This window comes from Citrifermentans bremense, assembly GCF_014218275.1.
GTDB lineage: Bacteria > Desulfobacterota > Desulfuromonadia > Geobacterales > Geobacteraceae > Geomonas > Geomonas pelophila.
The window spans coordinates 4,110,465-4,167,253 of the sequence record NZ_AP023213.1 but is presented as its reverse complement, the minus strand read 5'-3'; the positions used below and the strand labels follow the sequence as shown (position 1 = coordinate 4,167,253).

The window sequence follows — 56,789 nt, the reverse complement described above, 5'->3', positions numbered from 1 at the left end:
CCTTGACACCGCTATCTCCACCGTGTCCGCACAGCGCGCCAACCTGGGTGCAGCACAGAACCGCTTCCAGTCGGTCATCAACAACCTCCAGGTTGCCGCCGAGAACACCTCGGCCGCACAGTCCCGCATCGCCGACGCGGACATCGCTTCTGAGACCGCCAACATGACCAGGTCCAACATCCTGACCCAGGCCGGCACCTCGATCCTGGCGCAGGCGAACCAGCTGCCGCAGGCAGCTCTGAAGCTGCTCCAGTAAGATGCAAAACCGTTAGCAACGAAGAGGGGAGGGGCCGGCGGCCTCTCCCTTTTTTGTTGTGCGCCCGGCGGCTCCCTGAAACCAGGGCCTGCACCACGTTAAGGTAAAAAGGCTCAAGTCCAGGTGGCCAGTACCGATAAGTATCAACGACGGACGGCGGCAAGGCACGGACTGGCACTTTTGTTGCTAGTACACAGCTGAGAGGTAACCATCATGGCTAACATCACATTTGGCGGACTGGTAACCGGGATAGACACCACATCTATCGTTACCCAGCTTATGAATTTGGAGCGGGCTCCGGAAAGATTGCTCCAGGCGCAGCAGAAAAAGAACACTGACAAGATAAGCGCCTACCAGAAGATCGAGGACGCGCTGACCAGCCTGCAGAGCCTGGCCAAGGGGTTCAAGACAGCCGAGACCTTCAGTTCGCTGAAGACCACGGTCGCGAACAGCTCGGTGCTTACTGCTACTGCTGATAGCGGGGCTATGCCGGGAAGCCACTCGGTTCAGGTGGTTTCCCTGGCCAAGAGTCAGCGGCAGGTGACAGCGGGGGTCGCCAGCGCTACCGATCTCCTCTTCGGCGCCGGGACCTTCACCATCGACGGTGGCGCACCGATTACCATCGCTGCGGGGCAGAACTCGCTGCGTGGGATCGCCGACGCCATAAACGCTTCAGGGGCCAAGGTAAGCGCCTCGATAATCAACGACGGGACCAACTACCGCATGGTCATCAACGGTACTGACACGGTGAATCATAATTTTGACTTCACCGGACTTGGCGCCGGTCCCGTGCTGCTCGGGGTGGGAGACCCGACCTACCAGGATGCTGCCCAGGCCCAGCTGGTGGTCGACGGCGTCAACATTACCAAACCTACCAATACCGTTACCGACGCCATACAGGGCGTGACGCTGAACCTCATGACCGAAGGGGCGAGCACCACGATCTCGGTCGCCATCGACACCGACGCCGTGACCAAGAGGATCAACGACTTCGTCGCGGCCTACAACAATGTCAACACCTTGATCTCCGCGCAGCTGAAGTACGATCCGGCCACCAAGAGTGCCGGGACGCTTTCCGGCGACTCCGCCTTGCGCACCATCCAATCGCAGTTGAAGTCGCTTTTGACCACCTCCGTTTCCGGGGCAACCGGCTCCTACAACACGTTGGCGCAGATCGGGATCAAGTCCGATTCCAAGACCGGAGCGCTCTCCGTGGAGTCGGCGAAGCTATCCAAGGTCCTTTCAGAGGATTACGACAACGTGGTGGACTACTTCACCCACAACGGCTCCTCGCTCAACACTACGCTTCCCAGGAACCAGTACGGCATCGCCCAGCAGTTCAGCCTGGTCATAGACACCATGGTGAAGCCCTACGTCGCCGGAGCCACGAGTGGACTGCTGGAGTCGAGAAAGAACTGGCTCTCCACCGCCAACAGCCGTATTGACGACCAGATAGAGGCTATGGAGCTTCGTTTCGAGAAGATGCAGACGAACCTCCTCAACCAGTACAACCGGATGGAAACGACGGTAAGCAGGCTGCAGACCCAGGGGAACATGCTTCTCAACAGCCTGGGCTTGATGACTACCTCCAGTACCTCGAGCAGCAAGTAATCAGGAGAGAGCACGATGCGCACTTTGAACCCTTACCAGAACACGCAGATTACCACTGCCACGCCCGAAAAAATCCTCGTACTGCTATATGACGGCGCGATCAAGTTCACCCTGCTCGCACAGGAGCGTATGAAGCAAAAGGATCTGGCCGGAAAGGGGGTTTACATAGGGAAGGCGCTGGCGATCGTGACCGAGTTGATGGCCACCCTGAATCACGAAATCGGGGGGGAGGTGGCAGCCAACCTCGAACAACTCTACATCTACCTCATCGGCGAATACGGGAAAGCGAACCTCAATAACGAGGTGTCGCACCTGGAGAACGCCCACAAGATCCTGGTCACCCTCAGGGATACCTGGACTGAGGCCACGGAGATCTGGTACCAGGAACGAAGCGAGCAAAGACATGAGCCTTTAGCGACTTCAGTGGGGTAACGGTTTGATGAACCATTCATTGCTGGAGATGATAGCGGAGGCGGAGCAGAAACACCTCCTGTTGCTGCAAGAAGCGAACGACCTTCTAAAGAGGCTGGAGTATATCGGCCCGGAAGAGCTCGCCGATCTGCTGGAGCGACGTCAGACTCTCGTCGAATGGATTCAAGATTTTGACGCGGCCATCGCCGGGGCCGACTGTTCCGGCCCGGTTGAGCGCGCCGCACTCGATAGCTTCAAGATCTTCCAGCAGGAGACCATCGGCAAAGTGCTGGAAGTGGACGGCCTGGTGACGGGGCTGGCGCAAGGTAAATGCTCTTCCATCCAGGCGTCGCTGTCGTCGATGAAGAAGAGCAAGCGGATCCGCAACGCCTTCGACAACGCCGGCTCCGTTCAGCAGCACAGCCTGGACCGGAAGCTCTGAAGACGGCTACAGGCGGATGAAGCAAAAGAGAAAAGGGGGGGCTACAGTCGCACTGTAGCCCCCTTTTCGTTCCTGCTCGCTCCTGCTACCCCAGGCTCGCCGCAGCCCCTTCGAGCATGGCAAGTGCCGCGCCGTTTTGGGGATCCCTCTCCAGGGCCCGCTGGAAGAGTTCCTGCGCCGCTTCCGAAAGCCCGGCCTCATGGCAAAACATCCCCAGGGTGATCAGCGCGCCGACGTCGTCAGGGGCGAAGGCGAGGTAACGGTTATAGGCGTTGAAGGCCTCCTCGTACTCCCCGACCGCCCTGAGGAGTTCGCCGTAGGGGGGGAGGTAGGTGGGCGAGACGCCCACCAGGCACTCCAGGGCGAGGAGCGCGTTGCCACCATCGCCTGCGGCCATGGAGAGGTGGGCTATCTGCAGCAGCGCGTCTTCGGTCAGCGGGTGCTCCAGGTCGGCAAGCAGGTGCTGGTATTCGGAGACGGCCACCTCAGGTTCGTTCCTTAGTTCCGCCAGGAGGCCGTTCACGAAGTTCAGGTAGGGGAGTGCCTTCTCCTGGTCCGGGTGGCCGGCAAGTCCCCGGGCCATCCCCTCCAGTTCGTCGACTTCGCCCCGCTTGAACAATAGCAGCGCCTTGCTCCTTGTGTGTCTTACGTCGTGGAGCTTTTCCAGCAGGTCGATCTGTGAAGTCCGCTCGACCGTCATGACCCGGTCGAACTCGGCCTCCAGTAGCGCGACCCGCTCCCCCTTCTCGGCCTGCATCCGCTCTGCCTTTTCCGGGTTGCGGCGCCGCCAGACCCGCAGCCGCCCGAACTGCCTGTCCCTTTCCCACTGCTCCAGAAGCTTCGCGTAATCGGGGTTGCTGCTTTCTTCGTCCCTGCGCGCATCGATCCGCTCCAGGACGCCGTCCATCACCTCGATCAGGTACTCTCCACCCGCCAAATAGGCCTCGTAGTATTCGTAGGTGGCTGTCTCCACCTGCTCGTCGGTCATCTCGTCGATGGTCGACCTGAGGCTGGAGCAGAACCTCTTAAGCCCGAATTGTCGCACCAGCCCGGAGAACTCCTGGAAGCTGCCGCTTAGCCGGCGCTCGATCTTGTCCATCCTGACCTTGTGGCGGAAATCGCGCGTCTTCCCTTTGCGCCCGAACAGGCCGTCCGCGCACTGGAGGGCCTCCTTGGAAAGGCGGCATATCTCCTGGAACTTCCTTCGCGCCCGCCCTATCTCGGCTCGCACCAGCCGGTAGTGCTCCAGGCGCGCCTGCCGCGTGGCATCGGGGACCAGCCTGGCGAGGACACTCCCGGGAGATTCGTCCCATGTTCCAAGTTCGAGCTCCTCCACCGCCTGATACTCGATGCAGGGGACCCGGGCCGCGTCGAGGGAGCAGTTATAGACCCGCCTCCCCTTCTCCACCGCGAGCCGGGCCTGCAACCCGAGGACGTAGAGCGAGTCGGCGTACCCCTGGTTCGTGTCCGCGTGCCCACCCCCGTAGGTTTCCACCCGCGGGTTTATCTGACCGAGGTCCGGACCGATCTTGTTCTCGTTGCTCCCGGCGGCGTGCGTCTGCCCTGTCGCGCTGAAGCAAAGGTCAACCCCGGCGAGCACTATGGTGCTGCAACCCATATGGGCGGCAAGGTCGAAGGCGTAGTTGCTGACCGTTGGGCCGGAATAGAGGAGGGTGTCGGCGTTTAGCGGCGTGCGCCAGGGGAACCTGGGGCCGGTGTAGATGCTCTTTCCCTCCCATTGACCGACCAGCAGGGGTGAGGCGTGGTTGCTGTAGATGAAGAGCGGGAGTTCCTCCCCGGAGTAGTTGAGCATCTCACGGCTCACCTCGAAGCTGATCTTCTGGGGGTCGACCGAGGCGAGGACGTGGGGGGTGATCCCCTCCTCCAGGAGCAGCCGACTGATGCGGGAGACGGCGATGATAACAAGGCGCTCGCGGTTTTCCTTCACCCAGGGGAGCGCCACCCTCAGGGAGGGGCCGCCAGCAAGTATCACGGCAGTCCTGCCGGCGCAGGCGTCCTTGAGGATCTCGCTGAAGCAGACGCGGTTTTCTGCGAGGTTTTCCAACTGGCGCAGGATGAATTTGGAGGCGTTGGTCGAGGTCCAGATCTTGCGCACCGATTGGTTGACCTCGAGGTTCAGGCACCAGGAAAGGTTCCGGTACTCGAGGAGGTTGGCGTCCCGGGTGGCGGCCGACTCGTGGACGCAGACCGCGTCGAGAAAGACGTAATGCACCATGTTGAAGCGGGTCGCCGCCGCAGCGAGGCCGTCCAGCGGGATCACGCAGATGTCGGGAGGAAGGATGTCGAGGAGCCCTGCGCTGGAGAGCGCGCTGAGCACCTCGGGGAGTTCCACGAACAGGTACTTGGTTCCGGTAGGGATACCCTTCTTCAACAGGTAGGCGGGGAGCAACCCCGAATCGGTGCCGACGATGATGTTGAACTGGTACTCGCCGAAAAGCTTGTCCCCGAAGAGGGAGTGGTAGAGCGCGTCGGAGCCGATCCTGTTGAAGGCGTTGCGGTTGACGCTGTACAGGTAACGGTCGCCGAAGTCGTTGCTGATGAAGGGTTCGTGTGTCTTTTCGGTTGTACTCATGTCGCTCCTCTTGCGCCTTAGTCCTTTAGCAGCAGGTTCCATTCAAGGGGGGTCCCCTTTTTGATCTGGCGGCAGACCCGCTTGCCCAGGCAAAGCTCCAGGTGTTTCGGAGAGAGCCCGAAGCCGGGGCGGATGGCCCGCAGGTTCTGCGGGGTGAGCCGCTCGTTCTCGGCTACGTCCTCGACGATGTAGAGCGAGCGCCGGTACTTGAGGGAGGCCATTTCGCCCTTGCTGGGGCCGTAGCTCACGCAGCCAAGCGACTGCCAGCCGCGCAGGGATTCATCTACCAAAAGCTTCATCTCCTGCGGCTCGAGCGAGAAAGATGAATCCACCCCCCCGTCCGCCCGGCACAGGGTGAAGTGCTTTTCGATCACCGTGGCACCGAGGGCGACCGAGGCGACCGCGACGCCCACTCCCATGCTGTGGTCGGAGAGGCCGATCTGGCAGCGGAACAGGTCGCGCATGTGCGGGATGGTGGCGATGTTCGTGTTCTCCGGGGTGGCGGGGTAGGTGCTGGTGCACTTGAGCAGGATGATGTCGTCGCACCCCGCCTCGCGCGCGCAACGCACCGTTTCGTCAAGCTCGGCAACCGTAGCCATCCCGGTGGAGATGATCATCGGCTTTCCGGTGGCGGCGGCCTTACGGATCAGGGGGAGGTCCGTGTTCTCGAAGGAGGCGATCTTGTAGCAGGGGGCGTCGAGGCTCTCCAGGAAGTCGACGGCGCTCTCGTCGAAGGGGGTGCTGAAGCAGATGAGCCCCAGCTCCCGGCAGCGCTCGAAGATCGGGGCGTGCCACTCCCAGGGGGTATAGGCCTCCTGGTACAGCTGGTACAGGGACTTCCCTGCCCAGAGGCTGTTCGGGTCCTCGATGAAGAACTCCCCCTCCCCGAGCTCCAGGGTCATGGTGTCCGCGGTGTAGGTCTGCAGCTTCAGCGCATGCGCCCCCGCGCGGCTGGCGGCGGTCACGATCTCCAGGGCCCGGTCCAGGGACTGGTTGTGGTTTCCGGACATCTCGGCGATGACGAAGGGCGGGTGGCCGGGGCCGATTTTCCTTCCCCCTATGGTTATCTCTTGCATGACAGCTCTCCGGTTAAAGGCATTTTTTTTCGAGGCTCGCCTTGACGCGCGGCCAGTCCCGGCTCAAAAGCGCGAAGCAGATCACGTCCAGGTAGCTGCCATCGCGAAACACGTGCTCCACGAGCTGCCCCTCGCGCGAGAAGCCGAGCTTCTCGTGGTAGGCGATGCTGGCGCTGTTGAAGGCGAGCGCCTCGCCGATCACCTTGTGCAGCTTCAACTCCTCGAAGACGTGGCGCAGCGCCAGGTACGCCATCTGTGTGCCGCTTCCCTTCGGGGCGTCGGTCTCGCCGAGGTAAAACCCCCAGTGGCACCTGTTGTTGGCCCGGTCCATGTGGTTCAGGTTCACCACCCCCAGAGGGCGTCCTTCGGCCTCGAAGATGAAGGCGAAGGATTCCTTGTCGCGGGTGAGCCGTTCGAACCAGGAGCGGTGCTCCTCCCAGGTGATGATGTGGTCGGTGTACATGTTGGCGCGGATGCGCTCGGAGTTGCGCCAGGCAAGGAGCAGCTCCAGGTCCCTTTCCTCTACGGGCCTGAGGAGGATGTTCGGCGAGGTCATGGCTTTTCTCCGTGCATGAGCGCCACCAGGGGGTGTCCTGCCTCCGGGGCGCGATCTCCCATCAACTGGAAACAGCGTCTGCTGGCCTCTGCCAGGAGCTCTGGATCCTTCTGCAGCCTGGCGATCCACTGCGCCATGATCTGAGGTGTAACGTCGCTGTGCCAGCCCAGGTTCCAGGTCGCCCCTTTTGCCGCCACCGCTTCGGTCGGCTCGCGCTGGTTGTCCGCCACGACCACGGTGAGGCTGGGAAGCCCCAGAAAGCAGCGCTCCCAGGTGGTGCCGCCTCCCCCCCCAAGGGCGAGGTCGGCACGGCTCATCAATTCCGCCATGTTGTCCGCCTGGTTGTGGAAGCTCCAATCCTTGTGGGCGACGCATGCTGCCTGTACCGAGGCGGCATCGAGGTTGGCGCTCCCCACCACCACGTCCAGCGCGGGTGCGCCCGTCTCCAACAGTTCCAGCGCGGCCATGACCTTGGCGGTTTCATTGGTGGGGTCCGCCCCGCCGAAGGAGACCAGTATCCTCTTCAGCTCGCCGCGGCGCGGACGCAGCTTGAGCCGCGCCTCGAAAAACTCCGGGCGGAGCAGGGCGTACCGGGGGCCCAAAAGTGGCAGGCATTGGGCTGGAAGGAGCCCTTGGTAGCGCAGCTCCATGTTTTTGTGCAGGTTCTGGTCCAGGAGTAGGTCGCAGTCGTGGGGGCGGTCGGCCAGGTCGTCTATGGCGAGGATCTTCACCCCCAGGCGGCGCATCCGCCTCTCGTAGCGCGCGTCGAGCCGGTAGTGGTCGACGATCAGCCAGTCGAACCCGATTCCCGCTTCGGTAGCGAAGACGGCGCTCTTTTCGGCATCCTCCTCCCACCCGGGCGTTCTCAAGGTGATGCGGTGGACGGGATAGCCTTTCCCCTCGATGAGGTGGGTCAGGTCCCCCGGAAGTTCGCGGCAGACGAAGAAAATACGGGCCCCTCTGCTCGACAGGAAGTCGGCAAGGGTCAAACAGCGCATGACGTGGCCTGAGCCGATCACGGCCGATGCGTCGCACCTAACCAGGACCTTCATCATGAGCGTTCCGACTGGCAGGCGCGGAACATGAGCTCAGCCTCGTACCAGTCTTGAGGCGTGTCTATGTCCTGTACCAGGTGGCGCGGCAGAACCACGGCAACCGAGGCCGGGGAGAACATGACCTCGTCTCGCAAAAAGGCCTCGCTTTTCCCCCAGTAGAACTGTCCGGCGTCGTGGTAGGCCTCCTCAAGGTCCTGGGAGCGGGTGTAGATGTGCTCCGGGAACATGGCGTCGACGCTCCCGCTGCTGTCAAGCCTCAGCGCGCGCTGGATGGGAAAACGGAAGCCGGTTACGGAAAAGGCGAAAGAGCTCTTGGCGGCCACCAGCTTCTGGTACCCCTCGATGAGGTACTTGGACTTGAGAAAGGGGGCGGTCGCGTAGATGCAGCAGGCGTAGTCGACGCTGCTCCCCTCGTCGGCCAGCCAGTTGATGGCATGCTTAACCACGGCGTTGGTCCCGGTAAAGTCGTCGGCCAGCGTCTTGGGGCGCAGGAAGGGGATCTCCGCGCCGAAAGAGCGCGCGACCGAGGCGATTTCCTCGTCGTCGGTAGATACTATGATCCGGTCGAAGAGCCCGCACTCTTTTGCCGCCTGGATCGAATAGCCGATGATCGGCTGACCAGCGAACAGCTTGATGTTCTTGTGGGGGATCCGCTTGCTGCCGCCGCGCGCCGGGATGACCGCCACCTTTAGCGGCGTTTCTTTCAGGCTCCCCTGCCCGCCGCTACTCATGGCGCCCTCCCGCCGGCGTCGGCTTTCCAAGCAGGAGCTCCTGCAGAGTCGAGATGACGAAGTCCTGGTCCTCTTCCAGCATCCCCTGGTACAGCGGAAGGGTGAGCGCTTCGCGGTAGTAGCTCTCCGCCTCCGGGAAGTCTCCCGGGGCGAAGCCGAGCGCCCGGTAGTAGGGCTGGGTGTGCACCGGTATGTAGTGCACGTGCGCCATGATGCCCCGCTCGCGCATCTGCTCCAGGACCTCCTTCCGTCCGGGGAGGCCGTCTCCTTGCTGCAGGCGCACCGTGTAGAGGTGGTAGGCGGAAAAGGAGTCGGGATGCTGCCAGGGGAGCGAGGGGGGCAGATGGGCCAGCGCCTGATCGTAGCGTTTGGCCAACTGGTGGCGCCGGGCCACGAACTGGTCCAGCATCGCCATCTGGCTCGCCCCCAGGGCCGCCTGCAGGTCGGTCATCCGGTAGTTGAAGCCGAGCTCGATCTGCTGGTAGTACCACGGCCCGTGGGAGGGTTCTGACATGAGGGCCGGGTCGCTGGTTATGCCGTGGCTGCGCAGCCTGGAGAGCCTGGCCGCGAGCTTGTCGCTGTTGGTGAGTACCATCCCCCCCTCGGCGCTGGTGATGATCTTCACGGGGTGGAAGCTGAACACGGTCATGTCGCTGTAGCGGCAGTTTCCCACCGGTTCGCCGCGGTAGCGCCCGCCGATGGCGTGGGAGGCGTCCTCTATCACGGTGAAGCCGTAGCGGGAGGCGAGGTTCGCGATCGCTTCCATGTCGCAGGGCTGTCCCGCGAAGTGGACCGGTATGACGACCTTGGGGAGCTTTCCCTCTCGCGCTGCCAGTTCCAGCTTCTCGCGCAGGCGTTCCACGCTCATGTTCCGGGTCGCCGGGTCGATGTCAACGAAGTCGACGTCGGCCCCGCAGTAGCGTCCGCAGTTGGCCGAGGCGACGAAGGTGTTGGGGGAGGTCCAGAGGGTGTCGCCTGGGCCAAGATCTGCCGCCAGGCAGGCGATGTGCAGGGCCGAGGTGGCGCTGTTCACCGCGACGGCGCTCGCCGCGCCGCAGTAGCTGGCGACGCTCTGCTCGAAGCGCTGCACCGCCGGGCCCTGGGTGAGCCACGCCGACTTCAAAACTTCCACGACCGCGTCTATGTCGGCGCTGCTGATCGACTGCCGTCCGTATGGAATCATAGCTTTACCGCCAGCGGCACGGCACTGCCGCAGGTCGGCGCCTGATCGTCTTGCATGTGCACCTCTTTGGGGATGTTTATCGGGCAGACTTTGGGACGAATTCGGGGTCGACGTGCTCTACCATCAGTGCGCGCAGCTCCTCGACTCCCAGCCACTCATCGTTGGTCCCGCTGTTGTAGGCGAAGCCGGGGGCACAGGCCCTGCCGTTGAACGCCCTGGTGAATTCCTCGACGTCCCAAAGCGGGATGGAAGGAAGGATCACGAAGTGCCGGTCGAACTCCACCGTGTTGATGGCATCGGTCGAGGTGATCATCTCTTCGTGGAGTTTTTCTCCGGGGCGGATGCCGATGATGCTGCGGGAGGTTCCAGGTGCGATTGCCTCAGCTATGTCGGTGATGCGGTAACTGGGGATCTTGGGAACGAAGATCTCGCCCCCCCACATGTCGGCGAGCGCCGTGAGGACTAAGGCAACCCCGTCGGTGAGGGTGATGTTGAACCGCGTCATGCGCTCGTCGGTGATGGGGAGCACCCCTTCGGACCGCTTCTTGAGGAAAAACGGGATCACGCTGCCGCGGCTTCCCATGACGTTGCCGTAGCGCACGACGGAGAACTTGATGTCGCGCTTCCCCTTGAAGTTGTTGGCGGCGACGAAGAGCTTGTCGGAGCAGAGCTTGGTCGCGCCGTACAGGTTTATCGGGGCTGCCGCCTTGTCGGTGCTGAGGGCAACGACCTTGCTCACCCCGTTGTCGAGGGCCGCCTCGATGAGGTTTTGCGCGCCCATGATGTTGGTCTTGATGGCCTCGAAGGGGTTGTATTCGCATGCCGGCACCTGCTTGAGGGCCGCGGCGTGCACCACGATGTCGACACCCTGCAGCGCCCTGCTGAGCCGGTCCTTGTCCCGGACGTCCCCTATGAAATAGCGGACCTGGCGGAATGTCTCCGGCGGGAACTGCTGCGCCATTTCGAACTGCTTCAGCTCGTCGCGCGAGAAGACGACGATGCGGGAGACCCCGGGGTATTTGAGGAGCAGGGTCTCGACGAATTTTTTCCCGAAGGAGCCGGTACCGCCTGTTACCAGAATTGATTTTCCGTTTAGCATGATTTCCCCAGTTGGTTAAGAAAAGGTGAAAAGGTTCTGTTGCCTGACTGCAATCACCGTGCCAGTGTCAGTTTATTGACTTTCAGGCGCTTTGAAGTCGGCTTGGCTGGCGCGGGTGCAGGAAGGGGAAGGTGAAGCGGAGAAAACGGGAGGTAAGACGAGAAGGGTGAGACGAGAAGGGTGAGACGAGAAGGGTGAGACGAGAAGGGTGAGACGAGAAGGAAAAGCCTACGGCTCCTCCTTCTCGTTCTGCTGGGAGATGAGAACTATGTCGATGCGGCGGTTTTTCTGCCTTCCTTCCACGTTGGAATTGTCCGCCACCGGGTGGTACTCTCCGTATCCCGCTGCGGACATCCGCTCCGGTTCGAAGTCCTGCTTCACGAGGTGCTGGAGCACGTTGGTGGCGCGGGCGGTGGAAAGCTCCCAGTTGGACGGGAACGCCGCGGAACTGATGGGTACGTTGTCGGTGTGCCCCTCGATGCGCAGCATGTTGGAGTAGCCGGAGAGCGACCCCATCACGTCGTCCAAAAGCGCGAGCGAAGAATGCTTCAGCGTGGCGCTTCCGGAATCGAAGAATCCGGCCTCCTTCAGGCTCACCACGAGTCCCCTCTGGGTGATGGAGACGCTGACCTTGTCCTGGGCGCCGGCTTTGGTGAGGTAGGCCTCGATGGCACGCTTGGTCTGCTTGAAGTCCTCGTTGCTTCCGCGGCTTTTTCCCCGCTTCTGGGGGGCGGCGGTGTTCTTTTGCAGCGACGGGATGATGTTCATCGCTCCCATCTCGATCACGGCTGCCTTCGAGGCTGATGACGTTGTGAAGCCGAAGGAATTGGCCATCGACGCCATGATCTCCTCGACCTTCTTCTTGTCGGTCTGGCTCATGGCGTACAGGGTCACGAAGACGGCGAAGAGCAGTGTGATGAAGTCCGCATATGACACCAGCCATCGCTCGTGGTTCGGTTCTTTTTCGTGCTGCTTTTTTCTGGCCATCTACTTCCCCTTTTTGTCCCCGCCGTCGTGCAGGTAGGCCCTGAGTTTCTGCTCGATGAAGTGCGGGTTTTCCCCGTTTTGGATCGCGATCAACCCCTCGATCAGCATCTCCTTCTGGAGGAGCTCCTCTTTGAGCCGGTGCTTCAGCTTGGTCCCGAAGGGGAGGCAGAAGACGTTGGCGGTCATCAGGCCGTAGATGGTGGCGACGAAGGCAACGGCTATGCCGCCGCCTAGCTTCGACGGGTCGGAGAGGTTGCTCATGACGTGGATGAGGCCCAGCACCGCGCCGATGATGCCTATGGTGGGGGCGAAGCCCCCCGCCGCCTCGAAGACCTCTGCGCTTTGCTTTCTATGTTCCTCGAAGGAGCCCAGTTCGATTTCCATGGTCTCCCTGAGCTTCTGCGGGTCTATCCCGTCCACTACCAACGAGATCCCTTTCTTGGTGAATGTGTCTTTGACCGTCTGCGCTTCCTGCTCCAGCGAGATGAGGCCGTTTCGCCTTGCTTTGGCCGCATAGCTGATGATGCTCTTGATCACCCCCTCCGGGTCGTCCTTGGGGGGAAAAAAGCAGCGACCAACATCCTTGAATGCGTTGAGGATGCCGGGGAGCGGGAAGCTGACGAAGGTGGCGCCGAAGGTTCCGCCGAGTACTATTAGGGCGGCTGTAGGCTGTATCAACGCGCCTATGTGGAGACCTTCGAGAAGCGCGCCGCCAAAGACCGCACCGATAGCAAGAACTAACCCGATGATTGTTGCTAAATCCATAGTGGCTCACTCACTCCGCATTTAATTTGGTTGTGCGCTGGAACCTCTCGCCGCGGCATTTTTTAAGGTACTTTTTGCCGTTGGCCAGCGAAGAGAGGTGCAGAATACGTGCCTTGTATCTCACAATCCTGTCTATAGCTATGGCTGCAGACTCGAGAAAGAGGTAGCTCTTGCCGTTGGAAAGGATTACCAGGGTGTCGGGGTTTTCCTCTATGAACTCGATCAGATCGGGGTTCAGGTATACTGGAGTACCGTCCATTCTTGTCAGTCGTATCATGGGATCTTCCTCCGTGGGTAACAACGGTTGCCCTACTCGCTTTCGGCTTGTGATGGCCAATACTTTAGCAGGTAATGATCAACGGCTGCTGTTTTCTCTCCTTTTGCGGCAGGCTGCGGGGGTCCCGAAGGGGAGCAAAGGCGCGCCCAGTGCACAAGGCTGAACGCAAATATCGCGCCCGCTGCCGGAGAATTCTTTTTTTAAATTAGCACGACCTACTAAAGATTTTCATGCTCCTGTCGATAAAGCAGGAGAGCGGCGATTAACCTGGTTTCAGAAGGAGCGTGACGATGTCGATTTCTCCTGTGCAGCAGGTAGTGCAACCCACCCCCATAACCGATGAAACATCCATGCAAAGAGCGCCTCAACCGCCACAGCGTACCACAACTGAGCCATCTCCCGGACCGGCGGCGCCTGCGCCGGGGCGTGTAAAGGTGGACGCCGCCAAGGAGGCGGAGAGGGTGGTGAAAGCGACTGAACTCCTGAACGAATTCATGGAGCGCTCCTCGATCGCCATTCATTTCTCCATCGATCGCGATTCCGAAAAGCTGGTAGTCAAGGTCGTGAAAGCACAAAGCGGAGAGTTGATAAGGCAGATACCGTCGGAGGTAGCCTTGAAGCTTTCGCAGGCGCTCGACACGTTGAACGGCCTGATCATCCAGGATAAGGTGTGACAGTCAAATTTGAACGCTGTCGCGCTGTCTGCTGTCGGAAAATTGACTCCTGGCCAGATCCGCATGGCGATTTCCCCCAACGGTGCCGTCCCCGCATCCTTTCATCCCTCCTTTCATCTGCGACGGCTGCCTGCCTGCTGTGGTTGCGCTTGTTGAGGGCGCTTTCGCAGAGGCGTTGCTGCCCCGCGCGGTTATGGTCGCGCATCCTCCAGAAACGACAATTCTCCTCATGATCCCCGCGGAGTGCGCGAGCACGCTCACCCCCCGATCACGATGAGGCAGACCCCTGCCAGCATGATGACGGTGGCGACGATCCCCCCTCTTTCCTGAAACAGGTAGCGGCCGTACAGCACCCCGAACAAAAGGCTCAGCCTCTTGACGGCGATCATGTAGGCGACGTTGGTGAGGTTGATGGCGAAGACGTGGGTGAGCGCCTGCAGCGCGTAGAAAAGCGCTGGGAGCAGCGACGCGCGGATGGTGCCGTTGCGGGCGATCTCCCGCAACTCACCCCTTCCCTTGTAGAGGGCGAACGGGGTGATGAGGAGTGCCAGAAGCGGCAGGTAGATCGCGGCGAAGACAAGCGGCGAGGAAGCGTCGATGGCGCGCTTGCCGAGAGTGGAGGTGAAGCTGTAGATGGTGGCCACCCCCAGCATGCAGAGCGCCCCCTTCTCCTTCGCCAGCGCCTTTATCGGCGCCAGCACCCCGTCCTGTCCGCGCCTGGCCTTGAGCAGGTAGCCGCCGAGCGCGATGAGCAAGACGCCGGCGCTTCCGGCCGCCGAGATGCGCTCGCCAAGGAGCAGGAAGGGGACCACCAGCAGCAACAGCGGCGTCAGCGACAAAAGCGGCAGGGTGAGCGAGAGCGGCGAGAGCTTCAAGGCCTTGGTGTAAAGGAAGATCGCCACCGCCTCCAGGGGGAGCGCGGTCACGACGCAGAGCCAGAACTCCCGCGACAGCGGCGGGATCTCAAGAAACGGCAGCGGGATGAGGAAAAGCGGCAGGGTGGGGAGGATCCGGGTCAGTGTGACCAGGTACTCGTTGTGGCCGTGCACCGCCTTCTTGGTCAGCGCATCGCTGCTCGCCAGGAAGAAGGCGGATAGGATTGTGAGCGGGAACCAAAGCGGCATGGTGGGAATGATAACGGAAAAAGGCACTCTTGCAGCGGTCGCCGGATCTTTTTCATTGGAAAAACGGAGGGGCCGGTTGACTGCTGCGCGAAAAGGGGCCTAATTAACACTGCGGTCACAGCTATTTAACCTGAAAGGAGGGTGCCATGGCCAGAAGCATTCTGATCCCCGGCATCGAACAGAGGCTGCGCGGTCTGATCGAGGTGAGCCGCAGGAACCTGAGGGAGCATGGCTTCGTGGAGAGGGAGAGGCCGACGGTGACCTTGACCCGCGAGTTCGGCTGCGAGGGGTACCCGGTGGCGGAGAAGCTCAAGCACCTTTTGGAGCAAAGAAGCGGGGCCCCCTGGGTGGTGATGGATCGGGCCCTTTTGGACGCGGTGGCAAAGGACCACAACCTCTCGGAGGAGGTGCTGCGGAACCTGGGGGCCAAGAACCGCTTCCTGGACGACATGCTCTCCACCTTCTCACCGCGCTGGAAAAGCGACAAGGATTACTACAGGCTCTTGTCCCGGCAGATCCTGGCGCTCGCCCAGGAGGGGAACGTGATACTCGTGGGAAGGGGCGCCGCCATTGTCACCCAGGAGGTGGGGAACTGCTATCACTTCCGGATCGTGGCACCGATGAGCTTCAAGGTGAAGTCGGTGGCGGCCCGCATGGAGATCCCGGACGACCAGGCGCAGGACCTGGTCCGGGAACGGCAGGGGCAGCGCGACGCCTTCCTGAAGGACTTTTTGGGGCGGGACATAGCGGAGCCGACCCTGTACCACCTGGTCTTTAACAACGCGAGGTTGCCCGCAGGGCGTATCGCCGAGCTCATGGCCCAGGTGGTCCTCCCGGCGCAGGGGGGTCAGGCGACGCCGTAGTTGGCCACCGGTCCCGCTTCCCGAAGCGGCACGAGGGTTGCCAGCACCACCTCGGGCCTTATGTTGAAGCGTACGGGAAACCAGCTTTCCCCAAGCCCCCCGTTGACGATCAGGGTGGTCTTTCCCGAACTGTAGAGACCGTAGTCCCATGCCGGGAAAAAGCCCATGTCGGGGACGTAGGCAGCGCCGATCAGCGGGAAGCGGATCTGGCCGCCGTGGGTGTGCCCGGAGAGCATCAGGTCGACCCCCTGCTGCGCCGCCTCCGGGAAGGGGTGGGGCGCGTGGGAGAGCAGGATGCGCGGCGACCTCGCGTCGGTCTCAGCCAGCGCCTGGTCCAGGCGGGCCCTGCGGGTCACCGGGTCGTCCACCCCTGCCACCCATAACCGGTCCTTCCCCGACTGCAACGGCAAGGCTTTGTTGGTCAGCACCCGGGCCCCGGCTCGGGCGAGCTTTTCGCTGAACTCCCCTTCTCTGGTGAGGGCGTATTCGTGATTGCCGGGGACCGAATAGAGGGGGGCGTTGGAAAAGCGGCGTATCCCGGCTACGAGATCCAGTGCGGCCTTGAGACTCGGGCGCTCCCCTACCACCAGGTCCCCGGTGAGCGCAACCAGGTCAAAACGCAGGCGGCGCAGCAGTGCCAGAAGCGCGGCGCCACCCTCCCCGAACTCCTTGTCGTGCAGGTCGGTCAGGTGCAGGATGGTGAACCCGGCGAGTGCCTCGGGGAGATTTCTGACCGGCACCCGGTACCTGCGCACCGCCACCGACGACCTTTCCAGGTAGAGATAGGGAAATGCAGAGACTCCCCCCAGGAGAAAAAGGCGCCTGCTGATCGCTGCCATAGGTCCTCCTAAGTAAAAACCGAGCATGATTATAACAGTCTGCCGTTCCGGCGCCAGAGTCTGAGAGGTATCGATCCCCTTCTTTGACTTCCCGCGGCGCGGACGCTATCATGTCTCAGCTTTTAGGGGGGAGAGATGACGGAATTCGCGGTGAGCGAGGAGAAAAACCGCTGGCTGAAGGCGAAGATGGAAGCGCTGGGGGTGAGCGAGCAGCAGATCGAGGAGCGTTTCGTCCATGCCTCGGGACGGGGCGGGCAGCACGTCAACAAGAGCTCCTCCTGCGTTTACCTGAAGCATCTTCCCTCCGGGGTGGAGGTGAAATGCATGGATTCGCGGAGCCAGTCTCTGAACCGGTTCCTCGCCCGGCGTCTCCTCCTGGAGAAGATAGAAGGGGCGGGGGGGGGGCTGACCAAGAAGGAGTTGGCAGCGGAAAAGCTGAAAAGACAGAAGGCGCGCAGGAAAAGGCGCTCCGGCGCGAAGTATGGCACGGCTTCTGCTACCGATACGCTGCCGGAAGCTGTAGAGGTGGAATAGAGGGTTTTCCGGGCAGGGGGCGCGACAATATTTTGACTGTCCCCCCAGCCGGAGGAGCTGCGAGCAGCATTTTTAAGGGGCCGGCAAAACCCCGCGGTTCCAGCTGCCATACCACTGTGGCAGCTGGAAGATCCTGAAAAAAATAAAGTTGACAAGGTTATGTGCTGAAGGGTATAAATTCACATTATCCTCAATGAGACCTTTGCAGATACCTTAATACCTCATATATTTCTCATATCTAATCGGTACCGATCACCTCAAAGACTAAACCAAGGTAACAATCAGATCCTTTACAGATAGCTCTTCGCCAGCACCCCCGCATGCATGCGTCATGCTCCCATGGTGATACATTCCCGCATTCCCTATTAAGGCTTTTGCCGATAGCTCTATATTTGCGTCAATTCAGGAGAACAGATGAACCTACAGGAACTTAAAGAAAAGAAGATCAACGATCTTACGGCGATTGCCAAGGGGCTCAACATCGAGGGCGCTTCCAGTCTAAGGAAGCAGGACTTGATCTTCGCCATTCTCAACGCCCAGACAGAGAAGAACGGGATGATCTTCGGCGAAGGGGTCCTGGAGACGCTTCCCGACGGTTTCGGCTTCCTGAGGGCGCCGGACTACAACTACCTGCCTGGGCCGGACGACATCTACGTCTCGCCGTCGCAGATCCGCCGCTTCAACCTGCACACCGGGGACACGGTGGCGGGGCAGATCAGGCCTCCCAAGGAAGGGGAGCGCTACTTCGCCCTGTTGAAGGTCGAGACTGTGAACCACGAGTCCCCTGAGGTTGCGCGCGACAAGATCCTCTTCGACAACCTGACTCCGCTCTACCCGGAGGAGAAGCTGAAGCTCGAGACCACGCACGACAACATGTCGAGCCGCGTCATGGAGCTGGTTGCCCCGATCGGCAAGGGACAGAGGGGGCTCATCGTGGCGCCGCCCAGGACCGGCAAGACCATGCTGATCCAGAACATCGCCAACTCCATCGCGCAGAACCACCCCGAGGTGTTCCTGATCGTCCTCCTGATCGACGAAAGGCCCGAGGAGGTGACCGACATGCAGCGCTCGGTGAAGGGCGAGGTGATCTCCTCCACCTTCGACGAGCCGGCTTCGCGTCACATCCAGGTGGCCGAGATGGTCATCGAGAAGGCCAAGCGTCTGGTCGAGCACAAGCGCGACGTCGTCATCCTGCTCGACTCCATCACCCGCCTGGCCCGCGCCTACAACACGGTGATCCCCCCTTCCGGCAAGATCCTCTCCGGCGGCGTGGACTCCAACGCCCTGCATAAGCCCAAGCGCTTCTTCGGCGCGGCCAGGAACATCGAGGAGGGTGGCTCGCTCACCATCATCGCCACCGCGCTGGTCGACACCGGCTCCAAGATGGACGAGGTCATCTTCGAGGAGTTCAAGGGTACCGGCAACATGGAACTCCACCTCGACCGGAAGCTGGTCGAGAAGAGGACCTTCCCCGCCATCGACATCAACAAGTCCGGCACCAGGAAGGAAGAGCTCCTGATCGACAAGGCGTCCCTGAACCGGATCTGGATACTCAGGAAGGTGCTGCATCCCATGAACGTGGTCGACTCCATGGAGTTCCTGATCTCCAAACTGCAGGGGACCAAGAGCAACCAGGACTTCCTCGATTCCATGAGCAAGTAAAAAAGTGTTGAAACTTTCTGGGGAAGGTGCTATTTATGGCTACTTTCCAGCTTGACCACCAAGAGAGATAACGGGGCGTGCCCCGCGAGGAGGAAGATATGAAAGAAGGGATCCACCCCAAATACAACGAAATCACCGTGAAGTGCCTGTGCGGCAACAGCTTCGAGAGCCGTTCCACGAAGTCTGAGATCTCCACCGAGGTCTGCTCGCAGTGCCATCCGTTTTACACCGGCAAGCAGAAGCTGATGGACACCGCCGGCCGCGTCGAGCGTTTCCGCAAGCGGTACAACATTGCGGCGGCGACCGAAGAAAGCTAAAGGCTTTCGCGTTTGCGAATCCGTGCGAGGGGATTTTGTCGAAATGGCGAAATCCCCTTATTTCGTTTTCTCATACTCGAACGCTTTGAAGGATCTTCATGAAGGTTGCCCTTCTGCAACACACCCCCGAGCCCGAACGGAGCATCGCACTGGCTGCGAGGCTCTGCTATTCGCAGGTTGACATCGAGGCGCTCAAGGAGAAGCTTTCCGGCGCCGACGTGAAAAAATTCCTGGACAAGATCATGTCGCTTGGGCACCAGTCGGTGCTGGAGCACGCATCGTTCACCTTCGGGGTGGACGGGATCTCGCGCGTCACCAGCCATCAGCTGGTGCGACACCGGGTCGCTTCCTTTTCCCAACAGTCCCAGCGCTACGTCTCCCACAAGGAGCGCTTCGCTGTGGTCACTCCCCCGTCTATTTCTGAAAATCCCGAGCACGCCCGGCTCTTCGAGGCGCAGGTGGCGGCTCTGCACGCGGCCTACGGGGCCCTGGTCGAGGCGGGAGTTCCGGCCGAGGACGCGCGTTATCTGTTGCCTAACGCCACCGAGACCAAGATCATCATCACCATGAACGCCCGGGAGCTCTTGCACTTCTTCGCCGTACGCTGCTGCGAGCGCGCACAGTGGGAGATCAGGGCCATGGCGGTCGAGATGCTGAGGCTTGTAAGGCCTGTAGCCCCTACCGTTTTCGCCAAGGCCGGCCCCGGCTGCCTCGCGGGCCCCTGCCCGGAAGGGGCCATGTGCTGCGGCAAGATGGCGCAGGTGAGGGAGTTTTTCCGGGAGATGTGAAACATCCCCCTCCCTGTCCCTCCCCCTCCGGGGGCGGGAACACAGTTAGCGGCTGTCTCCCCTAAGCGACGCGCGCCGGGTTTACCTCCTCCCCCAGGAGGGGGGACAGCGACTCCAAAGACCCTTTCTCAAACAAGAGGTTACAGTGTCAAAGATAAACATTGGCGGACAGGCGGTACTTGAAGGGGTGATGATGCGGGCTCCCCGCTCGCTGGCCATCGCAGTGAGAAGGCCCGACGGCGACATCTCGGTCAAGAGCGAGACGGTGATCCCCCTCTCGGAGAGGTATCCCATCACCAAGCTCCCGATTGTCCGGGGCGCGGTGGCGCTCTTCTCCTCGCTGATCATCGGCATCAAGGCGCTCAACTTCTCTGCCAACGAGGCCATGGCCGAGGGGGAAGAGAAGGAGGAGATCAACAACTGGGCCATCGCCGGGACCATGGGTGCGGCGTTCGGGTTCGGCATCCTCTTGTTCTTCATCATGCCGCTTTACCTGACCAAGCTCCTGGTCCCCATCATCGGCGACTCCAACATCGTCTTCAACCTGGTGGATGGGGTGATCCGGGTGGTCGTGTTCCTCCTCTACATCCTCGCGATCTCCCGGATGGGGGACATCAAGCGGGTCTTCCAGTACCACGGCGCCGAGCACAAGTGCATCTTCACCTTCGAGGCGGGGGAGGAGCTGACGGTCGATAACGTCCGCAAGTACAGCTGCCTGCACCCGCGCTGCGGCACGAGCTTCCTGTTGATCGTGATGCTGGTGAGTATCCTGGTTTTCTCGCTGATACCGAAGCTTTGGCCCTTCTACCTGAAGGCGGGTTCCAGGGTCGTGCTGCTTCCGCTCATCGCTGGGCTCTCCTACGAGGTCCTGAAATGGAGCGCCAAGCACGACGAGCACGCGCTGGTGAAGCTGATGATCTCCCCGGGACTTGCGCTGCAGCGGCTCACCACTGGCGAGCCCGACGACAGCCAGATCGAGGTGGCGATCAAGTCGATGGAAGTGGCGCTGGAGCTGAACGGCGGCTACAAGGACGACCGGCTGGTCGTGTAGAGACTTCCGCAGCCGAGTGCAGACAAAATTTCGGCCCGATCGGCCTTTTGAGGTTTTATAAAAATGTCCATGTTTGAAAAGATAGCCGAGCTGGAGAGACGTTTCGGGGAGCTGGAATCGCTCCTGTCTGACCCCGAGGTGCTGGCGAACCAGACCGAGTTCAGAAAGCTCTCCAAGGAGCATTCGGGCCTCGCCGAGCTGGTTGCCGCCTACCGCGAGTACAAGAAGATCCTCTCCGACATCGACGACAACAGGGAACTCCTGAAGGAACCGGACCAGGAGATGCGCGAGATGGCGCAGGCAGAGCTTTCCTCACTTGAGGCGCGGCGCGAGGAGCTGGAAGGTGAGATCAAGTTGCTCCTTCTCCCCAAGGACCCGAACGACGACAAGAACGTCGTGCTCGAGATCCGCGCCGGAACCGGCGGGGACGAGTCGGCGCTTTTTGCGGGGGACCTGTTCCGCATGTACTCCCGCTTCGCCGAGACCAACCGCTGGCGCGTCGAGGTCATCTCCGCCTCCGAGTCCGAGAAGGGTGGCTTCAAGGAGGTCATAGCTCTCGTCGAGGGGACCGGCGTCTTCGCCAAGCTGAAGTACGAGTCGGGGACCCACCGCGTGCAGCGCGTTCCCGAGACCGAGGCGCAGGGACGGATCCACACCAGCGCCTGCACCGTCGCGGTGATGCCCGAGGCGGAGGACGTCGACATCGACATCAATCCCGCTGACCTGAAGATCGACGTGTACCGTTCCTCCGGCGCCGGCGGGCAGCACGTCAACACCACCGACTCCGCGGTCAGGATCACCCATCTCCCCACCGGGACCGTCGTTGCCTGCCAGGAAGAGCGCAGCCAGATCAAGAACCGTGCGAAGGCCATGAAGGTATTGAAGTCCAGGATCCTGGACAACATCCTCATGGAGCAGAACGCGAAGCTTGCCGCCGACCGCAAGAGCCAGGTGGGAAGCGGGGACCGCAGCGAGCGCATCAGGACCTACAACTTCCCGCAGGGGAGGATGACCGACCACAGGATCGGCCTGACCCTGTACCGACTCGACGCCATCATGGCTGGCGACATTGCCGAGATCGCCGATTCCCTGCGTCAGCACTACCAGATGGAAGCGCTGCAGGCCCAGAGCGAGGGGATGTAATCAGCTCCAGGTCGTCCACCATGTCCATTGGGTCCACAAAGTCCACGAGGTCCATAAAGCAGCCATGACCGCCAACGCCGAAAAATGGGATGTCCTCAAGGTTCTCAACTGGACCAAGGGGTACCTGGCCGAAAAAGGGGTGGAGAACCCCCGCCTGGAGGCTGAGTGGATGCTTTGCGAGGCGCTCTCGCTGGACCGGGTCGGGCTCTACCTGAACTTCGACAAGCCGCTTTCCGACGCCGAGCTCGCCCTCTACCGCGGCATGGTGGCCCGTCGCGGCAGGCGCGAGCCGCTGCAGTACATCCTGGGGAGCCAGGAGTTCATGGGGCTCGAATTCCGGGTCACCCCCGCAGTCCTCATCCCGCGCCACGACACGGAGGTGCTGGTGACCGAGGCGGTGAAGAGGGGTGCTTCGTGCCGCAGCATCCTCGACATCGGCACCGGGAGCGGCTGCGTCGCCGTTGCCGTCGCCAAGGCGCTCCCCGAGGCCGAGGTCTCCACCGTGGACGTTTCCGGCGAGGCTATCGAGGTGGCCCGGGGGAACGCGGAGCGAAACGGGGTGTCCGTGCAGTTTTTCCACGGGTCCCTGTTCGAGCCGTTTGCCGGGAAGCGCTTCGATATGGTAGTATCCAACCCGCCCTACATCACCTCGACCGATCTCGCCACGCTTCAGCAGGAGGTGCGCGATTTCGAGCCGGTGGGCGCCCTCGACGGGGGAGGCGACGGGCTCGATTTCTACCGGCGCATCACGGCCGGCGCTCCGGCTCACCTGAACCCGGGCGGCTGGCTCTTGTTCGAGGTGGGGGCCGGGCAGGCGGGCGATGTGCTGGAGCTTTTGAATTCCTGCGGCTTCACCAACGACAGGTTCACCCAGACCGACCCTGCAGGTATTGAGCGGGTGGCAGGCGGCAGGCTCGCGTAGCATTTCCATCGATGCGGCGATCTCACCCGGAAACGGGGAGACCAACAGAAAAAGGCAAAAGAGGTAACAGTGGAAAAACTGGTAATCAAAGGTGGCAACAAGCTCTCCGGAGAAGTGACCGTAAGCGGATCCAAGAACGCTGCCCTCCCCATATTCATCTCCACCATCCTGGCTCCGGGATGCCACACCATCAGCAACGTTCCCTTCCTGAGGGACATCAACACCACCATCAAGGTACTCGAGAAGCTGGGCGCCACGGTTGACGGCAGGGGGAACGTGGTCAAGATCGACACCACGAACCTGAACAGCTTCGAGGCGACCTACGACCTCGTGCGCACCATGCGCGCCTCGGTCCTCGTGCTCGGCCCGCTTCTCGCGCGCTTTGGCCAGGCCCGCGTCTCGCTTCCGGGGGGATGCGCCATCGGCGCCCGTCCCATCAACCTGCACCTCAAGGGGCTCGCGGCGCTGGGCGCCGAGATCACCCTGGAGCACGGCTATGTCGAGGCGAAGGCGAAGAAGCTCAAGGGTGCGCGCATCAATTTCGACATCTCCACTGTCGGCGGCACCGAGCAGCTCCTGATGGCGGCGGCCACGGCACAGGGCGAGACCATCCTGGAGAACGCAGCGCGCGAGCCGGAGATCGTCGATCTCGCGGAGATCCTGATCAAGATGGGAGCCGAAATCGAGGGCGCCGGCACCGACACCATCCGCATCAGGGGGGTTGAGCAGTTGACTGCTGCCGAGCACGCGGTGATGCCGGACCGCATCGAGGCCGGGACCTTCATGATCGCCTCCGCCATCACCGGCGGCGACATCAAGATCAAGAACATGCGCCTGGACCACCTGGACGCCCTCTCCTTCAAACTGCAGGACGCCGGCGTCGAGATCACCAACAAGGACAACATGGTCCGCGTCAAAGGCCCCAAGAAGATCCGCAACGTGAACATCAAGACCAGGCCCTACCCCGGTTTCCCGACCGACATGCAGGCCCAGTTCATGGCGCTCATGTGCATCGCCGAGGGGGCCAGCGTCATCTCGGAGAACATCTTCGAGAACCGCTTCATGCACGTATCCGAGCTGCTTCGCTTCGGCGCCGACATCATCTGCGAGGGGAACAGCGCCACGGTGAAGGGGGTCAAGAAGCTCTCCGGGGCTCCGGTCATGGCCACCGACCTGCGCGCCTCCGCGTCGCTGATCCTGGCCGCGCTTGCCGCCGACAACACCAGCGAGATCTCCAGGATCTACCATCTCGACCGCGGCTACGAGAGCATCGAGAAGAAGCTCGCCGGTCTCGGCGCCGACATAGTCCGCGTCCCGGACGAAGAAGGCCCCTAATTTACGCATTGTCCCGGCGGGGCGCCCCCCGTGTCTCCGCCGGGTTCATTAATCCACAAGGTCCATCAGGTTCACCTTGCCATGCTCCCACGGAGTTATTAAATGCCCGATTTCATCACCATCGCCATCCCCAAAGGCCGCATCCTGCAGGATTCCGTAGCCCTCTTCAAGAAGATCGGTATCGACTGCGAGGAGCTCCTCTCCGACACCCGCAAGCTCGTTTTTGAAAACCAGGAACAGAAGATGCGCTACATGATCGTGCGCGCCACGGACGTCCCGACCTACGTCGAGTACGGCTGCGCCGATCTCGGCATTGTCGGCAAGGACACGCTGATGGAGGCGGAGAAGGACCTCTACGAGCCGCTGGACCTGAAGTTCGGCTACTGCCGCCTCATGGTCGCCGAGCCGGTGGAGCTCTCCAGAAAGGACGACCCTTCCGCCTGGAACAACATCAGGATTGCCACCAAGTACCCCAACGTCACGGAGAAGTATTTCGCCGCCAAGGGGATTCAGGTCGAGCTGATCAAGCTGTACGGGTCCATCGAGCTGGCGCCGCTGGTGGGCCTTTCCGAGCGCATCGTCGACCTCGTTTCCACCGGTGAGACCCTGAAGCAAAACGGCCTGGCCGAGATCGAGACCATCGCCGAGATCACCTGCCGCCTCATCGTGAACCGCGCCAGCATGAAGACCAAGCACGAAAGGATCTCCAAGATCATCGAGGGGCTGGAACAGCACATCTAGCGGGGTACCGGGTGGAAAAGGAACTGACCGAGGCGTTGCAGGATCTGCGCAGGCAGCTTACGGAGGCGGGATCGGAACTGGCCGAGGGGGACCCGGCGGAGCGGGACCGGCGCCTGACCGAGATCACCGAGCAGTTGAAGGGGCTTGCCGCGGTTCTTGGCCGGCTGGAAGAGTCCCTGACCGCCGCCTCCCTGGCTGCGCGCGCCCAGAAAAGCGAGGAGCTTGACCCGGAGATCCGGGCGATGTTAGAGAAGAACGATTGAATTCAATGCCATGAATCGCGAGGTCTAAAATGCAGTTCCTCGACATTAGGGAAGCAGATTTTCAGGCTAAGTTCGACGCCATAGTGGAGCGTGGCGAGGAGTCCGGGCGCGAGGTCGAGGAGGTCGTCCTCGGCATCATCTCCGAGGTGAGGAGCCGCGGTGACGAAGCGCTCCTGGAATACACCAGGCGCTTCGACCGGCTGGAGTGCGACGCAGCCGGGCTCGAGGTGACGCCGGAGGAGCTCGACAGAGCCGTCGCCCAGGTGGAGCCGAAGGATCTCGCGGCGCTGAAGCTCGCAGTGGAGCGGGTGGCCCGCTTCCACGAGAAGCAGAAGCAGCAGAGCTGGATCTCCACCGAGGAGAGCGACATCATGGTGGGGCAGAAGGTGACACCGCTGGCGAAGGTCGGCATCTACGTCCCCGGCGGCAAGGCCTGCTACCCCTCCAGCGTGGTCATGAACGCCGTTCCGGCCAAGGTAGCGGGTGTTGGCGAGATCGTCATGGTGGTGCCGGCCCCGGGCGGTGAGATGAACCCGCACGTCCTTGCCGCGGCGAAGCTCTCCGGCGTCGACCGCATCTTCCGCATCGGCGGCGCCCAGGCGGTGGCGGCACTTGCCTACGGCACGGCCACCGTCCCCAAGGTCGACAAGATCACCGGCCCAGGCAACATCTACGTCGCCACCGCGAAGAAGCTCGTCTTCGGCCAGGTGGGCATCGACATGATCGCCGGTCCGAGCGAGATCCTGGTAATCAACGACGGCAGCGGCAATCCCGTCCACGTGGCGGCCGATCTCCTCTCCCAGGCGGAGCACGATGAGCTCGCCTCTTCCGTACTGATCACCACCGACCGCGGCTTCGGCGAGAAGGTGGCGGCCGAGGTGGAGTGCCAGCTGAAAGAGCTTTCCCGCGAGGCCATCGCGCGCAAGTCGTGGGAATCCTTCGGCGTCATCATCGTGGCGGGGAACCTGGAGGAGGCCATCGCTTTTTCCAACCGGATCGCTCCAGAGCACCTGGAGCTCGCCGTCGAGAACCCGTTCGAGATCCTGCCGCTCATCACCAACGCCGGCGCCATATTCATGGGGCACTACACACCGGAAGCGGCCGGCGACTACCTGGCCGGACCCAACCACACCCTGCCCACCGGCGGGACGGCGCGCTTCTTCTCGCCGCTCTCAGTGGACGACTTCGTCAAGAAAAGCTCCATCATCCACTTCACCCGCGGCGGCCTTGAGCGCGTCGGAGCAGACATCGTCAGGATCTCCCGCCTGGAGGGGCTCGACGCCCACGGCAGGTCGGTGAGCCTCAGGTTGAACAAGTAGCCTGCACTTTGCGTTGATAATTCCAAGGAGGAGACGTCATGGCTAGATCGGCAGCTATCGAAAGGATCACCAAGGAGACGCAGATCAAGCTCTCCCTCGAAATCGACGGCAAGGGGGAGGCGCAGATCTGCACCTCGGTGCCTTTTCTGGATCACATGCTCGACCTTTTTGCCCGGCACGGCCTGTTCGACCTGAAGGTCGAGGCCCACGGCGACATCGACATCGACTTCCACCATACCGTCGAGGACATCGGCATCGTGCTCGGCACCGCCTTCAAGGAGGCCCTCGGCGACAAGTGCGGCATCCGCCGCTACGGCAACGCCGTGGTGCCGATGGACGAAGTGCTGGCGAGCGTCGCCACTGACCTCTCCGGCCGCCCTTACCTGGTCTACAACGTCGAACTTCCCAAGGTGAAGATCGGGGATTTCGACGTCGAGTTGGTGCGCGAATTCTTCCAGGGGTTCGTGAACCACTGCGGCGCGAACCTCCACCTGAACCTGATGTACGGCGACAACGTCCATCACATCGTCGAGGCCTGCTTCAAGGCGGCGGCACGTGCGCTGGACCAGGCGACCCAACTGGATTCCAGGATCGAAGGGGTCATGTCCACCAAGGGGAAGCTTTAAAGGCAGAAAGCTTTATCAGTGATCGGCACTGCGAGGCGCCGGAAGGATTTTTCATATGATCGCGATTATTGACTACGGCATGGGGAACCTGCGCTCCGTGCAGAAGGGGTTCGAGAAGGTCGGCTTCGATGCCGTCGTCACCGCGGATCCCAAGGTGCTGCTCGACGCCGAGCGGGTGGTCCTGCCGGGTGTGGGCGCTTTCCGTGACTGCATGAGGAACCTGGAAGAGGGGGGCTTCGTTGAGCCGATCCTTAAGGTGATCCAGGAGGGGAAGCCTTTTCTCGGCATCTGCCTGGGGCTGCAGCTTCTCTTCACCGAAAGCGAGGAGTTCGGCAAGCACCAGGGGCTGAACGTCATCCCCGGCAAGGTGCTCCGCTTCCCGGAAGGGATGGAGGAGGGGGGCGAGGAGCTCAAGGTCCCGCACATGGGATGGAACCAGTTGAGCTTCAAGCGTCCGTCGCCGCTTTTCCAGGGGATTGATGACGGGACCAACGTCTACTTCGTCCACTCCTACTACGTGAAGCCCGATGACGAGTCGGTCGTGGCCGCGACCACAGGTTACGGCATCGATTTCTGCGCGGCTATCTGGCGCGACAACGTCGTCGCCGCGCAGTTCCACCCGGAAAAGTCCCAGGACAAGGGGCTCGCGATGCTGAAGAACTTCGCGCAGATGAAATAAGCTGTCGCCGGCCCGCCCCCTCCCCCGGTCCTCAGAGGGAGAGGCGACGTTTGGACGGCATATATATTAAATACGGGCGCCGGAAGGCGCCGCGATGAAATGGATTGGGAGAAGCAATGATCATCATTCCCGCAATTGATCTGAAAAACGGCTGCTGCGTCCGCTTGGAGCAGGGGCTGATGGAGAAGGACACGGTATTCAACGACGACCCGGGCGCGCAGGCAGCGGAATGGCAGCGCCAGGGGGGCGAGATCCTGCACATAGTGGACCTAGACGGCGCCTTCGCAGGGGAGCCCAAGAACCGCTCGGCGATCGAAGCGATAGTCAAATCCGTGACGATCCCGACCCAGCTGGGTGGCGGCATCAGGGACATCGCCACCATAGAGGCCTACCTCTCATTGGGCATCGGGCGCGTCATCATCGGGACCGCGGCGCAGAGAAACCCCGCTTTCGTGAAGGAAGCTTGCGCCAAGTTCCCGGGCAAGATCGTGGTCGGGATCGATGCCAAGAACGGCATGGTCGCGGTGCAGGGTTGGGCCGAGGTGACCGGCGTCACCGCCACGGAGCTCGCCAGGCAATTCGAGGGTGACGGCGTCTCCGCCATCATCTATACCGACATCAGCCGCGACGGGATGATGCAGGGGCCGAACATCCAGGCGACCAAGACGCTGGCCGAGGCCATCAACATCCCGGTGATCGCCTCCGGCGGGCTCTCCTCGCTGCAGGACATCGAGAACCTGATCGCCATCGAGTCTTCCGGTGTCACCGGCGTCATCACCGGCAAGGCCATCTATTCCGGCGCCATCAACCTCGCCGAGGCCATAGCGCTGACTAAGAAACAGCGCTGAGAGAAGGGGGTTTACGATGCTGACCAAAAGAATCATCCCCTGCCTCGACGTGAAGGGGGGGCGGGTAGTCAAAGGTGTACAGTTCCTCGGGCTGCGTGACGCTGGGGACCCGGTGGAGATCGCCGAGCTGTACGACCAGCAGGGGGCCGACGAACTCACCTTCCTCGACATCACCGCTTCCTCGGACGACCGCGACATCATCATCGACGTGGTGCGCCGCACCGCCGAGCGCGTCTTCATGCCGCTGACGGTGGGTGGCGGGGTCCGGGTGGTCGAGGACATCAGGCGCCTTCTGAACGCCGGCGCGGACAAGGTTTCCATAAACACGGCCGCCGTGCACCGCCCGGAGTTCGTGAGCGAGGCGGCCGAGAAGTTCGGCTCGCAGTGCACCGTGGTCGCCATCGACGCCCGCAGCAGGGCCGGCGGGGGATGGGAGGTCTACACCCACGGCGGGAGGAACCCGACCGGGATCGACGCTGTGGAGTGGGCCCAGCGGATGGAGAGCATGGGGGCGGGGGAGATCCTCCTTACCTCCATGGACCGCGATGGCACCAAGGACGGCTACGACCTGCCGCTCACCCGCGCGGTGGTCGACGCGGTCAGCATCCCGGTCATCGCCTCCGGCGGCGTCGGCGGGCTGTCCCATCTCTACGACGGCTTCACCCAGGCTGGCGCCAGTGCCTGCCTTGCCGCCTCCATCTTCCACTACCGCGAGTACACCATCGAAGAGGCGAAGAGCTACCTCCGCGACCGTGGCGTGCCGGTACGACTCTAGATTTCTCAGGGAGCAATGCCCATGGAAAAACCCAAGGACGACATCATCGCCGCGGTTTACCGCGTGATCCAGGAGCGCAAGGCCAACCCCAGCGAATCCTCCTACACCGCGAGCCTCATGGCCAAAGGGGTTGATAAGATCCTCAAGAAGGTCGGCGAGGAGGCGACGGAGGTCGTCATCGCCGGGAAAGGCGGGAAGCGCGAGGAGATCGTCTACGAGACGGCCGACCTGATCTTCCACAACCTGGTGCTCTTGGGCTTCTACGACATCGACCCGGAAGAGGTCTATGCCGAACTGAGGCGCCGCTTCGGCATTTCGGGTATCGAAGAGAAGGAATCCAGGGTAGGTTAACAGATTCTGAACAATCTTAGAAAATTCTTGACAAAAACTGAGCTGGTGATATATTGCTGGTTCCTTGAATAATGTCTGCCGGCCCGTACCCACTAAGTTAGTAAATCCAGAAGAGAAGGGGGGGGAATATGAATGCCGGGAGTAAAGGTAAAAGAAGCTGAACCGTTTGAGCTTGCGCTCAAAAAGTTCAAAAAGCAGTGCGAGAAAGCTGGGATCCTTTCAGAGGTTCGCAAAAGAGAGCACTACGAGAAGCCGAGCATCAAGAAGAAGAAAAAGGCCATTGCAGCGCGCAAGCGTGCTCTGAAAAAACAGCGGAAGATGGTTGACTAGAGGGATTCATGCAACTGCAGGAGAGATTAAACGCGGATCTTAAGGAAGCGATGAAGAGTCGCGATGCCTTGCGCATCTCGACGATCCGCATGCTGCTCTCCTCGGTGAAGAACCGCGCCATCGAACTCAGACGCGATCTGAGCGATGCGGAAGTCACCGAAACCATAGTTACCCTCTGCAAGCAGCGCAGGGAATCCATCAGGCTCTTTAAGGAAGCAGGCAGACAGGAGCTAGTGGATAAGGAGGAGGCGGAGCTTGGGCTCCTGACCGGTTACCTCCCCCAGCAGCTGACACGGGAAGAGCTGGTATCCCTTGTGGAGAAAGTCATAGCGGAAACCTCCGCCACGAGCGGAAAGGACATGGGCAAGGTGATGAAAGCCATCCAACCCCTGGTTTCCGGCCGCGCAGACGGTAAATTGGTGAGCGAAGTTGTAAAGGAAAAGCTCGCATGACTGTTGCCCCCGGGAAACACTCCCGGGGGTGATTGCGGGTTTTGGGGTGTCTTGAGTAGGGGCGAATCTAGCGATTCCCCCTTCTTTTGCTTTGTGGCTGCTGACCAGGTGTGTGCATGATCCTTCTCGACATCCTTATCTGGGTGGTATTGCTCTTCTTTGTGGCAAAAGGTTTCTCTAAGGGACTGGTGCGGGAGGCTTGCTCCCTTCTCGGCCTTGTCACGGGCGGCTGGGCCGCTTTCAGATACTATTCATTTCTAAGCCTCGGGATCAGGCAGTTCATCAACCTCCCCCCGCAGGTGGCGCAGCCGCTGTCGTTTCTCCTTATCTTCCTGTTGCTGGGCGTCCTTTTCTATTTCCTCGGTCATCTGCTCACCGTCATCTTCAAGGTCATGCTCCTGGGAGGGATCAACCGGATCGGCGGCATCGTGTTCGGCTTTCTGGAGGGAGGGTTCCTCCTTTGCGTCGTCCTCTACCTCGCGACCACCAAACCCATGCCCGACAAGTTCAAGGGGTGGGTCTCCCGATCCAAGACCGCTAACGCTTTCGCCTCGACCGGGGGGAGCATCGCCGCCGGATGGGAAGGGGCAGTTCGCAGGGAAACGCCTCCCCAGGGAGCGCACAAGAAATAAGGAACTGCAGCGGTGTCGATGATTCCGGATGAAAAGGTCAGGGAGGTACGCGAGCGGGCTCCCATTCTCCAGGTCATCTCCGATTACATGAGCCTCAAGAAATCGGGGGCGAACTACCAGGGGATCTGCCCTTTCCATGGCGAGAAGACCCCTTCGTTTAACGTGAACCCAGCGCGCGGGATCTTCCACTGCTTCGGCTGCGGGGCAGGCGGCAACTCTTTTGATTTCGTCATGCGCATGGAAGGGCTGAGTTTCCCCCAGGCGGTGAAGTTCCTCGCCAAGAAGGTTGGGGTCGAGATTCCCGAGCGGCCGCTTTCGCGCGACGAGAAGCGCAGGATGGACGAGCAGGAGCAGGCCTTTCACATCAATGAACTGGCCTGCGAGTACTACCTCCGGGTTCTGGAGTCGGACGAGGCGGGCGCAGCAGGCAGAGGCTACCTGCAGCAGCGCGGCGTGGACCGGGAGACAGCGGCCACCTACCGCATGGGATTTGCACCGGTTGGCTGGGACAACCTGGCCAAGTTCCTCCAGAGAAAAGGAGTGCCGCTGGAGCAGGCCGAGAAGCTGGGGCTTTTGAGGAAAAGGGAGGGAAGGGACGGCTACTACGACACCTTCCGCAACCGGCTGCTCTTCACCATCTCCGACCTCCACGGCCGTGCCATCGGTTTCGGCGGGCGGGTTATGGACGACTCGCTCCCAAAATACATCAACTCCCCGGAGTCGGTGGTGTACCACAAGAGCGAGGTCCTCTTCGGGGTCGATCTTGCCAAGAAGGGGATGCGGGAGCAGGGAAGCGCCATCGTCGTCGAAGGGTACTTCGACCACCTGGCCCTTTACCGGGCCGGCTACACCAACGTGGTCGCGACCTGCGGCACGGCGCTGACGCCCCCGCACGTGAAGCTGCTCCGGCGCTACGCCGAGCGCGCCTACATGCTCTTCGACGGGGACGAGGCGGGACGCAAGGCGACGGTCCGGTCCATGGAACTCTTCCTGGAGGAGGGGTTCCCGGCGCGGGTGGTGGAAGTCCCCTCGGGGGACGACCCGGACACCTTCATCCGGCGCGAAGGAGGTGCGGCGTTCGCGCCCCTTCTGGAACAGTCCCTTCCCATCTTCGAGTCGTTTTACCGCGGCGTGCTGAAGAGCCTCGATATCCGGAGCGTCGAGGGGAAGGTGGCCTTCGTGAACGAGGTCTCGCCGCGACTCGCGAAGATATCCGATCCGGTCGAGCGTGGGCTTTACGAGAAGGAGATCTGCCGGGCTGTCGGGATCGACCAGGCGATGCTGCACAAAAAGGTGGGGATACCCGCCGCCGCGCCGCGCCCCCAACAGGCGAAAGCGGCGCCGCGCACCGCCGCCACCGAAGAGGTGCTCCTGACGCTGATGGCGAAGTATCCCGAAGTCGTGCTAACGGTACGGGACCATGGAGCCGATAAGCTCTTCAACGGCGCCCATCTCAGGCTCGCCGAGGCCATCATTGCGGAGGCGGGGCAGGGGGAGCTGGACCTCTCCCGCGTGCTGGAGCAGATAGAATCGCCCGAGGAGCGCAGCCGCCTCTTCTCGCTCTTCGTGGAGGACGCGCACCTGGAGGACATGGACGCCATCAAGGCGTTCGAACAGTGCTGCCAAGCCCTGGAGCGGCATGCTCTGAAGGGGGGCGGCAAGGCCCTGGCGCGAGAGCTTGCCACGGTCGATCCGGATTCTCCCAGGTACCTGGAGATTCTGGCTGAACTTGAGCGGTTGCGTAACAAAAAATCGAAATTACTATAGTAGGATTCAAAAGCTGTAGTGGAGCGTGGTAAATGGCCAAGAAAAGCATGGATGAAGTTAAGCAGCTCATCGACCTGGGCAAGGAAAAGGGGTTCCTCACCTACGAAGAGGTGAACGACCTGCTTCCCCCGGATATCGTCTCCTCCGACCAGATCGACGACGTCATGAGCATGTTTGGCGATATGGACATCGAGATAGTCGACTCCGCCCAGAAGGTTAAGATCCCCAAGATCAAGATGGATCTGGAAGAAGAGGAAGAGCACGAAGGGAGCGAGGAAGAAGTCGAGTTCGAGCCCGGAACCCTCGGCCGTACCAGCGACCCGGTCCGCATGTACCTGCGCGAGATGGGTTCCGTTTCGCTTCTCACCCGCGAGGGAGAGGTAGAGATCGCCAAGAGGATCGAGGTCGGCGAGCGCGACGTTGCCAGCGTCATACTGAACACCCCGATCACGGTGAGAGAGGTGGTAAACCTCGGCGAGCGTCTGCGGAAGCAGCAGATCGGCGCCATCGAGATCTCCAAGGACGTCGAAGAGGAGGTACTTGAGGAGGGAGAAGAGGATCTCCAGGCCCTCAAGGTGCTGACCATCATCGACGAGATCAAGGAAATCGACCTGCGTATGAACGAGATCCAGACGGTTCTCGAGACCGAGAAGGTCGCCGCCAAGGAGCGCGATGCACTGGGAGTCGAGCACTCCGAACTCAAGGTGAAGATGGCGGAGACCCTCAAGTCGCTGCGCCTGAAAGACCGTCACATCGAGAAAATCGCCCAGCGTCTTAAGGAGCTGTCCTGCAAGGTCGACACAGTGATGCAGGAGATCGCCGAGCTGGAGAAGGAAAGCGGCGCCGAGAGGGAAGCGTTCCTTACTGCTTTCGAAGGTGCCAAGGGCGGCTCCGAGGCGGACTTCGCGAAGAAGCTGAACATGACGCTTGAAGAGGGGCAGAAGCTCGAGAAGCGTTTCCGCTCCAGCGAAGCCAAGTTGAAGAAGATCGAGCAGGAGTCCGGCTTCAAGGCGAGCGAGCTCGCCAACGCCCTGCTCGCCATCGAAGAGGGTGAGCACAAGGCGAAGCTGGCCAAGAGCGAACTGGTCGAGGCGAACCTTCGCCTGGTCGTCTCCATCGCGAAGAAGTACACCAACCGCGGCCTGCAGTTCCTGGACCTGATCCAGGAAGGGAACATTGGCCTCATGAAGGCGGTCGACAAGTTCGAGTACCAGCGCGGCTACAAGTTCTCGACCTACGCCACCTGGTGGATCCGCCAGGCCATCACCCGCGCCATCGCGGACCAGGCCCGCACCATCAGGATCCCGGTGCACATGATCGAGACCATCAACAAGCTGATCCGTACCAGCCGCCAGCTGGTGCAGGAGATCGGCCGCGAGCCCTCCCCGGAGGAGATCGCCGAGCGCATGGCGCTGCCGCTGGACAAGGTGCGCAAGGTCCTGAAAATCGCCAAGGAGCCGATCTCCCTGGAGACCCCGATCGGCGAGGAAGAAGATTCCCACCTTGGGGATTTCATCGAGGACAAGGGGGTGGTATCCCCCCTGGAGGCGGTGATCAAGGCGAACCTTTCCGAGCAGACCTCACGGGTCCTCTCCACCCTCACCCCCCGCGAGGAGAAGGTGCTCCGGATGCGCTTCGGCATCGGCGAGAAGAGCGACCACACCCTCGAGGAGGTGGGCCAGGACTTCGAGGTTACCCGTGAAAGGATCCGGCAGATCGAGGCGAAGGCGCTCAGGAAGCTGCGCCATCCCAGCCGGGCTAAGAAGCTGAAAAGCTTCGTAGAGTAAGCATCCAGGGCCGCACCGGATCATCGGCGCGGCCCTTTGCTTTTGTAAAAGTTCAAAAAGAGGTAAGCAGGGGGCAATCCAGGGGACGCAGAGCCGCCAACTGGGGACCTCAACCTTCAACGAGGTGAAAAAATGCAGAAAAAGGCGGTAATCCTTTACAGCGGCGGTCTCGATTCGACCACCTGTCTCGCGATAGCCAAGGAACAGGGTTTCGCACCCTACGCCCTCAGCTTCAGCTACGGCCAGCGGCACCAGCAGGAACTGGAGGTGGCGAAGCGCAACGCGCGCCCGATGGGGGCCGTGGATCACCTGCTGGTCGAGTTCGACCTGAGAAAGATGGGGGGGAGCGCCCTCACCTCCGATATCGAGGTTCCGAAGGAAGGGGTCGGTGAGGAGATCCCGGTGACCTACGTCCCGGCGCGCAACACGATCTTTCTTTCCTTCGCGCTGGGGTGGGCGGAGACCCTCGACTGCTTCGACATCTTCATCGGTGTCAACGCGCTCGACTACTCGGGCTACCCCGACTGCAGGCCCGAATTCATCGCGGCCTATGAGACCATGGCGAACCTTGCCACCAAGGCCGGGGTCGAGGGAAGAAGGTTGAAGATCCATACCCCGCTGATCAGCCTGACCAAGGCGGAGATCATCCAGAAGGGGCTCTCATTGGGTGTCGACTACTCCAGGACCCACTCCTGCTACGACCCGGCCGAAGATGGCGCCGCCTGCGGGCGCTGCGATTCCTGCCGCTTGCGGTTGAAGGGGTTTGCCGAAGCGGGGATGACCGACCCGGTGCGGTACCAGAAGTTTTAGCAGCGCCGACCTCACCCCTCCCACTTCCCAAGGGAGGGCGTAACAACCGAGGATAACAAATGATCAAAGAATATCTGAAGAAGCCTGCCCTGAGCGACGTGCAACTCACCCGCGACACCAGGAACATCCCGATCGGAAAGGTGGGGGTAAAGGACATCTCCTATCCCATCGTGGTGATGGACAAGAACAAGTCCTTCCAGAACACGATCGCCCGCATCAACATGTACGTGGACCTCCCTCACCACTTCAAGGGGACCCACATGAGCCGGTTCGTGGAGATCCTCAACGAATACCGCGAAGAGATCGCGCTCGACAAACTGGAACTAATCCTCTCCACCATGAAGGAGAAACTGGGGGCGTCCAACGCGCACCTCGAGATGGAGTTCCCATACTTCGTTGAGAAAACCGCACCGGTGTCGAGGGCTAAGAGCCTGATGGAGTACACCTGCACCTTCAGCGCCTCGCTTTCGGACCGCTTCGATTTCGTGCTGGGGATCAAGGTGCCGGTCACCTCCCTTTGCCCCTGCAGCAAGGAACTCTCCAGCTACGGCGCCCACAATCAGCGCTCAATCATGACGGTCCAGGTCCGCTACAGCGAATTCATCTGGATCGAAGACCTCATCGACATCATCGAGGAGTGCGGTTCCTCCCCTGTGTACTCTCTGCTAAAACGCGAAGACGAGAAATTCGTCACCGAGCGCGCTTACGAGAACCCGCGCTTTGTCGAAGACATGGTTCGCGAGGCCACGGTGAGACTGTTAAGTATGCAGAATGTCACTTGGTTTTCCGTTGAGGCCGAAAACTTCGAGTCCATCCATAAGCACTCCGCTTACGCCGCAATCGAGAGAAGCAAAGAGTCATAAAGTTGTCACAGTCAGCCGATTGACTGTGGATAACTTTGTTGATAACCGCCAAAATTGTGGACAACTCTAAACTTTTCTACTCATTTATCTCCTCTAAGGCCAAGCCCTCTAATGAAACGCGCGCTCGCCATTTTCGCCAAAACACCACTCCCGGGTCTGGTCAAGACCCGGCTCTCTCCCCCCCTGTCGCTCCGGCAGGGGGCCGAACTCTACCGCTGCATGCTGCTCGACACCATCGCACGCGTTCAGGCCTTGAACGCCGAGACCGTCCTCTTCTACGATGGAAAACCGGACTTCTTCCTTGAGGCCGTTCCCGGCGTCACGCTGATCCGGCAGCATGAGGGGGGACTGGGAACGAGGCTGGAGCAGGCCTTCGATCAGCTGGCTGAACTGGGATACGACTCCCGCGTGGTCATCGGCTCCGACGCCCCCGACCTGCCGCTTGCTTACCTGGAGGAGGCCTTTGCCCAGCTGGAGGAGGGAAGCGACATTGTATTCGGCCCCGCCTCTGACGGTGGTTATTACCTGGTCGCGGTGCGGGGAGGGCATGGGAGGATCTTCGAGGAGATACCCTGGTCGACTGAGAGGGTGCTTGAGGTAAGCCTGAAGCAGGCTCAGGCGTCGGGGCTTTCCTGTGCGCTGCTTCCCTCCTGGTATGACGTGGACAGCTATGAAGACCTGCTGCGTCCGGGGCTCTCGGACCCGCTCAACGGCGCGCCACTGACAAGAAGCTTCCTCGCCCACCTCCGGCCGGAAACGCTGGCGCCGACGGCCGATGCGGTATAATCTACCGCGTTGACGCCCCGCTTGCGACGTTATCCCCTCAAGGAATAAAGGCCAGTCATGCCTGCATCCCCCATACAGATTCTCAACGATGTGTTCGGCTTCAAGTCGTTCCGTCCGCCGCAGCAGGAGATCGTGGAAACGGTTCTCTCCGGCAGAGACGCCTTCGTTCTCATGCCCACCGGCGGCGGGAAGTCGCTCTGCTACCAGGTGCCGGCCCTCTGCTTTCCCGGCACGGCCCTGGTGGTCTCCCCTCTCATCTCGCTGATGAAGGACCAGGTCGACGCCCTGCGCGAGAACGGCATCCCCGCCGCGTGCTACAACTCCGCGCTGGGCGAAGCGGAGGCGCGCCGGGTGCTGGCGCAACTGCACGCGGGGGAGTTGAAGCTCCTCTACGTCGCGCCCGAGCGGCTCCTGAACGACGGCTTCCTGGAAAGGATCAAGCCGCTCTCCATCTCCCTGTTCGCCATCGACGAGGCGCACTGTGTCTCGCAGTGGGGACACGACTTCCGCCCTGAATACGCCCAGCTCGGCGTCCTGCGCGAGATATTCCCCGAGATACCGATGATCGCGCTTACCGCGACGGCCGATGCGCAGACCAGGGGGGACATCCTCTCCCGGCTCGGGCTGGAACGGGCTACCTGCTACTGCGCCGGGTTCGATCGCCCCAACATCCGCTACAGCGTCGTCGACAAGAACAAGCCCTTCAGCCAGCTCACCGGTTTTTTGTCCAGCCGCAAGGACGAGGCGGGGATAGTGTACGCCCTGTCGCGCAAGCGGGTGGAGGAGGTGGCGAAAAAGCTTTGCGCAGCCGGGATCAAGGCGGCGGCCTATCACGCAGGGCTCCCCGACAAGGAGCGGCACCGGGTCCAGGAGGCCTTCCTCAAGGACGACATCAAGATCGTGGTGGCGACGGTCGCTTTCGGGAGGAGTTTAGCTTAACACGTGCGATACGTGCGTGATTGACTGACTGCTGAATTCTTGATATTAGGCTATTAGATGGATAGCTGACTCCCATGCAGTCGCACGCTTAATGGTTGCGCGGATTCTGTTCTCCACGCACAAAGGCGTCATGGGGGTTATCTATGAAAGACAGTGGTACCTCGCGTAAAGATAAACAATACCCCCCCCTGAAGTCGCTCCACGGTGGAATCGATACCTCAGACCCCCTCCGACCGTTTATTGGTAAACATGGTGTTCAGTACGACCTCTCCTACCTTAACCATCCGTTGCTTCACAGGAGAACTGTAGAGAGTCTTGCTTACGCCATCACACTGAGGCTGAGCAAGATGTCAAGGCCCACGCAGCAGTTGCTGCATCCGAATGGGATCAAGACAAAAAAGTTCATACTTTGGCTCCTCCATTTTCTTAGTGGCAATGACAAGCCATTCGCAGAGTCGGTTAAGCAGAGCCTTGCCTCTGGGGACATACCTGACCAGGCAAGTTGGCAGATGGTAATCGACAGTTTCCGCAACACGGCAATTCGCAACAAGGACAACCCTTTTTCACGGGGGACCAAGTGTAGCAGAAGTGAGTTCATACATTGCATCAGCGGTTTCCTGAGGATTTGCGAGGCACGCGGTGTCTTCCCAAGGGCAGTCCTTAAAGGCATCAGGAACGCGCACCTGCACAAAAGGCGGCGTAAGATTTTAGGTGATTTGCCGAGCCATAAACTCAGCGAAAGGGAGATCGACCGACTCGTTGGCGGCTACTTGCGGCAAAGTGTTAACAAACACGACATCATTGAAGAGGAGCGGAAAGCCTGCATCAGAACTCTCGCAAGTTCGGGGCTCAGTATTGCCGGAATGACTGACGGGCAGATCATCGAGGAGATCAGAAAGCTCAACACTGAACGATTGGCGGAGGTAAGAAGGTGTGCAGAGGCGGACTTTATTAAGGGTTGGGAGGCCTATCAGGAGGGGCAGCAACTTCTCGCTGAATCAGATCTTTCTTACGAAGTGGACATGCTGGGGCCCATGAAGGAGTGGTTTGAGGTTGTGCAGCATGACCCCTCCGGCATCCGCACAAAAACAGTGCAGAACCCGTTTAGACAGATGTTTCTTGGGACCTCCAAACGTATCAACGGCCGATGGACAAGGCAACCGCTGCCAGTGAGGGTTGCGAAATCAAGGCTTCTCACTCTGCTGGATGGGCGTTATGGCCTGTGTCCAAAACTAAGAAGATCAGATAAAGACATTTGTGAAGAACCTATCTTGCGTATATGGAGAAATGTATTCAGAGGCAATGGCTTCCACGACTTTGAAGGTTGGCCTAAGGAGCGTCTGGGCACGTCAATGTACACCTTATTGATGGCACAGATCATTCTGCTCATAGACACGGGCCTCAATGTTGAGGTCGTTGACGGCCTGACCGTTGATTGCGTGAGAGACACCGACGTGCCAACCATCAAAGAAATCTGGGGCATTAAGTCTCGTGCAGACAACAAGCCTGTTCACAGCAGAGTGCGAATCGACTCTAAAGATAGAGCCAATTCTATTGTGGTCATACAAAGGGTTAAAGAGATGACGCAGCGCCTGCGTCGTCTCGCCAAGAACGGCCACCCTCTTTATGAGGTTAGAACTGAAGAAGCGAGGGTAGAACAGAGGCTTTTCTTACGTGAAAAAATAATAGGTGTACCTATGGGCAGCGTGACCGTAACCGCCGGTGTGGTTGCTGTGTATGATAAGGCTCTGAAAAAATTTAAGGAAAACCATCCCTCCATTGGCGCATACAGTTTCTTGCCGACCAGTATTCGACCAACGGTCAGGGTGTTGGCCTTTGTTAATGGAGAAGACATCGAGACCTCAAGGGCCCAACTGGCCCACAAGACGATAGCCACATCGACTGGCTATGTAGTGCGTACTCTATCTCGGATGGAGATGGAGGAGCGTATCAGGGGGTTCATGAAGCATTACGAAGCCATAGTGATTCAGGATATCGAGGATGCAGCAAGAAGACTCGGGTACACTACGGCAGAATACGAGGACCGCCTAGCCAACGCCAAAAGGACAGGTCTCGGGACAATATGTGATCACCAAAGAAAAGACGATGAAGGCAAAGAGTTTAGTGTGAAGAGATCCGACTGCGACCCTGTGGACGACTGCCCCAAGTGCCCTCTTGCACGAGTATTTCCGGCACTTAAGGAAAATTTGGTGGATGCTTTCATGATGCGCAGGTGGATAAGGGACAACGAAATTGAGTTACGGATGAACGAGGAGCGGTGGCAAGAGGTTTGGATGCGGTGGCTTGCCATAGTTGAAGGGGGCATTGATAAAGCGAAATCTGCACATAACGTCAGCAGGAAAATTTTGAGGGAGGCGGAAGAGATGGCAAAAGCACTAGGTACCGCTGACTTCGTCCCATTGATATAGGAGGAGCAATGTGCGAAAGCGAAGCAAATGACGCGGCCATTCCTTCCTCACCTCTTGCTCGTCCAGACGTGTGCGTCTCACGCCCATGGCTTGATGAGCTCGACACTCCGTTGTGGCTGAACGATAGGGCTGCCCTCTATGCCAATGAGTGGAAAATAAGCGACGAGGGTTTTGGTGGCACTAAACGTCTGAACTGGGAGTATCCGCTGTACGACCCTGCCACGATGAAGGTCTCCCTGCTGACGGATCCTGATAATGAAGCACTTCTTGAGGTTGCCCAGCGCTTCTGTATCGCCCTTCGGGAAGGTCATATCAGGAGCATCACCAGCGCCGAAAACCAGGTTGCAATGACGAGGCGACTCCTAAGCATTTTTGCATGGATGCGTCTCAACTTCATTTACAGTGTTGACTATATTACAACTCTTGATTTTAGACTCTTTATGCAAGCAGCCCCATGGGGTCTTGTCAGGTTACTCGACGCAGAAAGCCGCTTCGATAATTACCTCGAATCGCTCCAGCGCTCAGGGCGGAAGATACCTGTCAGATTCATAAGAACTAGCTTTGATAGCAAAAAGATGTACGAAAGAATCGATGCTAGCGAGGTGCATCGCCAGATTGGTGTTGACCCTGAATTGGCTACTAAATTTGGGAAGAACTTCACGTTTAAATTCTGGACTGCCGTTGCAGCGCTTAACGGCTCAGAGCTTGTTCGGAATAATCAAAAACACCTGCTTGAGCTGGTTGTTGAGCCTGAGCGCGAACCCATGAAGTTAAACTCTTTGCAGAAGTATGTGCAGGCATGGCAGGCCTTGCACGATATGGGTTACCTCCTGCCGCAAAGATGCAGTGTCAACCCGGCAAGCGACTACGTCTCTGGGGAAAATATGTCGTCAAAAAAAGTTGCCCGGGAAGCGCTTACTGTGGCCGACATTGAGGATAGTGAGGGTATAACGGAAACTATGCCCGACCTGCAGGCTTTCCATATCGTGGACCGGGCTTGCCGTTGGGTTATCAACTATTCAGACGACCTACTTGACTTGCGCAAGCTGGCGACTCAACGCGTTTCAAACGCTGTGTGCAGGAGTCAACGGTTAAAGGCCCTGACGGACATTTTAGAAGCATATGCTCCGAAAAACTTTAGTGCCGAAGATTTAGGAGCACCGTGGCCGCTAATTGCCGCTGGTCGCAAAAATGCTGTGGAGGTGCGGGGACTATCAATCAATCATGCAACCAGCATCTATCTCATGGCGGCTTCCGCAATCGTCATAGCCGCATTCACAGCGCGTCGGAGGGGTGAGATTTTGACGATAAAGGGAGGTGAGCAGACAGACAATGACCAGGTGCCTCGTGCTCTCTACCTAGATGAGCGTGGTGAGCCATGGATGTGGAGCTACATTGAGAAGACTTTCCAAAAATGGGATAGAACGCCCATTCCGCCGGTTGTCGTGAGGGCCATTGAGGTACTTGAGGCGTTGACGGAGTCAACGCGCAAAAAAAGCGGGTCCAGGAATCTTTTCGAGGTTGAGCACTTAAGGGGCGGATCTTTAATTAGGTTCGATATAGTTGAGGCCATCAATCTGTTCGCCGACTTCGTCAATGTACCTCTTCTCGAGGATGGGTCAAAGTGGATATTCAGGCCGCACCAGTTTAGGCGCTTCTTCGCACTTTTATACATGTACCGCTATAACTATGGTGAGCACGGTAAGATGGAGGCCTTATCCCACCAATTACGTCATTTTAATATGGAAATGACCAAGCGCTATATCGAAGAAATCTATGAATCCGACATGCTTAAAGCTCATAGCAAAAATATCGTTGTGGACCTAATGTCAGGGGTTCTTAGGGGCAAGCGCAAAGCTCTTGGCCCCGGAGGTGAGGCGATGAAGAAGCATCTTGACGAGATGCTTCATGAGGTTATCAAGCATTCCGAGATTCTCAGCGGAGAAGAGCCTCCATGGGTTGCCCATAAGATTGCAGAGCGGGTGATGATGAAGCTGAATATTGACATGATACCGTTTAAATGGGGGTTCTGTTATGCATACAAACACAAGCAGACAGGGGAATTCCGAGGTAACTGCGTTGCTGACGGCGTAAAGGCTGATCAGCCTGATGTGGCAAAAGCAACGCCCAAGCGCTGCCTTGGGTGTGAGCACTTATACGTCGATGAAAACTTCCGCACACTGTGGGAAACAGGTGCAACTACTTATAGATCGAGGCTGGAGAGGGGAGGCATTTCCGATATCATGAGAGACTATGCGCAGGAGTATGCCAGAGTGTATGAAGAGGGCTTAAAGGCGTATTTCGAAGATGGGTCGGAGTGGGGAGAATGAGCCACTCCCAATATCAAGCCGGCCTGAGTAGGGATGCTCGGCACGAGGCTGCAACTCAGCGAATAAAAGAGAAAATTGCGATCCTTGAGAAATGGTGTGCTGATGGCGTTCCAGAATGCTATGAACTGAGCGGGGTTAGCGATTCCAGCCATAAACACTGTCCAAAAAGCTTAACTGACTTTCAAAAGTGGCTCGACGAGGACCTCGAATTAGAGGTTCGACTGGACGGGGGGCTACATGTCATCCACGGTGTTTATCCTGTTTCTGCGGTGGCGATGGATAGGCCAGAGCGAAGCTCCCTCAAAGGACGTGCTAGAGAGCTTCTCGCATCCATCAAGAACAAACCTTCAGCCAAGCAGGAGTTAACGAAGTTGAAAGTTGAAAAAAGGGCGCAAGAGGTTTTAATCCAAAGGTTGGTTAACGAAAACGCACAATTGCGTAGCGAAATCATGAATATATCTGAAAATGTCCAGATTTTGGGCAATATGAACAAGAATCTAATTCGCAGAGTCGCTGATCTGGAAAAACAACTTGATAGAGTGAGGACAGTGCAGGGATTGCGCCCCGTCAAGTAGGGGGGGCAAATACGTAGGTATGCTGGTCGACAAATCGAAGATAAATGGAGATCCCACTGATGAAGCAGCGCATCAGGGACATCCTGACACTGCTGCCGCACGGAGAGGAGAGTTCTGACTCTGAGTCGATGTCAATGCAATGTAGGAGTCTGCCATTTCAGTCCAACAGAGTCAGCCTAGCCCGTTTTGAGTAGTTAGTGGACAAGTCCCACCTCTACTTTCCTTTGACCAGAGGAGGCAGACCAAGTCGTTTCGGTGGGCTTCAACGCTGTTACAGACAAGCCTACGGCGCTATTCATCTGCTGAGGGTGATCGTTCGGAGGTCAGTAATGGGCAAAATTAAATCTTTCGAAGTTCCCAAGCTCTTCTTCACCGATAAAAATTGTTGGTTTGACGACCTGTCTAGACCGGGCGTAGGTATCCTAGTCGATGAATATGGTGCACCTATCTATCCTGTTATTGACTGGCTGATCGTCCAGAGAAAACGAAAGTCCAGACCCGACGACACCGGCACGATGAAGCAGTTGGCAAGTGACCTCAGAATGTTTTGGGAGTTTTTATCCCGTGAGCGTCAAAACTGGCAGGAGGTGAACGACAATTTCTTGATGCGTTGGCGGGACAGGATGGCCAACGGCGCCCGCGTGTCGGCGGAACAGAAATCGGTTCAGCAACGCAATAGCGTCACACCCCTCAAGAGCGACACAATCAATCGAAGGTTATCGACAGTATTTCGCTTCTATCTCTGGTGTAAGGCTAACGAAAAGGTACCCGAGGGCACAATTGGTCATGGCGGCAAATACCGCATAACAGTTGAAAAAGGAAAGAACAACGAGGATCTGTGGGTGGGGCGCCTCCGTTCCGACGGCACGCTGCCAAAAGAGGCGGCGAGTGACGAGGATGTAGAAAAACTCCACGATGCTATGGATGAGATTTTTGGTAAAGTGACAGCCAGGCGCAACAGACTCTATCTTGACTGGAATAGATATCTTGGCCTTCGTGGGGTTGAAGCCTCAACCCTCCAAGTTAGCATGATCCCACAGCTTGAGGAGATTGAGCAATACATAATCGAGAAGAAACCTTACCCGATGCCATTTAAGCCAAAAGGGCAAGGTCTCCGCACCAAGGGTGGACGGGTACGCAGAAGGCCGCTGGATGTCGATCCGATGCTTCTCAAGCACACCCGGGACTATATCGATTTTGAGAGGGTTGAACTCGTTAAGCGAGCAAAAAAACTTTACGGTCGTGGCTATAAGGAGCCGGACGCCGTATTCCTTGCCACGACAGGCGATACTCTGGGAGAGCGGGTCAAAACAAAAACTATGCAAGAGGCGGTAACAAAGGCGATCACTAAGGCTGGGCTCAAGATCACACCGCACGATCTGAGGAGGCTGTTTGCCATGGAAGTGGTCTCTAATCTATACCTCTGGAAGTTTCGGGAGCTTGAAAAACAAGGGCATAACTGCAAGGTGATTGCCGCCACAATTGATGACAATTCCATTATCTCCTATGCATCGCAGCAACTCGGCCACAGGTTCAAAACAACAACACTCAAGCACTACCTTGATCTCACGAAGCTCAAGCTCATCAAAATGACAGCCGGTGAGAGGCTGGAATATTTTGAGCGCCACAAAGGAATCACCCAGGCTGCCTACAAACAATATCTTTCGGAGGAGTCAGTGGGGACCTTGGAGCGCCTAAAGGTGAAGCAGTACCTTTTGGCGGAGGAGGATGGCCTGCTTGATGCGCTTAGGGATGGTGATTCAGGCCGGGTATTCCGGATACTGATGAAACACCTAGGGGCTAATCTAAACTAGGTACCATTTTTCGTGTTCGAGAGAGAAAACTGGCGGTAGTTGGAGTATACGTGTCAGATTACTACCTCCTGCTAGAGTTGAAAAAGAGGGGGTCTCTGCTGCTGGTCGTGGCGTGGCTTTCGGCAAGTTCACTTATAAAGAGGATTACAACATCAGCGCGACCCCGAACAAAATTTTAAGGGAGATTTTTGGATTCAATACCTTCAGAGATCACCAGCAGGAGATCGTTGAAGGGTTGATTCGAGGGGAGGATGCCTTCGTCATCATGCCTACCGGGGGGGGGAAGTCGTTGTGCTATCAGATTCCTGCCCTCTGTCGACCTGGCGTCGGTATTGTCGTTTCCCCGCTCATCTCGCTAATGAAGGATCAGGTTGACGCTCTGCGTTCCAACGGGGTGCGGGCAGCCTTTTATAACTCCAGTCTCGACCAAAAGGAGGCCTCTCGGGTTCTAGCAGCGTTGCACGGCGGCGACCTGGATCTCCTGTACTTGGCCCCAGAGCGCTTAATGACTGAGGCTTTCTTGCAACGTCTTAACGATCTGGAAATCTCTTTATTTGCCATCGACGAGGCACACTGCATCAGCCAGTGGGGGCATGACTTTCGACCAGAGTACGAACAACTCGGCCAACTTCGCGAACTATTTCCTGATGTCCCCCTGATTGCGCTGACCGCTACGGCTGACGCTCATACAAGGTCCGACATAATCAGCCGCCTCGGTCTGGGCGAGGCGCGCCATTATGTCGCAGGCTTCGACCGTCCAAACATTCGCTATACCGTATTAGAAAAGAGGCAGCCGCTTTCCCAGTTGTTGTCGTTTATTTCAGCCCGCGCCAAGCATGAGGCCGGTATAGTCTATGCGCTCAGCCGTAAGCGAGTAGAAGAAGTGGCTGAGCGTCTTGCCCGTGCGGGGATTGCTGCTGCGGCCTACCATGCGGGACTCTCAGACAAAGAACGCAGCAGGGTGCACGATGCCTTCATAAACGAAGAAGTCAGGATTGTGGTTGGTACCGTCGCCTATGGCATGGGTATAGACAAGCCAAATGTTCGATTCGTTGTGCACTACGACCTCCCCAAAAATATAGAAAGCTTCTACCAAGAATCAGGACGGGCAGGCAGGGACGGTTTGCCCGCGGACTCCCTCGTACTCTTTGGGTACGGGGATGTCGCTGTTGCTCGCAGCCTCATTGAAAATAGCGATAACCCTGAACAGGTTCGTATAGAGACGCATAAACTCAATGCCATGATTGGATTCGCAGAAGCCCTGCATTGCCGGCGCAGGATCCTTCTTCTTTATTTTGGCGAGCATCTCGAGGAGGACTGTGGCAACTGTGATGTCTGCCTTGATTCGCCCCAGCGATTCGATGCAACAGAAGATGCCCAGAAGGCTCTTTCCTGCGTCTACCGCGCTGGACAGCGTTTTGGTGCAGGCCATATCATCGATGTCCTTCGTGGTTCCCAGTCTCAGCGCATCAAGGCTCTTGGCCATGACAAACTTTCCACCTATGGCATAGGACGTAGCAAAAGTCCAGAAGAGTGGGGAAGTATCCTTCACCAGCTGATACACCTCGGCTACCTCTACCAGGATATCAGCCAATATTCGATACTTCGGCTCACGGCAGCATCAAAGCCTCTTCTTTTAGGACAGGAACGCCTTCACCTCGCGCGGCCACGGTTAAAGATAACGCAAACAAAAGAGGAGCGTTTGGCAGCAGCCAACAAAATCAAGAAAGCAAAAGTCAGTGTCGATTTGCTCAGTCCTGACGAGCAGGTTCTTTTCCAATCACTTCGCGAGCTGCGCTCCCAAATAGCAAGAGAAGCGGGAGTGCCGCCTTACGTGGTATTTGGAGACGTCACTCTTGTCGAGATGGCTGCAAAAAAGCCAACAACTTCGGAAGGGCTGCTTAAAATCAGTGGCGTGGGCAAATCCAAGCTCGGCGCATATGGAGCCATGTTTATTGCCGAAATCCGGAAAAGTGGAGTTGCCTCTTAGGGCCTCTTAGGTTCCGTAAGCATTTGTATCAATATCTGGCCTGGTTCACTTACTCAGGGAAAGCAGCGAATAAAAAAGAAGGTCTACGTCAGTGGGCCTTCTTTTTTAGGCTCTTCGAATTTCGGTGTGGAAACTCAATGGGTGACAAAATCATCCAAACAAAAATATAGTGTGGATTTTTGGCGCTCACTGACACCCTATCCTCGCTCAACCATCTTGTCGCCAACTGCGTCATCTTCCTCGAGACCTTCTCGATCAGCCGTATCATTCACCAACTTCAACAAGGCCTACCCACTCGGCCCCGCCTAGAATGCTGAAATCACACCGTATCCTACCCAGCACATCAACGCGATTCGGACGATACGATCTAGTCCTGTAAAGACATCACCCGAAGTGGTTTCCAATTTTTAGAGGCGTAAAGTGATCGGGATAATGATAAGCGATTTTTCATTGACCACGGCCTAAAACCGTTATAAATTCGGCTTGCTGATGATGTCACGGGATGTTGTACAGAAAACCGCCCAACAAGCCAGTTGGAACATTTATCCCGATAAATAAGCTTTTCAATACGATAATCTATCCAAATGGCTTCATTTGGGTCATCTTTACAGAACTGGATTTTGTCGAACTTATAAGGATCCGGTAGAATAACCGATTTAGGACGATCAGCGGTTCACGCGCGCGTGAACCGCTCAATAAGTAGTTGAAAGGACAAATATGAGAAGATTTATCATCGCGGCTTTGGTCCCTTTGCTACTCTTCGCTACTTCTGTCTGGGGCCAGGAAAATAACCTTCTACAAGAACCCACCCTGCCCGGAGTTAAACCAATATTTTTCATCTTGGGTTGCCTAGATGAATACAGAGGAAGAGGGATTATCGAGAAGGGTGCTGATGGTGTTGAGAGCTTTTACTCATCAGAAGTTCAAGCTTCAAAGGTCTTTGAAAAGTATCTGAGACTTCTCGTTGCGGAGGAGTCTATCCATACCGAAATCAGGAAAGAAATATCCGACGGTGGTCACATTTCATTTCACTCTTCAGAACTGTGTCAGCACATTAATAGCATGTATCAGTATTCATTCGACAACTCACACACAATGGTCAAGCCTCATAAATACCCAAACGGGCCATATGTTCGCATGGTTGAAGCATTCATTTCAATTGATGTTTTCAAGGGGCAAGACAAAACAGCAAAGCTTTCATATTTGGCAGGGGCATACGCTCGGTACGGGCATCATTTTGATGACAACAACTTTGCATTTCGCACAGCCAACGCAGGACACAAAATAAGTCTCATCGCGGAGTTGCTTAAAGAGTTAGATTGCAAAGATGTAACACATGAAAAGTCAGATCCAAACCTTATGCCTATGACTCATACATTGAAATTCACAGCATCTACAGAGATCAAGAAGTTGTTCGAAAGTGTGAGCAAAGAAATTAATGGCCGGGATCGACGAGAGATTTAGAGAAGTTTTCAACAAGGCAGATGCACCGGAGCAAACTGTCGCCCGGTGATCACCCGCCAACGTTGGACGATAAAAAATACAACTGAAAATATCTGACCAAAAGACACTGGCGCACGACTATCAAGAGATAATCGCAGCATAAATTAAGAAAGCAGAACCGCCGAAGCTTGTTCAAGCGATTTCGGATGTCTTTCGAGAAGTTGCGTGACATGAGCTTTTGATTTGAATACTGAATGGCCCACATCCGCCGCTGGCCCCGGAGAAAGTTCGCCATGTCGGCAGCTAAACATCACCCCCAAGGGCTTACGGTCCTGTACGAAGACCGGGACATCATCGTCATCGAGAAACCGTGCGGACTCCTGACAATCGGCACCGGCCGGGACAAGACGCGCACGGTCCATTCCATCCTCAACGATTACGTCCGCAAGGGGGATCCACGTTCCCGAAACCGGGTCTATATCGTCCATCGCCTGGACCGGGAGACCTCCGGCATCCTGATCCTGGCCAAGAGCGAAGCGAACAAGATCCATCTGCAGGAGCATTGGCAGGAGACGGATAAGCACTACGTGACGGTGGTTCACGGCACACTGGCACTGAAGAGCGGCACCATAAGCAGCTATCTGGCGGAGAACAGCGCCATGCGGGTCTATTCGACCACCGACCAGGGGCGGGGTAAGCTTTCCCACACGGAATACGTCGTCATGAAGGAGAACCGTGGCCTCAGCCTGCTGGCAATCCATTTGCTCACCGGACGCAAGCACCAGATCCGGGTGCACCTTTCCGAAGGGGGCAATGCCGTGGTGGGAGACAGCAAATACGGCACGGACCGGTATGCCCGCGCACACTTGGCGCTCCATGCCCGATCGCTCACGTTCACGCATCCGGTCAGCGGCCGGCGTATGGCCATCGAGACCGGCATCCCCGACTATTTTACCCGGCTAGTCGGCAGTATCTCTCCGAATGAATCGACGGACAAGAGCCGGGAATTGATATGGGGTCTTCTGCCCCCGACATGAGATAATAGCGGGGAAAAGCAATTACCAACAAGGCCCATGGGCACCGACCGCCCTAATAAACTGGCCAGGCGGGTCATGGCCCGAGCCGTTATGCGAGAAATAATCAATGGAATACGGAATTACAAAATTGGTGTTGGGGCCAATGCCCTTTGTCAATATCACTGAGGAAGAGTATTGCGCCATAAAAAATGCAAAAAAATATTTATTTGAAGCTTATTATCTGGAGCAAAAAGTTGACGTTGTAATGGAAGATTTTCTTGAATATGAGATGACACTTCTTTCAACTGCCACTAAGCACATGATATTTCATGACTTGAATTACCCGAGGATGCAGAATGAGGTCAACGTAATTAATAGAAGAATTATTAACTTGTTGAGCGCCTGTAGAATGTATCTGGACCATTATTGTCATCACTTAAACAACATCTACGGTGAGAGATCTCAGAAAGTCAAGGAAGTACAATGTCAAGTAAAACATGAATATGATATCAGCCTCAGCTACCGAGTTCTTGAGGCGCTAAGAAATTACGTCCAGCACCGAGGGTTTCCGGTCCAATCAGTAACATACAATTCTAAACGAGAAGAGGAAGCACAGGATAAATGGCAGATCGTTTTTGGTGTTACACCGTATCTGAAGGTAAAAGAACTTGCAGAGGATAAGAAGTTTAAGAGATCTGTCATCCAAGAACTTGAATCCCTTGGAGAAAAATTTGACATTAAGCCGATGATCCGGGATTACATCACCAGCATTGGCAAAATACATACAAAAGCAAGAGAGGTTCTAAAGGACGATGTCCTAACATGGGAAAACACCATTAGCAAATGTGTGTCCAGGTTTAAGGATGCAACAAAGTCTGACGATATCGTCGGCCTTGGTATAGCGATGCGGGACGGAGAGGGTTTGTACCCGGAGATGTTTCAGATATTCACTGATTTTATTGATCACAGACAAGAGCTTGAGCAAAAAAACTCATTCATTGGCTCCTTGACTAGGTTTTATGTCGCGAGCAAATCTATCAACTGAGTCTCTCTCTTGATAATACTTCTAAGAATGACGCATAACAAAGCGCGACAGACGGTCCGTCGCGATAAATCCGCGCCTGCCGCTGCGCTCTCAGCCGTTGAGCGCAAAACGAAAAGAGGGTTTATGACTACTGACAACGAAGAGGTCAAAGCAACCAGTATTAAATTTTCACGCACCATGCCTGATGGCAGTGTTCATGAAATAGAACTCCCAGCCCCTGCCTCCATAGTCATGACTAGGTCTATCTCTATAGAATCAGGAAATCTTGCTTCAGAAGAGGATGTCCTAGCGCTCATGTTTGATATGTTTAACCATTCTGAGGTTAAATTTGAATACTACAGTGAGTATGGCAAACAACAAGACAAAACTTTGAAAGAAGCGATAGATCGAGAGGACATAATACAAGTAAAATCAGAATGCTACTATTATAAGCATCCAGAGGATAGAAAATCGTTCGTACACATCAATCCAGCTGGATGAGAACTATTTGATTGGGAGAAGGACGTAATTCGTGAACAACCATCCTATGTCAAAAGTACGCTAAGACTTTCGGAGAGGAAAAAAAGAGAATATGAAACATGGCATAAAATCGAGATGGAAGAAGAATTCAAGCGAGTCAAACAAGCTGCAAAATTCCAATATGATGTATTTTTGAGCTACAGCGAGCGGGATCATCTGCAGGCTCAAACAGTACATGAAAAACTCGAAGGAGCTGGTGCAACAGTTTTTATGGCTCCAAAAGCTTTAAGCGCCGGTGATGACTTCGCGGAAAACATCCGTAAATCGCTGGTGGGGTCGCAGGAATTATGGGTCATTGTATCACCAAGCAGCTTAAACAGTGAATGGGTGACTACAGAGTGGGGTGCTGCCTGGGTTTTAGAAAAGAGAACCATTCCGATATTGTTCCGTTGCGACATTCCACAGTTGCCAGAGCGACTTCGAAGGTTTCACTGTATTGATGCAGGAGAAGTCGATGACTTCATAAAGCGGAAGTTCACAACAAGATGACCATTTAGATCAGAGTATCAATAAGATGCTCAACATGCACTTTGACGCTGACGCGGCATACCTCGCCGCGCAGGTCAAGTGCAGCCCCGTTGGCACAGGACAAACAGGGAGTTTTCGTGATGGAACTAGGAACTTTGGACTTTATCGAGCTAGCCATAGATGCGGTAACTAATGAAATTGAACTGTTTGAAGCAATGACTGTTGACCTAAGCGAGATAATCCAAGAGCTAGAGGGTCGCGAGGACGAACATCCCTTGTATCAAGAGATAGTGACTGCAGGTAAGGATCTTTTGACGAGAACGGGAAATTGGAATGAGGTGCTTGAAAGGAGAATTCTAATTCTGTCAGCCGCGTTTCTCGAAATAGAATACGGAGTTAGAATTGGAGAAATAGCTGAAATTGAGGGGGGAAAAATTCTAGTCCACGAGACAACTTTCTACAGACGAGATGAATGTTATTCAAATTTCCACATTCGTGGTGTGCAGTGCAGAAAGGACGGAACCCCAGGAAAAAGGAGTGCATTCAGCATCTTGCCACACGATGAGTCTGGGTTATTAAAGACAAGGCGTCAAGATGAAGAGAAGGCGAGAGAGCGGGAACTTGAAGAAAGGATCCTGAAGGAGTACTTCGGCTTAAGCTTCGGTGATGACCTATCATTCGTGGACAAGAATTTCGGCCGAAGCAAGCTTCGCATCGAAAATGCAAAGTTGCCATACCGGTCTGTTCTAGGAAGAGATGAAGATAACTCCATCGAGGTGAACGGTCCCCGCTACAGAGATGACGGATCGCTTGGAACGAAAATTATTAGCACTAAGCTCACGTTTATAAAACGAGACAGACCTGAACACATTTTGCACAAGAGAGACAAGAATGCGATAGCTTTAGCTGCAACAACCGCCAACATCTCTTCTCTGAATGGTGAGCCAGATTGGCAGGATATTGCAAATAACACCACTTGGGCTAAATCCGTGGAAAAGAAAGACAGAACTGGCTGGTGGTGCTGGAATAGTCCTCCACTTGGAGAGATTCATTATATCGAACTGGCCCCCTTTAGTGGAACTCCAACCGGTGAAATAGGTGAATTTTTAAAGGTGCTTAGTCGCCGGGTCGGCGAAGGGATAAGATTTCACAAGACGACTGCGGAGGCCCTTTTTTTTCGCCAGACAGGACTAGTGGTAGGAGATGAACTTACTATTGGCGACAGGAAAATTCTGATGACCGAAATATCTGTCGATGCACAAAGCGTTACTTTTACTGTTCATGGCCTACCTTACCTCAAGGGAGGAAAAATTGGGAAGAGGGTGGTTTCGGAAGAGCTACCTCTGGAGGCCTGTTAGGGGACGTCCATGCGATCATGCGTTACCAGCGCTACCGGATTAGAAATGTAGGGCCAACAAAGCGCACCAGCGGACGGCAACGCCGCCGCTGTGCTCTCAGCATTGGACAGAGAAATAGGAGGCATTATGAGTCTCAAAATGTGGGTCCGCAACATGTACACAGGTCCTGGCGGAGGCGCTTATACTGGGCCTGGTGGCGGTATGTACACCGGCCCAGGTGGAGGTGCCTACACCGGCCCGGGTGGCGGTATGTATTCAGGGCCTGGTGGAGGCGCTTACACAGGCCCTGGCGGAGGTCTCTACACCGGTCCAGGTGGGGCGGCTTACACGGGTCCGGGCGGTGGGCTATACACTGGCCCTGGTGGAGGTCTTTACTCTGGACCGGGTGGCGGCCTGTATAGTGGGCCGGGTGGGGGCATGTACACCGGCCCTGACTCTAAACCTTATATGGGCGTTATGCCGCCGTGGCCACTTCTTGTGGGGGAGCTTCGGCAAATGGGGATGAACCAACAAGCCAACCTAATTGCAGAAGCTCTCCGAAGCATAGGCTGGCGAGGCTGAAAACATTCAAAAGAATGCAGTCCTTCAAATCGAAAGGGACGGTTAAATGATAGATATCGTACGAGCGTCTTTCAATTTCGATACCCCAGCACCCACTGAAGATCAGTTGATCGCCTACGCAAGAAGAATCTTCGACGAAATGGACGCCGCGGTGGAGGAGTTTCTGCCGTTTAATGATTACAGCCTCTACCTAGCTGTTCAGGAAGGCTCCGTCAAGGGTCTTGGTAAAGTTGCTGTGGCCGCGTCTGCACTATATGTTGGGATCGCTCAATATGGCAGCTTTATCCAAGGTGTAGAAATAATAAAGCGTCAAGGGTGTGCTGTTGCTGAAGCCATTGTTAGTGAGGCTGCCAAGAATGAAATAGGCAACCCCCTGCCAAAGAAACATACACGAGTTGATGCCGGCGCGGTTTCACGCTTAGAGCGGCTGTTTGTTAAGGTTCGAGATCGTGAAATTGCACCTGAAGAGGCCACCCTTAAAGCTTTACAGGTTCTCGATCCGACGGGAGCTGAGCTGCCTCCTGAAGCTCAGCAAGAGATTGCGGTTGCTCTTGAGTCTTTAGAAACGTATCCCGAACAATTATCTCTCGACCTTGGAATTGAAGAAGAATTCGCGCCGTCGGCTGTTCCAATACCACGACCCAAAAGGCCAATCCCTATTGAGCAACATCTGCTGGTAGTCATAGAACGCAAAAAAAGACGCAGTGAACCTCGACTACGAAAGAAGTACCTGTAGTTGTTCGCGAATCCAGCTTATTGAAGGGAAACAGGCAATTTCCAACCAATGAATAACCCCGGGGATCCCTAGCAACAGGAGAAGGGGTTGATGCGTTGGGGTCCCAGATGTTGCTAATGGAGTGTAAGGCGCAACAGACGGAGAGAGCATCCAACCAGGAAGATGCACCGGCACTGAAGCCCCGCCGGTGATCTCCCAGCCCGTTGGGCAATTATATGTCTCTCCAAACAGTCCACGTGCGTTCTTTTTGCTATTCCACACACTTGGCCAACAGCATTGGCGACCATCGCTATTCGAAAAAGCGATCGCGAAAGTGGCATCCTTTGGTCGGATACCTATGCTGGTATGTGTCCCTATCGGTCTCTTGCGGAGACGTAGCGACCGACTTACTAATACCTTCCCGGATCCATCCTCGCCTGCGACGGCTGCCATCCCGAGCAGTCCAATCGAGGCACCGAGAGGGGCTCGATCCTGTACGCAAGGATACAAGGTGTCGGCATTATGGCCCCTTCTATTAACCCCGCGGAAGACGCGACTACTCAATTCTGGAGGCACCACGAAGTGACAACACCGGCACAAGCACCAGCAGCCGCCGCGTCTGGAAGCATCACGCTGCGATTCGTCGAACTGTGCAAGTTCCGCCGTCTTGGGAAGGTCCAGTTGGACCTCGACCGGCAGACGACGATTCTTGTTGGCGCCAACAACAGCGGCAAGACCGCCATCCTCACCGCGCTACGGCACTTCCTGGCTGAATCCTCCCCCTTCGGCGCGTTCGACATCAGCCTGTCGGAGTGGCCCGCGCTGCGTGCGCTGGGCGTCAAATGGGAGGCGTTGACGGAGGATCCGGCGACCGCCGCGCAGAAGGAGGGCGATAACTGGGAAGACCAGCTAGCGACGCTGTTGGCTGCGATGCCCACGCTTGATCTGTGGTTCGACGCCGAGGCCGGGATGTTCCACTATGTCCAGCCCTTCTTGTCCAAGCTGGTCTGGAAAGGTGGCGCTGTTGGCGTCCGGCTGCGCCTGGAGCCGGCCAGCGATGTCGCGTCACTCAAAGAGCTGGCCTGGGCCTACAACCTGGCGCGCCAACCCGTGAAGGGCATGAGCAGCGAGTCGCTGGCCTGGCCGATCGACCTGCTCGACTACTGGCTGCGCGAGCCCAGGAAGCTGGGACAAGTCAGACCGTATAGCCTCGATGCCGCCAACAATCCCATCCAAGGGATCGAGACCTACCAGACCCAAGTCCTGGCAGCCGACGCGCAGCCGGCCGACCGCAAGCACCTGTCCAAGCTGGTCCGAGTCGACTTCGTTGCCGCCCAGCGGGGCCTCGGCTCGGAAGAGGCCGACTCCAAGTCCACGTCGTCGTCACATCCCGTCGGCCTGTTCTCGAACCAGCTTCTGAAGTTCGCGCGCCAGCACCTCAACGTCGCCGCCACCGGGCACGGGCAACGCGCCGACCTCATCCAGGCGGTCGCCAATGCGCAGAAGGACCTGGATCAGAAGATCCACGATGCCTTGGCGTCCTCGGTGGCCGAGGTGAAGCTGCTCGGCTACCCCGGCCTTCACGATCCCCAGGAAATCCGGTTCAGGACGCGCATCCACACCGCCGACCTGCTCGACCACAGCACCGCCGTCCAGTACAGCATGAAAGGCGGGACCGGCGAAGACATGCTGCCGGAGTTCTCGATCGGCCTGGGCTACCAAAACCTGCAGTCGCTGAGCTACCAGCTCGTGTCGTTCAAGACCGCACGCATGAACCCCGAGAAAGGCTCGCCGCCGCCGGTCCACCTCGTCATGATCGAGGAGCCTGAGGCCCACCTGCACGTCCAGGTGCAGCGCATCTTTCCAGACAAGGCGCACAAGCTCATCAGCCCGACCGACACGAATGCCAGCGCGCTGCAAAGCCAGTTGCTGATCAGCACGCATTCCAGCCATCTTGCGCACGCCGAGGATTTCGACCGGCTGCGGTACGTGCGGCGGATCCCACCCTCGGCGGCCCATCCGACGCCGAGCACCGAAGTCGTCGACTTGGGCGAGGTGTTCGGCGACGACGACGAGACGCGTCAATTCGCGGAACGCTATTTCCGCGTCCAGCACACCGACCTGCTGTTCGCCAATGCCGCCTTGTTCGTGGAAGGCGTGGCCGAGCGCATGCTCGTGCCGCTCTTCATGGAGCTGAAGTACGAGAAATTGAACAGCCGCTACGTCTCCTTCCTGGACATCGGCGGCAGCCACGCCCACCGGTT

The 56,789-nt window shown here is 57.9% G+C and carries 55 protein-coding genes and 1 pseudogene (2 of these 56 cut by a window edge); 44 read left to right on the top strand and 12 right to left on the bottom strand.

The genetic code is table 11. The features are described 5' to 3' along the window. The 4 genes from GEOBRER4_RS18515 to GEOBRER4_RS18500 all read left to right on the top strand — a co-directional run. Positions 1-256, top strand: the 3' portion of a protein-coding gene (locus GEOBRER4_RS18515; RefSeq protein ID WP_143424316.1) for a flagellin N-terminal helical domain-containing protein. Its footprint begins 560 nt before the window's first position; 256 of the gene's 816 nt are visible here — the last part of the coding sequence; the start codon falls outside the window, past its left edge; it ends in the stop codon at positions 254-256. 213 nt (positions 257-469) lie between these two features. Continuing rightward, entirely contained in the window at positions 470-1,867 is a 1,398-nt protein-coding gene (fliD, locus tag GEOBRER4_RS18510; RefSeq protein ID WP_085814776.1) for a flagellar filament capping protein FliD, read from the top strand. Between the two features lie 15 nt (positions 1,868-1,882). Next, positions 1,883-2,299 (top strand): flagellar export chaperone FliS, encoded by a 417-nt coding sequence (gene fliS, locus GEOBRER4_RS18505; protein WP_085814777.1) that lies wholly within the window; start codon positions 1,883-1,885, stop codon positions 2,297-2,299. Positions 2,300-2,306: 7 nt separating this feature from the next. Beyond that, complete coding sequence (locus GEOBRER4_RS18500) at positions 2,307-2,720, top strand: hypothetical protein (protein ID WP_185243496.1); 414 nt, start codon at positions 2,307-2,309, stop codon at positions 2,718-2,720. Between the two features lie 85 nt (positions 2,721-2,805). Here GEOBRER4_RS18500 and GEOBRER4_RS18495 read toward each other — a convergent pair whose 3' ends face one another. The 10 genes from GEOBRER4_RS18495 to GEOBRER4_RS18450 form a co-directional block, all read right to left on the bottom strand. After that, positions 2,806-5,313, bottom strand: coding sequence for a motility associated factor glycosyltransferase family protein (locus GEOBRER4_RS18495; protein ID WP_185243495.1), 2,508 nt, complete (start codon positions 5,311-5,313; stop codon positions 2,806-2,808). Positions 5,314-5,330: 17 nt separating this feature from the next. Next, positions 5,331-6,389, bottom strand: a complete 1,059-nt coding sequence (gene pseI, locus GEOBRER4_RS18490; protein WP_185243494.1) for a pseudaminic acid synthase — start codon at positions 6,387-6,389, stop codon at positions 5,331-5,333. A 13-nt stretch (positions 6,390-6,402) separates the two neighbouring features. After that, the gene (gene pseH, locus GEOBRER4_RS18485; protein ID WP_185243493.1) at positions 6,403-6,945 is read right to left on the bottom strand and encodes a UDP-4-amino-4,6-dideoxy-N-acetyl-beta-L-altrosamine N-acetyltransferase; all 543 of its coding nucleotides are present in this window, start codon (positions 6,943-6,945) and stop codon (positions 6,403-6,405) included. Continuing rightward, the gene (gene pseG / locus GEOBRER4_RS18480; protein WP_185243492.1) at positions 6,942-8,000 is read right to left on the bottom strand and encodes a UDP-2,4-diacetamido-2,4,6-trideoxy-beta-L-altropyranose hydrolase; all 1,059 of its coding nucleotides are present in this window, start codon (positions 7,998-8,000) and stop codon (positions 6,942-6,944) included. Before pseG ends, pseH begins: the two co-directional genes overlap by 4 nt. After that, positions 7,997-8,731, bottom strand: coding sequence for a pseudaminic acid cytidylyltransferase (pseF, locus tag GEOBRER4_RS18475; protein ID WP_185243491.1), 735 nt, complete (start codon positions 8,729-8,731; stop codon positions 7,997-7,999). Before pseF ends, pseG begins: the two co-directional genes overlap by 4 nt. Continuing rightward, positions 8,724-9,914, bottom strand: coding sequence for a UDP-4-amino-4,6-dideoxy-N-acetyl-beta-L-altrosamine transaminase (gene pseC, locus GEOBRER4_RS18470; RefSeq protein ID WP_185243490.1), 1,191 nt, complete (start codon positions 9,912-9,914; stop codon positions 8,724-8,726). The genes pseF and pseC overlap by 8 nt, the downstream gene beginning before the upstream one ends. A 76-nt stretch (positions 9,915-9,990) precedes the next feature. Continuing rightward, positions 9,991-11,013, bottom strand: a complete 1,023-nt coding sequence (pseB, locus tag GEOBRER4_RS18465; RefSeq protein WP_085814785.1) for a UDP-N-acetylglucosamine 4,6-dehydratase (inverting) — start codon at positions 11,011-11,013, stop codon at positions 9,991-9,993. A 228-nt stretch (positions 11,014-11,241) separates the two neighbouring features. Continuing rightward, positions 11,242-12,000, bottom strand: coding sequence for a flagellar motor protein MotB (locus GEOBRER4_RS18460; RefSeq protein WP_185243489.1), 759 nt, complete (start codon positions 11,998-12,000; stop codon positions 11,242-11,244). Continuing rightward, entirely contained in the window at positions 12,001-12,765 is a 765-nt protein-coding gene (locus GEOBRER4_RS18455; RefSeq protein ID WP_185243488.1) for a flagellar motor protein, read from the bottom strand. It lies immediately after the preceding gene. A gap of 10 nt (positions 12,766-12,775) precedes the next feature. Continuing rightward, positions 12,776-13,042 carry a flagellar FlbD family protein gene (locus tag GEOBRER4_RS18450; RefSeq protein WP_185243487.1) on the bottom strand — a complete coding sequence of 89 codons (267 nt, stop codon included), beginning with the start codon at positions 13,040-13,042 and terminating at the stop codon, positions 12,776-12,778. 290 nt (positions 13,043-13,332) lie between these two features. On the opposite strand from GEOBRER4_RS18450, the gene GEOBRER4_RS18445 reads away from it, so the two are divergent. Then, positions 13,333-13,716 carry a flagellar protein FlaG gene (locus GEOBRER4_RS18445; RefSeq protein WP_085814789.1) on the top strand — a complete coding sequence of 128 codons (384 nt, stop codon included), beginning with the start codon at positions 13,333-13,335 and terminating at the stop codon, positions 13,714-13,716. Between the two features lie 257 nt (positions 13,717-13,973). Here the strand turns inward: GEOBRER4_RS18445 and GEOBRER4_RS18440 are convergent, their stop codons facing one another. Further along, positions 13,974-14,867 carry an EamA family transporter gene (locus GEOBRER4_RS18440; protein WP_226377835.1) on the bottom strand — a complete coding sequence of 298 codons (894 nt, stop codon included), beginning with the start codon at positions 14,865-14,867 and terminating at the stop codon, positions 13,974-13,976. Positions 14,868-14,986: 119 nt separating this feature from the next. Here GEOBRER4_RS18440 and GEOBRER4_RS18435 point away from each other — a divergent pair, with 119 nt between their 5' ends. Continuing rightward, positions 14,987-15,703 carry a cytidylate kinase-like family protein gene (locus GEOBRER4_RS18435; protein ID WP_185243486.1) on the top strand — a complete coding sequence of 239 codons (717 nt, stop codon included), beginning with the start codon at positions 14,987-14,989 and terminating at the stop codon, positions 15,701-15,703. Here GEOBRER4_RS18435 and GEOBRER4_RS18430 read toward each other — a convergent pair. Then, entirely contained in the window at positions 15,688-16,542 is an 855-nt protein-coding gene (locus GEOBRER4_RS18430) for a metallophosphoesterase (RefSeq protein ID WP_185243485.1), read from the bottom strand. The two genes, GEOBRER4_RS18435 and GEOBRER4_RS18430, sit on opposite strands and share 16 nt — an antisense overlap. Before the next feature lie 135 nt (positions 16,543-16,677). Here GEOBRER4_RS18430 and GEOBRER4_RS18425 point away from each other — a divergent pair, with 135 nt between their 5' ends. From GEOBRER4_RS18425 to GEOBRER4_RS18240, 38 genes and pseudogenes are all read left to right on the top strand, one after another. Next, the gene (locus GEOBRER4_RS18425) at positions 16,678-17,076 is read left to right on the top strand and encodes a peptide chain release factor family protein (RefSeq protein WP_185243484.1); all 399 of its coding nucleotides are present in this window, start codon (positions 16,678-16,680) and stop codon (positions 17,074-17,076) included. Between the two features lie 414 nt (positions 17,077-17,490). Then, positions 17,491-18,738: a transcription termination factor Rho gene (gene rho / locus GEOBRER4_RS18420; protein ID WP_085814794.1), complete on the top strand. Its 1,248-nt coding sequence runs from the start codon at positions 17,491-17,493 to the stop codon at positions 18,736-18,738. Positions 18,739-18,836: 98 nt separating this feature from the next. After that, positions 18,837-19,055: a 50S ribosomal protein L31 gene (gene rpmE / locus GEOBRER4_RS18415; protein ID WP_085814795.1), complete on the top strand. Its 219-nt coding sequence runs from the start codon at positions 18,837-18,839 to the stop codon at positions 19,053-19,055. 98 nt (positions 19,056-19,153) lie between these two features. Further along, positions 19,154-19,843, top strand: a complete 690-nt coding sequence (thyX, locus tag GEOBRER4_RS18410) for an FAD-dependent thymidylate synthase (protein ID WP_085814796.1) — start codon at positions 19,154-19,156, stop codon at positions 19,841-19,843. 145 nt (positions 19,844-19,988) lie between these two features. Continuing rightward, positions 19,989-20,894 (top strand): DUF1385 domain-containing protein, encoded by a 906-nt coding sequence (locus GEOBRER4_RS18405; protein ID WP_185243483.1) that lies wholly within the window; start codon positions 19,989-19,991, stop codon positions 20,892-20,894. Positions 20,895-20,963: 69 nt separating this feature from the next. After that, positions 20,964-22,037: a peptide chain release factor 1 gene (prfA, locus tag GEOBRER4_RS18400; protein ID WP_185245366.1), complete on the top strand. Its 1,074-nt coding sequence runs from the start codon at positions 20,964-20,966 to the stop codon at positions 22,035-22,037. Positions 22,038-22,101: 64 nt separating this feature from the next. Then, a complete protein-coding gene (gene prmC, locus GEOBRER4_RS18395) occupies positions 22,102-22,959 on the top strand; it encodes a peptide chain release factor N(5)-glutamine methyltransferase (protein WP_185243482.1) in 858 nt (285 codons plus the stop codon). Positions 22,960-23,028: 69 nt separating this feature from the next. After that, positions 23,029-24,294: a UDP-N-acetylglucosamine 1-carboxyvinyltransferase gene (gene murA / locus GEOBRER4_RS18390; protein WP_185243481.1), complete on the top strand. Its 1,266-nt coding sequence runs from the start codon at positions 23,029-23,031 to the stop codon at positions 24,292-24,294. A 102-nt stretch (positions 24,295-24,396) separates the two neighbouring features. Next, on the top strand, positions 24,397-25,035 hold the full coding sequence (gene hisG, locus GEOBRER4_RS18385; protein WP_085814801.1) for an ATP phosphoribosyltransferase: 639 nt from the start codon (positions 24,397-24,399) through the stop codon (positions 25,033-25,035). Between the two features lie 11 nt (positions 25,036-25,046). After that, positions 25,047-25,298, top strand: a complete 252-nt coding sequence (locus GEOBRER4_RS18380) for a hypothetical protein (RefSeq protein ID WP_085814802.1) — start codon at positions 25,047-25,049, stop codon at positions 25,296-25,298. A 29-nt stretch (positions 25,299-25,327) separates the two neighbouring features. Next, positions 25,328-26,617, top strand: a complete 1,290-nt coding sequence (hisD, locus tag GEOBRER4_RS18375; protein WP_185243480.1) for a histidinol dehydrogenase — start codon at positions 25,328-25,330, stop codon at positions 26,615-26,617. A gap of 38 nt (positions 26,618-26,655) precedes the next feature. Continuing rightward, the gene (hisB, locus tag GEOBRER4_RS18370; protein ID WP_085814804.1) at positions 26,656-27,243 is read left to right on the top strand and encodes an imidazoleglycerol-phosphate dehydratase HisB; all 588 of its coding nucleotides are present in this window, start codon (positions 26,656-26,658) and stop codon (positions 27,241-27,243) included. Positions 27,244-27,298: 55 nt separating this feature from the next. Continuing rightward, positions 27,299-27,922: an imidazole glycerol phosphate synthase subunit HisH gene (hisH, locus tag GEOBRER4_RS18365; RefSeq protein ID WP_185243479.1), complete on the top strand. Its 624-nt coding sequence runs from the start codon at positions 27,299-27,301 to the stop codon at positions 27,920-27,922. Between the two features lie 116 nt (positions 27,923-28,038). Further along, complete coding sequence (gene hisA / locus GEOBRER4_RS18360) at positions 28,039-28,770, top strand: 1-(5-phosphoribosyl)-5-[(5-phosphoribosylamino)methylideneamino]imidazole-4-carboxamide isomerase (RefSeq protein ID WP_185243478.1); 732 nt, start codon at positions 28,039-28,041, stop codon at positions 28,768-28,770. 16 nt (positions 28,771-28,786) lie between these two features. Then, a complete protein-coding gene (gene hisF / locus GEOBRER4_RS18355; protein WP_085814807.1) occupies positions 28,787-29,545 on the top strand; it encodes an imidazole glycerol phosphate synthase subunit HisF in 759 nt (252 codons plus the stop codon). A gap of 21 nt (positions 29,546-29,566) precedes the next feature. Next, the gene (locus GEOBRER4_RS18350; RefSeq protein ID WP_185243477.1) at positions 29,567-29,896 is read left to right on the top strand and encodes a phosphoribosyl-ATP diphosphatase; all 330 of its coding nucleotides are present in this window, start codon (positions 29,567-29,569) and stop codon (positions 29,894-29,896) included. A gap of 132 nt (positions 29,897-30,028) precedes the next feature. Next, complete coding sequence (gene rpsU / locus GEOBRER4_RS18345; protein WP_011940832.1) at positions 30,029-30,226, top strand: 30S ribosomal protein S21; 198 nt, start codon at positions 30,029-30,031, stop codon at positions 30,224-30,226. 8 nt (positions 30,227-30,234) lie between these two features. Further along, on the top strand, positions 30,235-30,678 hold the full coding sequence (locus GEOBRER4_RS18340) for a GatB/YqeY domain-containing protein (RefSeq protein ID WP_185243476.1): 444 nt from the start codon (positions 30,235-30,237) through the stop codon (positions 30,676-30,678). Positions 30,679-30,794: 116 nt separating this feature from the next. Next, complete coding sequence (locus tag GEOBRER4_RS18335) at positions 30,795-31,310, top strand: CvpA family protein (protein ID WP_185243475.1); 516 nt, start codon at positions 30,795-30,797, stop codon at positions 31,308-31,310. A gap of 12 nt (positions 31,311-31,322) precedes the next feature. Further along, positions 31,323-33,077: a DNA primase gene (dnaG, locus tag GEOBRER4_RS18330; protein WP_185243474.1), complete on the top strand. Its 1,755-nt coding sequence runs from the start codon at positions 31,323-31,325 to the stop codon at positions 33,075-33,077. Between the two features lie 32 nt (positions 33,078-33,109). Next, positions 33,110-34,864, top strand: a complete 1,755-nt coding sequence (gene rpoD / locus GEOBRER4_RS18325; protein ID WP_185243473.1) for an RNA polymerase sigma factor RpoD — start codon at positions 33,110-33,112, stop codon at positions 34,862-34,864. 132 nt (positions 34,865-34,996) lie between these two features. Then, positions 34,997-35,674, top strand: a complete 678-nt coding sequence (gene queC, locus GEOBRER4_RS18320) for a 7-cyano-7-deazaguanine synthase QueC (RefSeq protein WP_185243472.1) — start codon at positions 34,997-34,999, stop codon at positions 35,672-35,674. Between the two features lie 59 nt (positions 35,675-35,733). Further along, on the top strand, positions 35,734-36,537 hold the full coding sequence (gene folE2 / locus GEOBRER4_RS18315) for a GTP cyclohydrolase FolE2 (protein WP_185243471.1): 804 nt from the start codon (positions 35,734-35,736) through the stop codon (positions 36,535-36,537). A gap of 111 nt (positions 36,538-36,648) precedes the next feature. Beyond that, the gene (locus GEOBRER4_RS18310) at positions 36,649-37,323 is read left to right on the top strand and encodes a TIGR04282 family arsenosugar biosynthesis glycosyltransferase (protein ID WP_185243470.1); all 675 of its coding nucleotides are present in this window, start codon (positions 36,649-36,651) and stop codon (positions 37,321-37,323) included. A 57-nt stretch (positions 37,324-37,380) separates the two neighbouring features. Beyond that, positions 37,381-38,256 (top strand): annotated as a pseudogene (locus GEOBRER4_RS18305) (RecQ family ATP-dependent DNA helicase); the annotation flags it as partial. 149 nt (positions 38,257-38,405) lie between these two features. After that, positions 38,406-40,691, top strand: a complete 2,286-nt coding sequence (locus GEOBRER4_RS18300; RefSeq protein WP_185243469.1) for a hypothetical protein — start codon at positions 38,406-38,408, stop codon at positions 40,689-40,691. Positions 40,692-40,699: 8 nt separating this feature from the next. Continuing rightward, entirely contained in the window at positions 40,700-43,021 is a 2,322-nt protein-coding gene (locus tag GEOBRER4_RS18295; protein ID WP_185243468.1) for a site-specific integrase, read from the top strand. Then, entirely contained in the window at positions 43,018-43,596 is a 579-nt protein-coding gene (locus GEOBRER4_RS18290; RefSeq protein ID WP_185243467.1) for a hypothetical protein, read from the top strand. Before GEOBRER4_RS18295 ends, GEOBRER4_RS18290 begins: the two co-directional genes overlap by 4 nt. Before the next feature lie 329 nt (positions 43,597-43,925). Beyond that, on the top strand, positions 43,926-45,410 hold the full coding sequence (locus tag GEOBRER4_RS18285; RefSeq protein ID WP_185243466.1) for a tyrosine-type recombinase/integrase: 1,485 nt from the start codon (positions 43,926-43,928) through the stop codon (positions 45,408-45,410). A gap of 151 nt (positions 45,411-45,561) precedes the next feature. Then, positions 45,562-47,400: a DNA helicase RecQ gene (gene recQ / locus GEOBRER4_RS18280; protein ID WP_185245365.1), complete on the top strand. Its 1,839-nt coding sequence runs from the start codon at positions 45,562-45,564 to the stop codon at positions 47,398-47,400. A gap of 717 nt (positions 47,401-48,117) precedes the next feature. Further along, complete coding sequence (locus GEOBRER4_RS18275; RefSeq protein ID WP_185243465.1) at positions 48,118-48,864, top strand: hypothetical protein; 747 nt, start codon at positions 48,118-48,120, stop codon at positions 48,862-48,864. A 272-nt stretch (positions 48,865-49,136) separates the two neighbouring features. Then, positions 49,137-49,880 carry an RluA family pseudouridine synthase gene (locus GEOBRER4_RS18270; protein ID WP_185243464.1) on the top strand — a complete coding sequence of 248 codons (744 nt, stop codon included), beginning with the start codon at positions 49,137-49,139 and terminating at the stop codon, positions 49,878-49,880. Positions 49,881-49,986: 106 nt separating this feature from the next. Further along, the gene (locus GEOBRER4_RS18265; RefSeq protein WP_185243463.1) at positions 49,987-50,904 is read left to right on the top strand and encodes a hypothetical protein; all 918 of its coding nucleotides are present in this window, start codon (positions 49,987-49,989) and stop codon (positions 50,902-50,904) included. 123 nt (positions 50,905-51,027) lie between these two features. Then, positions 51,028-51,384, top strand: coding sequence for a hypothetical protein (locus GEOBRER4_RS18260; protein ID WP_185243462.1), 357 nt, complete (start codon positions 51,028-51,030; stop codon positions 51,382-51,384). A 114-nt stretch (positions 51,385-51,498) separates the two neighbouring features. Beyond that, complete coding sequence (locus GEOBRER4_RS18255) at positions 51,499-51,912, top strand: toll/interleukin-1 receptor domain-containing protein (RefSeq protein ID WP_185243461.1); 414 nt, start codon at positions 51,499-51,501, stop codon at positions 51,910-51,912. 119 nt (positions 51,913-52,031) lie between these two features. Continuing rightward, entirely contained in the window at positions 52,032-53,249 is a 1,218-nt protein-coding gene (locus tag GEOBRER4_RS18250; RefSeq protein ID WP_185243460.1) for a hypothetical protein, read from the top strand. Positions 53,250-53,856: 607 nt separating this feature from the next. Beyond that, positions 53,857-54,546, top strand: coding sequence for a KH domain-containing protein (locus tag GEOBRER4_RS18245; protein WP_185243459.1), 690 nt, complete (start codon positions 53,857-53,859; stop codon positions 54,544-54,546). Positions 54,547-55,107: 561 nt separating this feature from the next. Continuing rightward, a protein-coding gene (locus tag GEOBRER4_RS18240) for an AAA family ATPase (RefSeq protein ID WP_185243458.1) crosses the window boundary here: on the top strand, positions 55,108-56,789 show its 5' portion. Its footprint extends 673 nt past the window's final position; only the first 1,682 of its 2,355 coding nucleotides appear in the window; it begins with the start codon at positions 55,108-55,110; the stop codon falls past the right edge of the window.

What these genes read in the sequence shown, in the direction of transcription:
- GEOBRER4_RS18450 (WP_185243487.1), bottom strand. Translation starts at nt 13,042, where the DNA reads ATGATACGACTGACAAGAATGGACGGTACTCCAGTATACCTGAACCCC.
- GEOBRER4_RS18500 (WP_185243496.1), top strand. Translation starts at nt 2,307, where the DNA reads ATGAACCATTCATTGCTGGAGATGATAGCGGAGGCGGAGCAGAAACAC.
- hisH (WP_185243479.1), top strand. Translation starts at nt 27,299, where the DNA reads ATGATCGCGATTATTGACTACGGCATGGGGAACCTGCGCTCCGTGCAG.
- GEOBRER4_RS18430 (WP_185243485.1), bottom strand. Translation starts at nt 16,542, where the DNA reads ATGGCAGCGATCAGCAGGCGCCTTTTTCTCCTGGGGGGAGTCTCTGCA.
- fliS (WP_085814777.1), top strand. Translation starts at nt 1,883, where the DNA reads ATGCGCACTTTGAACCCTTACCAGAACACGCAGATTACCACTGCCACG.
- GEOBRER4_RS18455 (WP_185243488.1), bottom strand. Translation starts at nt 12,765, where the DNA reads ATGGATTTAGCAACAATCATCGGGTTAGTTCTTGCTATCGGTGCGGTC.
- GEOBRER4_RS18290 (WP_185243467.1), top strand. Translation starts at nt 43,018, where the DNA reads ATGAGCCACTCCCAATATCAAGCCGGCCTGAGTAGGGATGCTCGGCAC.
- pseB (WP_085814785.1), bottom strand. Translation starts at nt 11,013, where the DNA reads ATGCTAAACGGAAAATCAATTCTGGTAACAGGCGGTACCGGCTCCTTC.
- hisA (WP_185243478.1), top strand. Translation starts at nt 28,039, where the DNA reads ATGATCATCATTCCCGCAATTGATCTGAAAAACGGCTGCTGCGTCCGC.
- prmC (WP_185243482.1), top strand. Translation starts at nt 22,102, where the DNA reads ATGACCGCCAACGCCGAAAAATGGGATGTCCTCAAGGTTCTCAACTGG.
- GEOBRER4_RS18250 (WP_185243460.1), top strand. Translation starts at nt 52,032, where the DNA reads ATGGAACTAGGAACTTTGGACTTTATCGAGCTAGCCATAGATGCGGTA.
- folE2 (WP_185243471.1), top strand. Translation starts at nt 35,734, where the DNA reads ATGATCAAAGAATATCTGAAGAAGCCTGCCCTGAGCGACGTGCAACTC.
- GEOBRER4_RS18460 (WP_185243489.1), bottom strand. Translation starts at nt 12,000, where the DNA reads ATGGCCAGAAAAAAGCAGCACGAAAAAGAACCGAACCACGAGCGATGG.
- GEOBRER4_RS18275 (WP_185243465.1), top strand. Translation starts at nt 48,118, where the DNA reads ATGAGAAGATTTATCATCGCGGCTTTGGTCCCTTTGCTACTCTTCGCT.
- GEOBRER4_RS18300 (WP_185243469.1), top strand. Translation starts at nt 38,406, where the DNA reads ATGAAAGACAGTGGTACCTCGCGTAAAGATAAACAATACCCCCCCCTG.
- rho (WP_085814794.1), top strand. Translation starts at nt 17,491, where the DNA reads ATGAACCTACAGGAACTTAAAGAAAAGAAGATCAACGATCTTACGGCG.
- hisB (WP_085814804.1), top strand. Translation starts at nt 26,656, where the DNA reads ATGGCTAGATCGGCAGCTATCGAAAGGATCACCAAGGAGACGCAGATC.
- pseH (WP_185243493.1), bottom strand. Translation starts at nt 6,945, where the DNA reads ATGACCTCGCCGAACATCCTCCTCAGGCCCGTAGAGGAAAGGGACCTG.
- GEOBRER4_RS18435 (WP_185243486.1), top strand. Translation starts at nt 14,987, where the DNA reads ATGGCCAGAAGCATTCTGATCCCCGGCATCGAACAGAGGCTGCGCGGT.
- hisD (WP_185243480.1), top strand. Translation starts at nt 25,328, where the DNA reads ATGCAGTTCCTCGACATTAGGGAAGCAGATTTTCAGGCTAAGTTCGAC.
- rpmE (WP_085814795.1), top strand. Translation starts at nt 18,837, where the DNA reads ATGAAAGAAGGGATCCACCCCAAATACAACGAAATCACCGTGAAGTGC.
- hisF (WP_085814807.1), top strand. Translation starts at nt 28,787, where the DNA reads ATGCTGACCAAAAGAATCATCCCCTGCCTCGACGTGAAGGGGGGGCGG.
- GEOBRER4_RS18265 (WP_185243463.1), top strand. Translation starts at nt 49,987, where the DNA reads ATGGAATACGGAATTACAAAATTGGTGTTGGGGCCAATGCCCTTTGTC.
- GEOBRER4_RS18285 (WP_185243466.1), top strand. Translation starts at nt 43,926, where the DNA reads ATGGGCAAAATTAAATCTTTCGAAGTTCCCAAGCTCTTCTTCACCGAT.
- GEOBRER4_RS18260 (WP_185243462.1), top strand. Translation starts at nt 51,028, where the DNA reads ATGACTACTGACAACGAAGAGGTCAAAGCAACCAGTATTAAATTTTCA.
- fliD (WP_085814776.1), top strand. Translation starts at nt 470, where the DNA reads ATGGCTAACATCACATTTGGCGGACTGGTAACCGGGATAGACACCACA.
- queC (WP_185243472.1), top strand. Translation starts at nt 34,997, where the DNA reads ATGCAGAAAAAGGCGGTAATCCTTTACAGCGGCGGTCTCGATTCGACC.
- GEOBRER4_RS18445 (WP_085814789.1), top strand. Translation starts at nt 13,333, where the DNA reads ATGTCGATTTCTCCTGTGCAGCAGGTAGTGCAACCCACCCCCATAACC.
- pseG (WP_185243492.1), bottom strand. Translation starts at nt 8,000, where the DNA reads ATGATGAAGGTCCTGGTTAGGTGCGACGCATCGGCCGTGATCGGCTCA.
- rpoD (WP_185243473.1), top strand. Translation starts at nt 33,110, where the DNA reads ATGGCCAAGAAAAGCATGGATGAAGTTAAGCAGCTCATCGACCTGGGC.
- hisG (WP_085814801.1), top strand. Translation starts at nt 24,397, where the DNA reads ATGCCCGATTTCATCACCATCGCCATCCCCAAAGGCCGCATCCTGCAG.
- pseC (WP_185243490.1), bottom strand. Translation starts at nt 9,914, where the DNA reads ATGATTCCATACGGACGGCAGTCGATCAGCAGCGCCGACATAGACGCG.
- GEOBRER4_RS18340 (WP_185243476.1), top strand. Translation starts at nt 30,235, where the DNA reads ATGCAACTGCAGGAGAGATTAAACGCGGATCTTAAGGAAGCGATGAAG.
- GEOBRER4_RS18270 (WP_185243464.1), top strand. Translation starts at nt 49,137, where the DNA reads ATGTCGGCAGCTAAACATCACCCCCAAGGGCTTACGGTCCTGTACGAA.
- GEOBRER4_RS18245 (WP_185243459.1), top strand. Translation starts at nt 53,857, where the DNA reads ATGATAGATATCGTACGAGCGTCTTTCAATTTCGATACCCCAGCACCC.
- GEOBRER4_RS18255 (WP_185243461.1), top strand. Translation starts at nt 51,499, where the DNA reads ATGGAAGAAGAATTCAAGCGAGTCAAACAAGCTGCAAAATTCCAATAT.
- GEOBRER4_RS18350 (WP_185243477.1), top strand. Translation starts at nt 29,567, where the DNA reads ATGGAAAAACCCAAGGACGACATCATCGCCGCGGTTTACCGCGTGATC.
- GEOBRER4_RS18335 (WP_185243475.1), top strand. Translation starts at nt 30,795, where the DNA reads ATGATCCTTCTCGACATCCTTATCTGGGTGGTATTGCTCTTCTTTGTG.
- pseI (WP_185243494.1), bottom strand. Translation starts at nt 6,389, where the DNA reads ATGCAAGAGATAACCATAGGGGGAAGGAAAATCGGCCCCGGCCACCCG.
- thyX (WP_085814796.1), top strand. Translation starts at nt 19,154, where the DNA reads ATGAAGGTTGCCCTTCTGCAACACACCCCCGAGCCCGAACGGAGCATC.
- GEOBRER4_RS18310 (WP_185243470.1), top strand. Translation starts at nt 36,649, where the DNA reads ATGAAACGCGCGCTCGCCATTTTCGCCAAAACACCACTCCCGGGTCTG.
- pseF (WP_185243491.1), bottom strand. Translation starts at nt 8,731, where the DNA reads ATGAGTAGCGGCGGGCAGGGGAGCCTGAAAGAAACGCCGCTAAAGGTG.
- GEOBRER4_RS18495 (WP_185243495.1), bottom strand. Translation starts at nt 5,313, where the DNA reads ATGAGTACAACCGAAAAGACACACGAACCCTTCATCAGCAACGACTTC.
- prfA (WP_185245366.1), top strand. Translation starts at nt 20,964, where the DNA reads ATGTTTGAAAAGATAGCCGAGCTGGAGAGACGTTTCGGGGAGCTGGAA.
- GEOBRER4_RS18295 (WP_185243468.1), top strand. Translation starts at nt 40,700, where the DNA reads ATGTGCGAAAGCGAAGCAAATGACGCGGCCATTCCTTCCTCACCTCTT.
- GEOBRER4_RS18425 (WP_185243484.1), top strand. Translation starts at nt 16,678, where the DNA reads ATGACGGAATTCGCGGTGAGCGAGGAGAAAAACCGCTGGCTGAAGGCG.
- rpsU (WP_011940832.1), top strand. Translation starts at nt 30,029, where the DNA reads ATGCCGGGAGTAAAGGTAAAAGAAGCTGAACCGTTTGAGCTTGCGCTC.